Origin of the sequence: Streptomyces fuscichromogenes, assembly GCF_014645815.1 — a bacterium.
Lineage (GTDB): Bacteria > Actinomycetota > Actinomycetes > Streptomycetales > Streptomycetaceae > Streptomyces > Streptomyces fuscichromogenes.
The window spans coordinates 1-57671 of the sequence record NZ_BMML01000037.1 but is presented as its reverse complement, the minus strand read 5'-3'; the positions used below and the strand labels follow the sequence as shown (position 1 = coordinate 57671).

Genomic DNA, 57671 nt, shown 5'->3' with positions numbered 1-57671 from the left:
GGATCGTCGCCCAGCGGGCCGACCGCACGCATCCACACGGCGCTGCGCGGCTCGGCGCCCGCTATGTCCTCGGCGTTCCAGCGCAGCCGGTCGACGTAGCGGATGTCGAAGGGCTGGCGGCGCGCCATCCGCTCCAACTGCTCGGGCAGCTCGCCCAGATGCTTGCGGATCTCCTCGGCGAGCGTCGGCAGCGACTCCGGATGCGGCACCTCACGGGCCGGCGGCAGCTGGTGCTCGAAGGCTCCCACCTCAGGTTTGTGGAAGGAGGCGGTCAGATTGAAGATCGTGCGGCCCTGCTGCACGGCGGTGACCCGGCGCGTCGTGAACGACCGGCCGTCCCGGACCCGTTCGACCTGGTACACGATCGGCACGCCCGGCCGGCCCGGGCGCAGGAAGTACGCGTGCAGCGAGTGCACCGGCCGGTCGCCCTCCGTGGTGCGGCTGGCGGCGACCAGCGCCTGGCCGGCCACCTGGCCGCCGAAGACCCGCTGGAGGGACTCCTGGGGGCTGCGGCCACGGAAGATGTTGACCTCGATCTGCTCCAGGTCGAGCAGATCGACCAGTCTCTCGGCCGGGTTGGTCATGGGTCGGGTTCTCCTGTGCTGGGGGCTGTGCTCGAAGCTGTTCCGGGACCTGTGCTCAGAGCTGGCCGACGTCGGTGACGCGGACGACCGCACGGCCCTCGGCGTCGGAGGCCGTCAGGTCGATCTCCGCGCTGATGCCCCAGTCGTGGTCGTCGTTGGGGTCGTCGAAGATCTGGCGGACCCGCCACAGCGCGTTCTGCGGCTCCTCCTGGATCACGAGCAGCTTGGGACCGCGGGCGTCGGGGCCCGTGCCCAGGTCCTCGTACTCGTCCCAGTACCTGTCCATCGCCTCGCCCCAGGCCTCGGCGTCCCAGCCGGAGTCCGCGTCCAGCTCACCGAGCTCGTCCACCCGGTCGAGGGCCGCGAGCTCCACGCGCCGGAACATCGCGTTGCGCACCAGGACCCGGAAGGCACGCGCGTTGGCGGTGACCGGCTTGACCTCGTCGGCCTTCTCCTGGGCCTCCTCGGCTGTCATCTCCTCCGGGTTGGCGAGCTGCTCCCACTCGTCCAGCAGGCTGGAGTCGACCTGCCGGACCGTCTCGCCCAGCCACTCGATCAGGTCCTGGAGGTCCTCGGACTTCAGGTCGTCCGGGATGTTGTGGTCGAGGGCCTTGTACGCGCTCGCGAGGTAGCGCAGCACGATCCCCTCGGTGCGGGCCAGCTCGTAGAGCGACACCAACTCCGTGAAGGTCAGCGTCCGTTCGTACATGTCCCGGATGACCGACTTCGGCGACAGCGGGTGGTCGCCGACCCAGGGGTGGCTCTTGCGGTAGGTGTTGTAGGCGTGGAAGAGCAGCTCCTCCAGGGGCTTCGGGTAGGTGACGTCCTGGAGGCGCTCCATCCGCTCCTCGTACTCGACGCCGTCCGCCTTCATCGCGGCCACGGCCTCGCCCTTGGCCTTGTTCATCTGGGCAGCCAGGATCTGGCGAGGGTCGTCCAGGGTGGACTCCACGACGGACACCATGTCGAGGGCGTACGAAGGCGATTCGGGGTCGAGGAGTTCGAACGCGGCGAGCGCGAACGTGGACAGCGGCTGGTTGAGCGCGAAGTCCTGCTGGAGGTCGACGGTGAGCCGGACGATACGGCCGGTGGCGTCGGGCTCGTCGAGCTTCTCGACGATGCCGCCGTCGAGCAGCGAGCGGTAGATCGCGATCGCCCGGCGGATGTGCCGCAGCTGCTGCCTGCGCGGCTCGTGATTGTCCTCCAGCAGGTGGCGCATCGCCTCGAAGGCGTTGCCCGGGCGGGCGATCACCGACAGCAGCATCGTGTGCGTGACCCGGAACCGCGAGGTCAGCGGCTCCGGCTCGGAGTCGATCAGCTTCTCGAAGGTGTTCTCCGTCCAGCCGACGAAGCCCTCCGGCGCCTTCTTGCGCACCACCTTGCGCCGCTTCTTCGGGTCGTCGCCCGCCTTCGCGAGGGCCTTCTCGTTCTCGATGACGTGCTCGGGCGCCTGAGCTACCACCAGTCCCGCGATGTCGAAGCCGGCCCGGCCCGCGCGGCCGGCGATCTGGTGGAACTCACGGGCCCGCAGGGTGCGCACGCGGTTGCCGTCGTACTTGGTGAGGGCGGTGAACAGCACCGTGCGGATGGGCACGTTGACGCCCACGCCCAGGGTGTCGGTGCCGCAGATGACCTTCAGCAGACCGGCCTGCGCGAGCTTCTCCACCAGGCGCCGGTACTTGGGAAGCATGCCGGCGTGGTGCACGCCGATGCCGTGCCGGACGTAACGGGAGAGGTTCTGGCCGAACTTGGTGGTGAAGCGGAAGTTGCCGATCAGCTCGGCGATCTGCTCCTTCTCCTCCTTCGAGGACATGTTGATGCTCATCAGCGCCTGCGCCCGCTCCACCGCCTGCGCCTGCGTGAAGTGCACGATGTAGACCGGCGCCTGCCTGCTCTCCAGGAGCTCGGTGAGCGTCTCGGTCATCGGGGTGAGCCGGTACTCGTAGGAGAGCGGCACCGGGCGGGTCGCCGAGCGGACCACCGCGGTGGGGCGGCCGGTGCGGCGGGTGAGGTCCTTCTCGAAGAAGGAGACGTCGCCGAGGGTCGCGGACATCAGGATGAACTGCGCCTGCGGCAGTTCGAGGAGCGGGATCTGCCAGGCCCAGCCGCGGTCGCCCTCGGCGTAGAAGTGGAACTCGTCCATGACGACCTGGCCGACGTCCGCCTGCTTCCCGTCGCGCAGGGCGATGGAGGCGAGCACCTCGGCGGTGCAGCAGATGACGGGCGCGTCGGAGTTCACGGAGGCGTCGCCGGTGAGCATGCCGACGTTCTCGGTGCCGAAGATCTTGCACAGCTCGAAGAACTTCTCCGACACCAGCGCCTTGATCGGAGCGGTGTAGAAGGTGACCTCGTCCCGGGCCAGCGCGGCGAAGTGCGCACCCGCGGCGATCATGCTCTTGCCGGAGCCGGTCGGCGTCGACACGATCACGTTCGCCCCGGAGACCGCCTCGATCAGCGCCTCCTCCTGGTGGGGGTAGAGCGTGAGACCGCGCTCCTGCGCCCAGGCCTCGAAGGCCTCGTACAGGGCGTCGGGGTCGGGGGTCGGCGGCAGCTGATCGATGAGGGTCACGCACCCATCTTGCCTGGCCCACCCGCCCAGGGGGGAATCGGCTTCGAGTACGAAGATCATGGCCGCTACGCTGTGTCGCCGACGGAGCGTCATCGCACCCGGTCAACTGGACAGCGGTACACGAGGAATGGGGCGGGCAACGGCCATGATGGGACCAGCACACTCACTGTCGGGGGCTGCCGCCTGGCTCGGCGTAGGAGCCGCGGCGGCGGCGACCGGGCATACGATGCCCTGGCCGGTGCTGCTGGTCGGAGCGCTGATCTGCGCCGGCGCCGCGCTCGCCCCGGACCTCGACCACAAGGCGGCGACCATCTCGCGAGCCTTCGGACCGCTGTCGCGCTGGGTCTGCGAGATCGTGGACAAGCTCTCCTACGCCGTCTACAAGGCGACCCGGATGGCGGGCGACCCGCGCCGCAACGGCGGCCACCGGACGCTGACGCACACCTGGGTGTGGGCGGCGCTGATCGGCGGGGGCTGCTCGGCCGCGGCGATCCTCGGCGGCCGCTGGGCGGTGCTGGCGATCCTCTTCGCGCACATGGTGCTGGCGATCGAGGGCCTGCTGTGGCGGGCGGCGCGCGGCTCCAGCAGCGACATCCTGGTGTGGCTGCTGGCGGCCACCAGCGCGTGGATCCTGGCCGGCGTCCTGGACAAGCCGGGCAACGGATCGGACTGGCTGTTCACCCAGCCCGGCCAGGAGTACCTGTGGCTGGGGCTGCCGGTGGTCCTGGGGGCGCTGGTGCACGACATCGGGGACGCGCTGACCGTCTCCGGCTGCCCGGTCCTGTGGCCCATCCCGATCGGCCGCAGGCGCTGGTACCCGATCGGCCCGCCGAAGGCGATGCGCTTCCGGGCCGGCAGCTGGGTCGAGCTCAAGGTGCTCATGCCGGTGTTCATGGTGCTCGGCGGCATAGGCTGCGCGGCCGCTCTGAACGTGATCTGACCCGGCGGTCAGCCGGCCTCCGAGGGCCGGCCCGCCTCCGAGCCGCTCCCGTAGCGGCGCTCGAAGGCGGCGACCCGGCCCTCGGAGTCCACCGTGCGGGCCTTCCCGGTGTAGAAGGGGTGGCTCTCGGACGAGATCTCCACGTCGACCACCGGGTAGGTCCGGCCGTCGTCCCACTCGATGGTCTGGTCGCTGGTCGCGGTGGACCGGGTCAGGAAGGCGTAGCCTGCGGCGCGGTCGCGGAAGACCACGGCATGGTAGTCGGGGTGCTTGTCCTGCTGCATGGCGGCTCCTGGAAGGACGGGGCGGGCGGGCAGGGGCGGGCGGGCTCAGTCGTAGGCGGTGTCCTCGTCGACGATGTGCATCGCGGCCTCCTCGGCGGAGGCCCCGGCGCCGTCGATGCCGACGTCGGTCGCCACCAGGCCGTTCTCGTCGTCCTCGTGAGCCCCCTCGTTCGGGGCCACGAGCCGGCCGGAGCGCAGGTCGCCGACCTCGTTGTCGAGGGGTTCGCCGTCGCTGCCCTGGCAGTCGCCGATGCCGTCGCCGTCGGGGGCGGCCAGATCGGGCAGTTCCTCGGCGAGCCGCTGGTCCAGGGTCTCGCCCCGGTGCCGCTCCGCCGCCGTCACCCCGGTGTGCTCCACCGCCCACGGCCGTTCGGGCGGGGACCAGCCACGGTCCAGGGGCTCGCTGACCCCGTCGGACTCCAGCGTGTCCTCCACGTCGAGCAGCCCCGTGTCCTCACGGATCTCGGATCCGTCGGGCTGGTAGACGTCGTCCCCCCATCCGTCGGCGGTGGTCACGGCTACCTCCAGGGGGTGAGGACGCGGTCCGCGGGGCGGGCCGCCGGCACGCTCGACACCGGTGCGCGACGGGAACCGACGGTTCCCGCCCGGCCCCCGAACCGGTGCCGCTCTCCAGCCTTCCACCCCAGCTCGCACCCGCGCAACGGCACGGGGCGCGACCTGCGGTGCACCCCTCGCGCCCGCACCCCGTGCCTCGGCCTGTCACCCGTGCCAGGACCGCCACAGCGCCGCGTAGGCGCCGTCGGCCGCCACCAGCGCGTCGTGGCTGCCGAGCTCGCTGATCCGGCCGTTCTCGACCACGGCGATGACGTCCGCGTCATGGGCGGTGTGCAGCCGGTGGGCGATGGCGACCACCGTGCGGCCGTCCAGGACCCGGGCCAGGGACCGCTCCAGATGCCGGGCGGCGCGCGGGTCCAGGAGCGAGGTCGCCTCGTCCAGGACCAGCGTGTGCGGGTCGGCCAGCACCAGCCGGGCCAGCGCGATCTGCTGCGCCTGCGCCGGGGTCAGGGCGAGCCCCCCGGAGCCGACCTCGGTGTCCAGACCCTCCTCCAGGGCCCGGGCCCAGCCGTCCGCGTCGACCGCGCCGAGGGCCGCCCAGAGCTCGGCGTCCGCCGCGTCGGTCCGGGCGAGCAGCAGGTTGTCGCGCAGGGAGCCCACGAAGACGTGGTGCTCCTGGTTGACGAGGGCGACATGGGAACGGACCCGCTCGGCGGTCATCCGGGACAGCTCGGCGCCGCCCAGGGTGATCCGGCCGTCCCGGGGTGCGTAGATCCCGGCGAGCAGCCGGCCGAGGGTGGACTTGCCCGCGCCCGAGGGGCCGACCAGGGCCAGCCGGGTGCCGGGCGCGACCTCCAGCGAGACCTCGCGCAGCACGTCGACGCCCTGGAGGTAGCCGAAGCGGACCTCGTCCGCGTGCACCTCACGCCCGGCGGGGGCCAGCGCGGCGTCCCCGGCGTCCGGTTCGATGTCCCGGACGCCGACGAGCCGGGCCAGCGACACCTGGGCGACCTGGACCTCGTCGTACCAGCGCAGGATCAGGTTCACCGGGTCGACGAGCATCTGGGCGATGAGCGCGCCCGTCGTCAGCTGGCCGACGTCGATCCAGCCCTTCAGGACGAAGGTGCCGCCGATCATCAGCACCGAGCCGAGGATCGTCACGTGGGTGGCGTTGATCGCCGGGAACAGCACCGACCGCAGCCACAGGGTGTAGCGCTCCCATGCGGTCCACTCCTTGACCCGGCGGTCGGACAGGGCGATGCGGCGCTCGCCGAGCCGGTGTGCCTCGATGGTGTGGCCGGCGTCCACGGACTCCGCGAGGGCGGCGGCCACGGACGCGTATCCGGCGGCCTCGGAGCGGTAGCCGGCGGGCGCCCGCCGGAAGTACCAGCGGCAGGCGACCACCAGGACCGGGAGGGCGAGCAGCACGCTGGCGGCCAGCGGCGGAGCGGTGACGGTGAGCCCGCCGATCAGCAGCACGACCCACACCACGCCGATCGACAGCTGCGGCACGGCCTCCCGCATGGCGTTGGCGAGCCGGTCGATGTCCGTGGTGATCCGGGACAGCAGGTCGCCCGTGCCCGCCCGTTCCAGGACGCCCGGTGGCAGCCCGACCGACCGGACGAGGAAGTCCTCGCGCAGATCGGCCAGCATCCGCTCACCGAGCACGGCTCCCCGCAGCCGCACCTCGCGCACGAAGACGGACTGGACGGCGAGCGCGACCACGAACAGGCCGATGGTCAGGCCCAGATGGAGTTCGCGGGCGCCGTCCGAGACCCGCTCGACGAGCCCGCCGAGCAGGTACGGGCCGGCCATGGAGGCGATCACGGCCACCGTGTTGACGGCGATGAGGACGCAGAAGGCCCGGCGGTGCCGCTGGAACAGTTCGGCCACATAGGCACGCACGGTGGCGGTGGCACCGACGGGCAGGGTGGTGGCCGTCGTCGGGGCCGCCGGGTCGTACGCCGGTGGCGCGACGCCGATCATGCGCTCTCCTCGATCTCTTCCAGCGCCCTGCTGCGCAGGGCGACTTCGTCTTCTTCCAGGGCCTTGCTGCGCAGCGCGGCTTCGTCTTCTTCCAGCGCCTTGCTGTGCAGTGCGGCTTCGTCCTCTTCGAGCGCGGCCTCGTCGTCCGTCTCGCGGGTCACGACCGACCGGTACCGCCGTTCGCTGCGCACCAGTTCGCGGTGTGCGCCGACGGCCACGACCTCGCCCTCGTGGACGAGGACCACCCGGTCGGCCAGGTCGAGCAGCAGCGGCGAGGAGGTGAAGACCACGGTCGTACGGCCGGACCGCACCGCGCGGAGCCCCTCCGCGATCCGGGCCTCGGTGTGCGAGTCGACGGCGGAGGTGGGTTCGTCCAGGACCAGTACCCCGGGGTCGGTGATCAGCGACCGGGCCAGCGCGAGGCGTTGGCGCTGCCCGCCGGACAGGGACCGGCCCCGCTCGGTGATCCGGGCGTCCAGCGGGTCGGTGACGTCCAGCGAGCCCTGGACCAGGGCCGCCAGGACGTCCCCGCACTGGGCGGCGGCCAGCGCGTCCTCGGCCCGCACGGCCCCGGAGGACGGCACGTCGAGCAGCTCCCGGAGCGAACCGGACAGCAGCACCGGGTCCTTGTCCTGGACGAGCACCGCGGTGCGGGCGGCCTCCAGGGGCAGCTCGTCGAGCGGCACACCGCCGAGCAGTACGGAGGTGCCGGCCTCGGCGGGATGGCCGCCCAGCCGTTCGGCCAGGAGTCCGGCCGCGTCGGGGTCGCCGCAGACCACGGCGGTCAGCCGGCCCGCGGGAGCGAGCAGACCGGTGGCCGGGTCGTACAGGTCGCCGTCCGGCACGGTGTCCGCCAGGGAGCCACCGGTGTCCGTGGCCCGCTCCAGGGAGAGCACCCGCGCGGCCCGTTTCGCCGACGGGCGCGAGAAGGAGTAGGCCATGGCGATCTCGGTGAAGTGCTGCAACGGATAGTTGAGGATCATGACCGCGCTGTAGACGGTGACCAGTTCGCCGACGGTGACGCGGCCCTGCCGGGCCAGCTGGACCCCGTGCCAGACGACCGCGATCAGCAGCAGTCCGGGCAGCAGCACCTGGATCGCGGAGATCAGCGACCACATCCGGGCGCTGCGCACGGCGGCGTGCCGTACCTCCTGGGAGGCGCGGCGGTAGCGGTCGAGGAAGAGGTCCTCACCGCCGATGCCGCGCAGCACGCGCAGTCCCGCGACGGTGTCCGAGGCCAGCTCCGTGGCCCGGCCGGCCTTGGCGCGCTGGAGGTCGGCGCGCCGGGTGGCCCGGGGCAGCAGCGGCAGCACGGACAGCGCGACCAGCGGCAGACCGGCGGCGACGACCCAGCCCAGGGCCGGCTGGTAGACGACCAGGGCGACGCCGACCACGCCGACCGTCAGCGCGGCGGCGGTGAAGCGGGAGACGGCCTCCACGAACCAGCCGATCTTCTCGACGTCGCCGGTGGAGACGGCCACCACCTCACCGGCCGCCACCCGCCGGGTCAGCGCGGAGCCCAGCCGGGTGGCCTTGCGGGCGAGCAGTTGCTGGACCCGGGCGGCCGCGGTGATCCAGTTGGTGACGGCGGCCCGGTGCAGGAAGGTGTCGCCGACGGCGACCGCGGTGCCGCACAGCACCAGCAGACCGCCCGCCAGCGCCAGCCGGTCGCCGGAGCGGTCGACGACGGCCTGCACGGCGAGACCCACACAGAACGGGAGCGCCGAGACGGCCACGAAGTGCAGCAGTCCCCAGGCCAGTGCCTTGAGCTGACCGCCCAGCTGATTCCGCCCGAGCCACCACAGGAACCGGGGGCCGGAACGCGCGTCCGGCACGCCCGGATCGGAGTACGGAAGATCTTGAATCTGCATGACGTCCCAGCGGTTCGGGTCGGGAGAGGCGGCGACGAGCCGTGAAAGGTTCGCGTCGGAGCGTCATCGAAATCAAACGGTTTTTCCTGGCGGGCCGCGAAATCCGCCCTCTTCCGGCCAGCACCGGTCACCCAACACGCACTGAATGGGCTGAGATCTCATAATTTGCCAGGTATGTGATGTCAGGATGGCCGCGTGCAGATCAAGAGCGTCCGGCGGGCGACCGCCACGGCGGCGGTCCTCGGAGCCGTCCTGGTGACCCTGAGCGCCTGCGAGGCGGCACCGAGCGGTGGCGCGAAGAACGGCCTGCCGGGGCCGCACACCAGAGCCCCGAAGGCCGCACGGGCTCCCGGAGCGGGCCCGGCCGAGCTGCCGGACCGGACCGTGCCCGCCGGGGAACCGGGCCGGGTGCCCGGCGTCGGCGAGCGCTGGCAGGCGCAGATCCCCGACCACTCCGGCCAGGTCGTCGCCGTGTACGGCGAGGACAAGGACTCGGCCGACTCCACGGTGGTGCTCTACACCCGGCAGGACGGCGAGTGGCGGCCGGTGGCCAGCTGGCCCGCGCACAACGGGCGGGCGGGCTGGACCACCGACCACTACGCGGGTGACGGGCGCAGCCCGGTCGGCGTGTTCACCGTCACCGACGCCGGCGGGGTGCTGCCCGACCCGGGCACCCGGCTCTCCTACGAGCAGGGCCGGGACCTCTACACACCCCCGCACTACTGGAGCCCGGCGTACCGGCACGACTTCGACTACGTCATCGCCATCGACTACAACCGCCTGCGGGGCACGCCCCCGCACGACACCACCCACCCCTGGGGCGACGGCAGGGGCGGCGGCATCTGGCTGCACCTCGACCACGGCAGCGGCACCTCGGCGTGCGTCGGCCTCTCCAGGGAGGCCATGGAGTACCTGCTGCGCACGCTCGACCCGGCCCGCGATCCCGTCGTGGTGATGGGGGACAGGCCGAGCCTGCTGTCCTAGCGAGGCCCCGGGCCCCGGCCTCCCGCGAAGTCACCGTCCGGCCGGACCCGCCGTGGTGGCTCGGGCTTCCACCAGGTCCACGTCGTCCGCCCGGACGTAGGCGAGCCGGTGGCCGAACTGGATCTCGTAGTACCGCTCGTGGCCCAGCACCACGGGCTGAGGTGTGGCGGAGAAGGTGGACCGGTCGACGTAGGAGCCGCCGACGCCGGACTGCGTCACGTACCGCTGGCCGGCCCGCAGGCTGTACGGCAGCGGTGACTCGTCCTCCTCCTCCACGCCCTCCGGGTAGGCCTCCGCCTCCGGAAGGGCCCGACCGAACACCGGGATCTCGTCGAGACCCGCCTTCGGCGTCACCATGCGGCCGCTCGCGCCGACGGCCGTCGGGTGCGCCGCGGGGTTCTTGAACCACGCCTTGTTGCCCTGGAACCAGATCGCCGTCCACTCGCCGCTGCGGTCGGCCACCGCGAAGGTCTGGCCGGTGGAGACCCGCGAACCCAGGTCGCTGACGTCCTCGGTGGACTCGTCGCCGTCCGGCCGGCGGCCCGGGTCCTGGATCAGCGGGGCGCTCTCGTCCGGCCGGGTGTACAGCCGGACCGCGCTGGAGCCGTGCGGCTTGCACGGTACGCCGGCGCCGTCGCACCCCGTGTACCGCGGCCTGTGGGTGGCGTAGTCCGGCAGCATCATCACCATCGGGCTGTCCGGTCCGGCCGTGGCCTTCAACGGCGCGCCGAGCAGGTCGAAGTAGTGCCGCCAGTCCCAGTACGGCCCCGGGTCCTCGTGCATCTCGGGGATGCTGTCACCGGTCGGGGACGGCACGTTGTCATGGCCGAAGATGTGCTGCCGGTCCATCGGGACGCCGTACTTCTTGGCCAGGTAGCGCACCAGCCGGGCCGAGGACCGGTACATCTGCTCCGTGTACCAGCTCCCGGGGTGGGCGAGGAAGCCCTCGTGCTCGATGCCGATCGAGCGGGCGTTCACGAACTTGCTGCCGGAGTGCCAGGCCTCGTCCTTCGTCCTGACGTGCTGGGTGACGTGGCCGTCGCTGGAGCGGATCGAGTAGTGCCAGGACGCCTCGGTCGGATCCTGCACGGTCTTGAACATGTTGGGCAGCGTCGACTCGGTGTCGTGGATGACGATGTAGTCGATCCGCTGGTCCCGGGGCCGGTCGGCGAGGTCGTGGTTGCCGTAGTCGCCGTCGTCGTCGATCTCCACGTACGGCGCGGCGAGCCAGTCGCAGGCCAGTTCGGGCGGGCACTCGACGTTCTTCGGTCGTTTGGGGGCCTGCGGGCCGGGGTGTGACCTGACACCGGGGCTGGCCGGGAGGGTGACCTCCTGCCCCTCCGCGGTGGTCCGGTGCGCGCCGCGCCGGATCAGGGTGAAGACGTCGTCGGCGTACGTCGCCGCCGACGTGACGTCACGGGTACCGGGGAAACGTTCCACCGCCTGCCACCAGGCCTCCGGGTCGGCGCTGAGCGGCTTGCCGAGCTGTCGTTGGGTGGCGGCCAGCAGCGCCGCGCCGCCGCGTACGTTGGCCACGGGGTCCGTCCGCAGCTGTCCGGCGGGGACCTGGATCAGCCGCGCGGCGTGGTCCAGGTCCGCCGGCTGCACGGTGTGACCGCCCGTGGCGAACGCTGTTCCCGCCAGCGGGTCGGCCCGGCCGCCCGCCGGTTCCGGCGGGCCGGGTGCCGGTGCCGGGGCGTGGGCGCGGTCGGTGTCCACCAGGTGCATCGGCCCGTAGCCCCCCGCGACGCTCGGGGTGCCCGGATGGGTGTCCCAGCGAGACTGCATGTAGGACACACTCATAAGCACGCTGCGGGGCACGTGGAACTCGCGCGCGGCGTCCGTGAAGGCGTTCTGAAGGCGCTGGCCCTCCGCCTCGTCGGCGCCGGACGCCGGCAGGATCAGCAGCGGTGGCAGCAGCGCGGCCGTCGCGATCAGGCAGGCCGTCAGGCGGCAGGTCCGGAGGGCGCCGGGCACACGTGGAGCGACATTTCTTCTCATATCAGAGGGTCTCCAACCGCTTGCTGAGGGTCACCGAGCGCGCTCGGCGCAAACAGGGCAAGGGGGTTGCCCTTCACATCACCCCTCGTACGTTTCCGTGCCCTGCGCGGCACGGCGCGCCGAGCGTCGACCGGGTGGCCCAGCGCCACGGCAGAGGCCACCCGGTCGGCGGGCAACGGCCGGGCATCCGGCGGCGGCCGCGCACCGGACGGACTCAGTCCTCGACCGGGTCCACCTGCCAGTCCGGATGCCCCGGCATCGGCGGCGTGTCGGGCCCGTACAGCCACGGCCTCAGAAAGGGCGTCAGATCCTCGCCCGCGACCTCGGAGGCGAGTGCGACGAAGTCCCGGGTACCGGCCGCGCGCCCCCGGTACCGGGTCACCCAGGCGCGCTCGATCCGGTTGAACGTGTCGTCACCGACCTTCTCCCGCAGGGCATACAGCACCAGCGCCGAGCCGTCGTAGCGCATCACCTTGAACAGCGTCGGTTCCGTGGGCTCGGCCGGGGCTCCGTCGTCGTGGCGCCACTGGTCGTGCTGCTCGTAGGCCGCCCGCATGGCGTCCTCCATGCTCACGCCGCCGTGCTCGGCGGAGTACAGCCGTTCGTAGAAACGGGCATGACCCTCGCTCAGCCACAGGTCGGACCAGCGCCTGATGGCGACGCTGTCACCCGTCCAATGGTGGGTCAGTTCATGGACGAGGTTTCGTTCGGCGTCGACCCGGTCGCCCAGCAGGTCGTCCTTCGGTACGACGGACAGCGACTGAGTCTCCAGCGCCACCGGCAGGTCGGTGTCGCCGACGAGTACGCCGTAGCGGCGGAACGGGTACGGGCCGAGCCGCTCCTCCAGCCAGGCCAGGTGCCGCGGGGTGAGCGAGCGGTCGGCCTCGGTGTCGTTGACCAGGCCGTCGGGAACCACGTCGCGCACGGGCAGGCCGTGCGGTCCCGCGCTCTCGGCGAACGTGAACTTCCCGATCGCCATCTGGATCAGCTGGGCCGCGATGGGTTCCTCGGAGTCGTACGTCCACCGGACCCGTCCGCCGGGTCGCCGGACGCGGTCGACGAGCCGGCCGTTGGCCACCGCGCTCAGCCCCGGCGGGGTCGTGATGCGGAAGGTGACGGGGGCGCGGAGGCTCGGGTGGTCGTTCACCGGGAAGACCATCTTGGCGCCGTCGGGCTGAGCGCAGACCAGCGTGCCGTCGGGGGTGGGCACCCAGCCGTACTCCCGGATCGCGTCACCGCGCTGCCGTCGCTGGGTGGGGTCGGCGGTGTAGGTGACGCGGACGGTGAACGTGCCGCCGCGCGGGATCGGCCGTGCGGGCGTGACGACGAGCTCGTCGCCCTCGCGTACGGCGGCGGCCGGCGCGCCGTCGACGGTGACCCGGTGCAGTGCGTTGCCCGCGAAGTCCAGGTCGAAGCGGGACAGGGCCTGGGTGGCGGTGGCGCTGATGGTGGTACCGGCCGGGAAGGGGGTCCCGGGGGCCCGCCAGTCGAGGTCGAGCGTGTAACGGCGGACCGTGTAGCCGCCGTTGCCGTCCAGCGGCATCAGCGGGTCGCCGATGCCGGGCGCGCCGGGGGACGGGACGGCTCCGGACGCGGCGGCCGAGGCGCCGGGGGCCGCGGAGCCGTGGCCCCGGTGCGGGACGTCGGCGGAACAGCCGGTGCCGGTGAGCGCGACGGCTCCCGTGAGCGCGAGGGCGGCGCGCAGGGCCTGACGAGCGGTCATGATCTCCATGGCTGCACTGTGACAGCGTGATCCGCTCATAGCACCATATGTGCCATCAGATGCCTTCGGCATGCGGTCGGCCGGTCCGGTCATTGCGGTCGGAGGCCGACTCCCCGTAGAACACCGGCCATGAGAAGACGGATCGTCATGTCCATGCTCGCCGGAGCGACCCTCCTGGCGAGCGCGCTCCTCGGTACGGGTGCCCCCGCCGCCCGTGCCGCCGACGTCCCGGCCGAGTTCGGCACCGACTGGCACGACCCGGTGACCGCCGCCCCGCCGGTGTCCGTGCCCAAGGGTGCCAAGTCCTGCCGGGTCACCCTGGCGGAGGCCCGGTTCCGCGACTTCACGCCGTACCGGGGAACGTACACGCCCCCGCAGGGCTGCGGCGACCGCTGGAGCAAGGTCGTCCTGCGGCTGGACGGCAAGGTGAAGGGCCGTCAGTACGACCGACTGGGCTACCTGCACGTCGGCGGCGTCGAGGTGCTGCGCACCTCCACCCCCGAGCCCTCGCCGGACGGCATCGAGTGGCACGTGGAGAAGGACGTCACCCGCTACAGCGACACCTTCCGCGGCACACAGGACGTCGAGATGCTCATCGGCAACGTTGTCGACGACACCTACACGGGTGTCATCGACGTCAAGGCCATGCTCACCTTCTACGCGGGACGCCCCGAGGCCTCGGTCCCCGACAAGGTGCTCACCCTGGCCGACGGCACCACCCTCACCACCCCGCGCAACAGCGAACGCGTCGTCGCCGAGGTGTACGCCACCGGATCGGGCGGCGGCTGCGAGGAGTTCTGGTACCTGACGGTGGCCGACCCGGCGTCGTACTCCTGCAAGGCGGACAACGGGCCCTACCGGGAGGTGCAGATCAAGGTCGACGGCCAACTGGCCGGGATCGCCGCGCCGTTCCCGAACGTGTGGACCGGCGGCTGGTCCAACCCGTTCCTCTGGTACGTCGTTCCGGCCCCGCGCGCCTTCGACGTCAAGCCGATCGAGTACGACCTGACGCCGTTCGCCGGACTCCTCGACGACGGCCGCCCGCACAGCGTCGAGGTCTCGGTCGTCGGAGTGCCCGCGGGGCAGTCCGGCTGGAGCGCCCCCGTGAACATCCTGGTGTGGCAGGACGCCCACCGGGACCGGGTGACCGGGAAGGTGACCGAGGTCAAGGCCTCCGAACCGGCCAACTCCTCGGTGTACACGCCCGGTTCCGGCGAGTACCGGGTCGACACCGACGCCGGGCACCGGCTCACCGTCTCCGGATACGTCGACACCTCGCACGGCCGGGTGACCACCACCGTCGACCGCACGCTGGCCAACACCTCCGTGCACCGCTGGAACGACGGCGAGACGACGGACGCGCTCGACGCCACCTGGACGGACGACCAGACCGTCACGGTGCGGGCGGGCGGTGTGCCCCGACGGACGCACACGCTGCGGACGTACACGATGAACGGCGCCGTCACCGTCGGCACCGACGACCGGCTGCGCACCGAACTCACCCTCGGCGACCGGGCGGCCGTCACCCGGCCCCGCGGCGGCTGGTCGCGGCTCGACGACACCTATCGCGGTGACGCGACCTACACCCTCGGCGTGCCGCGCGACCAGCGGCACGCGGTCGGCACGTCGAGCGAGCGCTACCGGCTGTACGGCCCCGACGGCTGCTACGACCGCTCGCTGGCCACGGAACAAGGGGTGCTGACGGTGGATCACCGGCGCTGCTGACGCCGGTCGTGTGCGACGCGTCACTCGGCCGGTGATTTACACGGTTGTGACACGGCGGTCTCGAACGGGATCAAGAAGGCCTCCAGAGTGGTCGACGCGGAAGCCGCTTTCCGCATCGCAGAAGTCCCGCTCGGCTGCTGCGAGTCGATCCCCCCACCAGGAGTGTCCGTGCCGCATTCCGTACCGTCCCTGCCACGACGCGTCGCACGCGTACTGTGTACCTCTCTCTTCGCGCAGGTCGCCTGTGCGCTCGTGCTCGGAATCGTCGTCGGGAAGCTGTGGCCCGGCTTCGCGACGGACCTTCAGCCGCTCGGCGACGGTTTCACCCGGCTCATCAAGACGATCATCTCCCCGCTCGTCTTCTGCGTGGTCGTCGTCGGCATCGCCAAGGCCGGTGACCTCAAGGCCTTCGGCCGGATCGGGCTCAAGGCCCTGATCTGGTTCGAGGTGGCGAGCACGCTCGCGCTGGTCATCGGACTCGTCGCCGCCAATGTCGTCCAGCCCGGCTCCGGGATGCACGTGGAACCGGCCACGCTGAGCGCCAAGGCGGTCGACGCGAAGACGGGCGGCGGCTCGCTGCCCTCGACGACCGAGTTCGTCCTCAACGCGCTGCCCACCAGTTTCATCGGCGCCTTCGCCGAGAACTCCCTGCTCCAAGTGCTGGTCCTGGCCTGTCTGGTGGGCGCGGCGCTGCTCCACCTCGGCCACACCAGGGTGCCGCAGGTGCTCCCCGCCGTCGAGCAGGCCCAGGAGATCATCTTCGCGATCGTCGGCTTCGTGATGCGGCTCGCCCCGGTCGCCGTCTTCGGCGCGATGGCCGTCCTGATCGGCCAGTACGGGCTCGGCGTCATCGAGACCTACGCCAAGCTGATCGTCCTGTGCTACGCGGCCGCCGCGCTCTTCGTCGCCCTGCTGGCGGTCGCCCTCAGGGCGGTCACCGGGCTCAGCCTCTGGAAGCTCGTCCGCCACATCCGCGAGGAGTTGCTGCTCGCGCTGGGCACCGCCTCCACCGAGTCCGTGCTGCCGCGCGTGATGCAGAAGCTGCGCACGGCAGGGGCACGTGACGACGCCGTCGGCCTGGTGCTGCCCACCGGATACTCCTTCAACCTCGACGGCGCCTCGCTGTACCTCTCCATCGGCACCCTGTTCATCGCGCAGGCCGTCGGCGTCGATCTGAGCCTCGGTCAGCAGATCACCGTCGTCCTGGTGCTGATGCTCACCAGCAAGGGCATGGCCGGCATCCCCGGTTCGGCCTTCCTCGCCCTGTCCGCGACCGCCTCCTCGCTCGGCGCGATACCGGCCGGTGCCGTCGCCCTGCTGCTGGGCGTCGACCGGATCATGGACTCGATGCGCGTCGTCACCAACCTGCTCGGCAACTGCGTCGCCGTCTTCGCGGTCGCCCGCTGGGAGGGCGCGCTGGACGTCGAGCGGACGAAGGCGGTGCTGGGCGGCTCGGTCGAGGCGGCGCCGAAGGAAGCGGCGGGGGAGGCGGCGCCGGGGGAGGCCGCCGAGGCACCGGTCAAGGAGCCGGTGCCCGAGAGCTGACCGCAGGACGAGGGCGAAGCGGCTCCCCCGCGGCCGGGGGAGCCGCTTCGGCGCGCCTCAGCAGTGCTTCGCCGGCACCGGCCCGTCGACCAGCGTGTCCAGCAGCCCGCCCAGCAGCTCCCGCTGCTCCTCCGAGAGCGGGGCCAGGATCTCCGCGGCCGCGGACCGCCGTGCCGCCCGTAGCTCACCCAGGGTCTCGCGCCCCTCGTCCGTGACCTCGATCCGGGTCACTCGGCGGTTGGCCGGATCCGGCACCCGGCACACCTTGCCGCTCGCCTCCAGGCCGTCGACCAGCGTCGTCACCGCGCGCGGCACCACCTCAAGGCGTGCGGCGAGGTCGGCCATGCGCGGAGGGGTGTCGTAGTGCGCGAGGGTGCGCAGCAGCCGAGACTGGGCGGGGGTGATGCCCAGATCGCGCGCTTCCAAATGGCGTTTCTGGATACGCCACACCCGGCGCGTGAGGCGCAGCAGCTGCTCGGCGAGCGGGCCGTCGGGGTCGGGGGAACTCATACGGGAACAATATCAGGACTATGTTCATTGTGAGTATAGGTAACAGTGAGCTATCCTCCGTGAGTCCGTACACACCACACCCATCCGCAGGAGCCATGCCCCGAGACGAGATCAACTGGACCCCTGACGGCACCTCGGCCGGACAACCCCGCCAGGTGCGCCGCATCCTCAAGCTCTTCCGCCCCTACCGCGGCCGGCTCGCGGTCGTCGGCCTGCTGGTCGGCGCCGCCTCGCTGGTCTCGGTCGCCACCCCGTTCCTGCTCAAGGCGACCCTCGACACCGCTATCCCGCAGGGCCGCACCGGACTGCTCAGCCTGCTCGCGCTGGGCATGATCCTCAGTGCCGTCCTCACCAGCGTCTTCGGCGTCCTCCAGACGCTGATATCCACCACCGTCGGCCAGCGCGTCATGCACGACCTGCGCACCGCCGTCTACGGCCGGCTGCAGCGCATGTCGCTCGCCTTCTTCACCCGCACCCGCACCGGCGAGGTGCAGTCCCGCATCGCCAACGACATCGGCGGCATGCAGGCCACCGTCACCTCGACGGCCACCTCCCTGGTCTCCAACCTGACCAGCGTGGTCGCCACGATCGTCGCGATGATCGCCCTCGACTACCGGCTCACCGTCGTCTCGCTGGTCCTGCTCCCGGTCTTCGTGTGGATCAGCCGCCGGGTCGGCAACGAGCGCAAGAAGATCACCACCCAGCGTCAGAAGCAGATGGCCGCGATGGCCGCGACGGTCACCGAGTCGCTCTCCGTCAGCGGCATCCTGCTCGGCCGCACCATGGGCCGCGCCGACTCGCTGACCGCCTCCTTCGCCGACGAGTCCGAGCAGCTGGTCGACCTGGAAGTGCGCTCCAACATGGCCGGCCGCTGGCGGATGGCCGTGATCACGATCGTGATGGCCGCGATGCCCGCCGTCATCTACTGGACCGCGGGCATGGCGCTCCAGATGGGCGGCCCGCAGATCTCGCTCGGCACCATCGTCGCCTTCGTCTCCCTCCAGCAGGGCCTGTTCCGGCCCGCCGTGAGCCTGCTGGCGACCGGCGTCCAGATCCAGACCTCCCTCGCGCTCTTCCAGCGCATCTTCGAGTACCTCGACCTGCCCATCGACATCACGGAGCGGGACGAGCCGGTCCACCTCGACCACGTGAAGGGCGAGGTGCGCTTCGAGAAGGTCGAGTTCCGTTACGACGACAAGGGCGGGCCCGTCCTCGACGGCATCGACATCACCGTCCCTGCGGGCGGCAGCCTGGCCGTCGTGGGCCCGACCGGCGCCGGCAAGTCCACGCTCGGCTACCTGGTTCCCCGGCTCTACGACGTCACCGGCGGGCGGGTCACCCTGGACGGCGTCGACGTCCGTGACCTCGACTTCGACACCCTCGCCCGCGCGGTCGGGGTCGTCTCCCAGGAGACGTACCTCTTCCACGCCACGGTCGCCGACAACCTGCGCTTCGCCAAGCCGGACGCCACCGACGAGGAACTGCACGCGGCCGCCCGCGCGGCCCAGATACACGACCACATCGCCGCCCTGCCCGACGGCTACGACACCGTCGTCGGCGAACGCGGTCACCGCTTCTCCGGCGGTGAGAAGCAGCGGCTGGCCATCGCGCGCACCATCCTGCGCGACCCGCCGGTCCTCATCCTCGACGAGGCGACCAGCGCGCTGGACACCCGCACCGAACAGGCGGTCCAGGACGCGATCGACGCCCTGTCCGCCAACCGGACGACCGTCACCATCGCCCACCGGCTGTCCACGATCGAGGGCGCCGACCAGATCGTCGTCCTCGACTCCGGACAGGTGGCCGAACGCGGCACACACCAGGAACTGCTGCGGCTCGACGGCCGGTACGCCGCACTGGTACGCCGGGACGCCCGCCTGGACCCGGCAGCGGATCCCCAGTGGGAGACGCCCCCGCGCCCGGTGCGGAGACGAGGCGACCGCAACCGCAGGCACATGACACCGCCGACCAACTGAGCCCGGCAGCGAGGCCGACGGCTCCCTCCGAACGACCGGGACCGCCTCACCGTCCCCGCCCCGACCTGCCGGCCACCCCCGGCCGACCACCCCGGCCGTTCGGCTCGGTCGTCGGGCTCGGATGTCGGGCTCGGATGTCGGGCACGGCCGTCGGGCACGGCCATTCACGTCGGTCGGTCCTCCGAAGTCGGGGAATCGTAGTCGACAAGCTGAAGATATGTCGGGTTTATGGAGTTATGCGGGCTAACGTGCCCGCATGCAGATGAACACTCCGTCGCGGAACCCGAGTCGAGGTGCCCCGATCCGGCTGACCCCTCGGGGCAGGCTCGTTCGCGGTGTGGCCGGTACCGTCGTGGCCGGCGCCGCCGTGGCGGTGCCACTGTTGTCGCTGGTCGGCGGCACGGCGAGGCCCGCCACCCTGGTCATCCCGGAGGGCTGGCGCGCGTCCCAGATCTACGACGCCGTCGACAAGGCCCTCGCCCTCCCCGCCGGCAGCACCAAGGGTTCCGTCGGCACCGCGGGCCTGAAACTCCCCAGTGACGCCGGGGGCAACCCGGAGGGCTATCTCTTCCCGGCCACCTATCCCCTGGAGAAGAACGCGACCCCGCAGTCGGTGCTGCGGTTCATGGTCGACACCGCCAACCAGCGATTCGGCGGAGCCCCGGTCGCGGCCGGCGCCCAGCGCGACACGATGAACCCCTACCAGGCGGTGACCATCGCCAGCATCGTCCAGGCCGAAGCCGTCGGCAAGGCCGACATGGGAAAGGTGGCACGGGTCGTCTTCAACCGGCTCCAGCACGGCATGGCGCTCCAGATGGACTCCACCCTCAACTACGCCCTCAACCGCAGCACCCTCAACACCACCCTGAACGACACCCGCATCGAGAACCCGTACAACTCCTACCAGCGCATGGGGCTGCCGCCCACGCCGATCGACAACCCGGGCGTGGACGCGATGCGTGCCGCGCTGAACCCGACACCGGGCAACTGGCTGTACTTCGTCACGGTCAAGCCGGGGGACACGCGGTTCACCGCCGACTACGCCGAACACCAGCGCAACGTGGCCGACTTCAACGCCGCACAGAGCAGCAGGGCGCAGAGCTCGCCGCGGGTCTCGCCGCCGCCGCGCTGAGCCGCCGCCGCGCTGAGCCGCCGGCGCGTCACGCGGCGACCGGGTCCCCGGCCAGCAGCCGCCTGATGTCCCGTACGGCCTCGCGCCCCGCGCGGTTGGCGCCGACGGTGCTGGCGGACGGACCGTATCCGACGAGGTGGACGCGCGGGTCGGCGACCGCGCGGGTCCCCTCGACCCTGATCCCGCCGCCCGGCTCGCGCAGCCGCAGCGGCGCCAGATGATCGAGGGCGGCGCGGAAACCGGTGGCCCAGAGGATGACATCGGCGTCGACGTGCCGGCCGTCGTTCCAGTCCACGCCGTCGGGGGTGATCCGGTCGAACATCGGCTGCCGGTCCAGGACCCCGTCCTTCAGGCCCTGCCGGATCGCGTCGTTGAGCGGCAGCCCGGTGACCGAGACCACGCTCCGCGGCGGCAGTCCCTGCCGTACCCGCTCCTCCACCAGAGCGACCGCGGCCCGGCCCGCACCCTCGTCGAAGGGCCCCTCGCGGAAGACCGGCGGCCGCCGGGTGACCCAGGTGGTGGCGGCCGCGTACGGGGCGAGCTCCAGCAGATGCTGGGTGCCGGACGCCCCGCCGCCGACGACCACGACCCGCCTGCCGGCGAACTCCTCGGGACCGGCGTACTGCGCGGTGTGCAACTGCCGCCCGCGGAAGGTCTCCTGGCCCGGGTAGCGCGGCCGGAACGGCCGGTTCCAGGTGCCGGTGGCGTTGATCAGCGCCCGCGCCGCCCAGTCACCCCGGTCGGTCTCCACCAGCAGCCGCCCGCCGTCGCCCGCGCGCACCGCGCGGACGTCGACGGGCCGCCGTACCCGAAGGCCGAAGGCGTGCTCGTAGTCCGCGAAGTACTCGCCGATGACCTCGGCGGACGGCCGTGCCGGGTCGGCCCCGGTCAGCTCCATGCCCGGGAGCGCGTGCATGCCGTGCACCTTGCCGTACGTCAGGGACGGCCACCGGAACTGCCAGGCGCCGCCCGGGGCGGGGGAGCGGTCGAGCACCACGAAGTCGCGGTCCGGCTCGAAGCCGGTGCGCCGCAGGTGATAGGCGCTGGACAGCCCCGCCTGACCAGCTCCGATGACGACTGCCTCGACCTCACGCGCGTTGTTCACGCTTCTACCAACAGCGGGGACGGTCATGGATCTTCCCGGTCCGGCCTGGCCACTCGCCCGCCCGCCGGGCGCATGGGCCAGGATGGGGGCATGTCGGATGCCTTCACCACACGAGAGCTCGATGTCACCACCGGTAGCCGGGAGCGGGTCGTCGATCTGACCGGCGACTGCGAGGCCTTCCTCCGCGAGGCCGCGGCCGGCCGCGACGGCCTGCTCAACCTCTTCACCCCGCATGCGACGGCCGGCATCGCGGTCATCGAGACCGGCGCCGGCAGCGACGACGATCTGCTGGCCGCGCTGCACACCCTGCTGCCCGCCGACGACCGCTGGCAGCACCGGCACGGCAGCCCCGGGCACGGCCGTGACCACGTCCTCCCGGCGATCGTGCCCCCGCACGCCACCCTTCCGGTGATCAACGGCCGCCTGGCGCTGGGTACCTGGCAGTCGGTGTGCCTGGTCGATACGAACAGGGACAATCCGCAGCGAAAGGTGCGCGTCACATTTCTTGCGGGCTCCTGACCCCGGCGTCGAATTCGGCACAGGCCCTCTCAGCTATACCGGGAATCGGCCGCGCGACGCCAGTCGCGTGGTGTACAGCCGTGTTCAACTGAATCGACGCGGCAGTTGAACGCACCACCGGTCCGGAGCCGGCCGGGCCGCGCACTTGTAGATCGGAAGACGCCGCGGCCGTACTCTGACGGAAACCCCACTGCGCACAGCTGTTCCGCTGCCGCGAGTGGCGACCGGAGCACGCACCTGCCGAACGGATTGCCGCGCGGTGCACGTAGACGGCATGGTCGAGTGCCGTCAGGAGAATCGGGCTTTCCTTCCATTTGGCTGCCACCGAATGAAAGCGGCCGGCCCGGGATCCGGTCCGCCACCGAGGAAGAAAGGGGGAGATGCGTGCAGCACGAGTGGAGCGTCAAACGAATCATCCGCAGTAAGCAGCGCATGTGGGGGTGGACATTCCGGTGACCATCGACATGCGGCCAGAGGTATTGCCGAAACCGGTCCGAGCGGGGTCCGCCGGGACTCTCCGGGCGAGAATCGTCGGCGTGGGAACGGCGGTTCCGCCGCTCTCCTACTCGCAGCAGGAGGTGCTGGACCTCTTCGGCATCACCGACCCCAAGGCACGGGGAGTGTTCCTCAACAGCTCGATCGAGCGGCGGCATCTGGTGCTGCCCCCCACAGGTGCCGACGGCCGCCCCGTCGGCGAACCACAGGGAGACCTGCTCGACAAGCACAGGACCCACGCCGTCGCATCGGGCATCCGCGCACTGGAGGGCTGCCTGAAGCGGGCCGGCGCGAGCCTGTCCGACCTCAAGCACCTGTGCTGCGTCACCTCGACGGGATTCCTCACCCCGGGCCTCAGCGCACTGATCATCCGCGAGCTGGGCATCGACCGGCACTGCAGCCGGTCCGACATCGTCGGGATGGGCTGCAACGCCGGGCTGAACGCCCTGAACCTGGTATCCGGCTGGTCCGTGGCCAACCCCGGTGACCTGGCCGTCGTGCTGTGCTCCGAAGCCTGCTCGGCCGCCTACGCCATGGACACCACGATGCGGACCGCCGTGGTGAACAGCCTGTTCGGCGACGGAGCCGCGGCCGTCGCGCTGGTCGCCGACGACAACGCCCCGGGCACGGGACCGGAGGCCCCGGACGGACCGGGCAGCCCCTGCGGCGTCGGCCCCCGCATCCTGCGGTTCGCCAGCTGCATCATCCCCGAGGCCGTGGACGCCATGCGCTACGACTGGGACCGGGACCTCAACAGGTTCAGCTTCTACCTAGATCCGCAGATCCCCTACGTCGTCGGCGCACACGCCGAGACCGTCGTCGACCGGCTGCTGGCCGGCACCGGTCTGCTCCGCGGCGACATCGGCCACTGGCTGGTGCACTCGGGCGGCAAGAAGGTCATCGACGCCGTCGTCGTCAACCTCGGCCTGAGCCGCCACGATGTACGGCACACCACCGGCGTCCTGCGCGACTACGGGAACGTCTCCAGCGGATCGTTCCTGTTCTCCTACGAACGCCTGCTGAACGAGCAGGTCACCACCCAGGGCGACTACGGGGTGCTGATGACCATGGGACCCGGTTCCACGCTGGAGACGGCGCTGGTCCAATGGTGAGCGCCATGCGGTTCGGCCTGGAGATCGACGGGTCCCGGCAGCTGACACCCTCCCTGGTCCACGCGGTCGAAGCGGCCTGCGCCGAGGCCGAACGCGAGGGATTCCTCGCCGTGTCGGTCACCGCCGTACCGGACGACACGCACGCCTACGCCGACGTCGCCCTGGTCAGCAAGTGGGAACGGGCGCTGCGACGGCTCGAACGGCTGCCCGCGACCACCGTGTCGGTCGCCTCCGGCGCCGTCGGCGGCATCGCGCTCGACACGCTCCTCGCCACGGACTACCGCATCGCGACCCCCGACACCCGGCTGGAGCTCGCACCGAGCGGCGGCGCCGCCTGGCCCGGCATGGCGCTGTACCGGCTCGTCCAGCAGGCCGGCCTCGCACCGATCCGGCGGACGGTCCTGCTCGGGCACCCGCTGACCGCGACGAAGGCGACGGAGCTGGGACTCGTGGACGAGATCACCGGCGCGCCGGCCGCGGCACTGGCCGCCGCGGCGGCCGCGGCCGGGCTTCGCTCCGGCCGTGAACTGGCGATCAGACGACAGCTCATGCGCGACGCCGCGACCGTCAGTTTCGAGGAGGCGCTCGGCGCCCACCTGGCCGCATGCGACCGGATGCTCCGCCAGGCCGCCTCGGGAGCGGGCCGGTGACGACGGAGACCTCCGAGGCACCGGCGACGGACCTCAGCCGCGACCTGGCCCGGCTCACCGACGCGCGCTCCACGACCGCGGACCGGGTCAGGAGGCTGCGGGTCACGGTCATGGACCGGCACGCCGACGAGATCTACGACCGGCTCACCGACGGCCGGTCGGCACGCCCGAGGATCGCGGAACTGGTGACCGCGGCGGCCGACGCCTTCCCGGCGCTGGTGCCGCCGCCGGGCCCCGCCGAGCCACCGGCCGACCGGGCCGCCCGCGAGATCGACCAGGGCATCTTCCTGCGCGGCGTGCTGCGTTCGCCGGTCGCCGGCCGGCATCTGCTGACGTCGATGCTCCAGCCCACCGAACGCGCGCTGCGGCTGCTCCCGGAGTTCCGCGGCACCGGGGTCCTGCAGACCGAGTCGGTCCGGCTGGAGCGCCGCGCCGGCGTGGCACACCTGACCATGTGCCGGGACGACTGCCTGAACGCCGAGGACAACCGCCAGGTCGACGACATGGAGACGGCCGTCGACCTGGCCCTGCTCGATCCCGACGTGCAGGTCGGCGTGGTGCGCGGCGGGACGATGACCCACCCCCGCTACCGGGGCCGGCGTGTCTTCAGCGCGGGCATCAACCTCAAGGCGCTGCACGCCGGGCGGATCTCGCTCGTCGACTTCCTCCTGCGGCGTGAACTCGGGTACATCAGCAAGCTCGTCAGAGGGGTGCTCGTCGAACGGGAGGACTCCTGGCGGTCGGCGACGGTCGAGAAGCCGTGGGTCGCCGCCGTCGACACGTTCGCCATCGGCGGCGGCTGTCAGCTGCTGCTGGTCTTCGACCATGTGATCGCCGGTGCGGACGCCTACGTCAGCCTGCCCGCCGCCCAGGAGGGGATCATCCCGGGGGTGTCCAACCTGCGGCTCGGCCGGGTCGCAGGAGCGCGCCTGGCCCGCCAGGTCGTCCTTGGCGGACGGCGGATCCGGGCGACGGAACCGGACGCGCGCCTGCTGATCGACGAGGTCGTGGAGCCCGACGCGGTCGACGCGGCCGTCGAGCGGGCCGCCGACGCGCTGCGCGCCCCGGCGGTGGTGCCGAACCGCAGCATGCTGAACCTGGCGGAGGAACCGCTGGATGTGTTCCGCGCCTACGTGGCCGAGTTCGCGCTGCAACAGGCCGTACGGCTGCACGCGGCGGACGTGGGCGACAAGGCCGCCCGGTTCAGCGCGGCAGTGCCCGCGACCCCTCCGTGAGCCGCCCGCGAACAGGGCCGACCGGGCAGCCGAGCCATCAACCCACAACGCGCGACACACTGGAGGTGTGCGGTGAGGAGCCGTCAGCCCGACCCGGCAGCAACCGACGCAGGACACGGCCCGCACGATCCCGTCATCGCCGTCGCCCGCCGGCGGCTCGACGAGCTGAGCACGGTACGGTCCCCGGTCGACGGCTTCCGGACCGCGGTCAAGGACCTGGTGGTCGTCGCGTCCCCGTTCAGGGGCGGGACGACGCTGCTGACCGAACTCCTGCGGGGCGCCCCGGACCTGCTCCACTTCCAGGCCGAGATGCAGCCCGTCCTGCGGATAGCGGGATGGACGTACCCGGACAACGGGGCGGACTCCGAGCGGATCGCCGGACTCACCGGTGACGTCCCGTTCCTCGAACGGGAGCTGGGCAGCGACGTCGGCAACCCGGTGGGCGACTGGGACGACATCGACTGGTCGCGCTACGCCCAGGACGTCCTCTGGCGCTGGATCGTGCAGTGGCCCGCGCTGCCGCTGACCCTGGCGGAGGTCGAGGACATGCTGGCCAAGGCCCTCGGCGACCAGGAGGCCGACGGACCCGGCCGGGGCGGCGATCCGGCGCGGTCGGTCGGCCTGGCGCTGCTGAAGATGCTGGCGGCCCGCTACCAGGAGGTGAATCCCCACTACGCCGACGTCTCGGCGGCCGAGATCGCCGGTATCCTCCCGGACCTGCCGCGGCCGTACGGCCCGCACGGCGACACCGTCATCGAGTTCGCCCCCCTCGCCGTCCCGAAGCCCTGGCGGCGGGCGAGTCCGCAGGACGTGGCGAGCAGGACGGTCGTCACCAAGACACCGGTCAACGTCTACAAGATGGACGCCCTGCGCGCGTTCTTCCCCGAGGCCCGCATCCGGGTCATCCATCTCACCCGCAACCCGGGCGCCGCGATCAGCAGTTACCGCGAGGCGTGGCTGTCGCCCTGGTTCTTCAACGCGCGGGTGAACACACCGCTGGACATCGCCGGATACACCGAGCCGGACCGCCCGTGGAGCCGTGACTGGTGGAAGCTCGACTTCCCGCCGCGATGGCAGGACCTCACCCGGGCCACGCTGGAGGAGGTCTCCGCCGCGCAGTGGTGTGCCTCGCACACGGCGATCTTCGAGTTCCTCGCCCGGAACAAGGACATCGACGTCCTGCGGCTCACCTACGAGGACCTGATCGGCACCGAGTCGGAGCGGACCCGGGCGATCGACGACCTGGCGGACTGGCTCGGCACGGACCGCTCGCACTTCCTGGGGCCGGCGGTCCGGGGCCTGACCCCCATGAACGCGATCACCCTGCCCAGGCGCGCGAAGTGGTACCGCAACCACGAGGTGCTGCGGCCCGTGCTGAACAGCGAGGCCGTGCTGTCGCTGGCCGCCGAGATGGGCTACCCGCCGGACATGACGACCTGGCCGTGACCCCCGCTCACCGGCGGTGGAGCCATTCCAGGAGGTCGGGGGGCGCCAGCGTGGCCGCGCGCGCCCGGTACCTCGCCAGTTCACCGTCGGTCAGCAGGACCGCGCCGGATCCGGACCCGCCCCGCCGGAAGAACGCCGTGTTGTTCCTGGCCGGGCCCAGGGGCTGCAGCCGGTTCGCGGCGGCACGCATCCGCTCGAACGACGCGGCCGCCACCAGGTCCGCCCAGCCGGTGCCCCCGGTGGTCATGCCGAGGTGCTGTCCCAGGCGGGTCATCTCCCCGGACAGGTCGGCCGAGAGGTCCTCGTAGTGGAAGAGGAGGACCCCTTCGGCACGACGGGACCAGGCGTCCGACCAGTGCCACATCATGCCCGGCAGCGAGGACGGCTGCCCCTCGCGCGCTGAGTCGTCCTCGATCCACCGGGCCAGCCACTTCCGCGCCGCCGCCTGGTCCTGCCCGGGACGCGGCCCCCCGGGCCCCGTGACCCCGCGGGGCGCGTCGACGTTGTTGAGGCTCTGGTGGTACAGCGAGATCGCGGTGTCCAGCGGGTTCCTGGCGACGACGATCCAGGTGACCTCCGGTGCCCCCGGCGCCATGGCGATGTCGCTCAGCGGCGTATGCGTCTTGATCACCCGCCGGTGCGACTGACCGGCGAGCGCGGCGAACACCTCCTCGCGGGAACACGCCATGTCGTCCAGCCAGGGCGACAGTCGAGGCATCGAGGCCGGGAGGTCCGCGGTCCGCAGGATCAGCAGCGCGCACATCATCTGCATCCAGGTGGTGCCGCTCTTGGCGGGGGTGCTGACGACTATGTCGCCCGCCCTGAAGGGGAAGTCACGCCACCTCCTGGTGCGCAGGAAGTCCCACAGCGAGAGGGCGACGGCGCGGCCGCGATCGGTCAGCTCGATCCGCACCCGGCGGCGGTCGGCCGGGTCGACCCGCAGGTCCAGGTACCCGTGCCGGACCAGACCGTCCACGATCTCGCCGGCCTGCTGGTCGGTGATCCCCAGCACGTGCTTGAGACCGCCGGTCGCGCCGCCCCGGAACGCCATGGCTCCCAGGACGAACGGACCGTGCGGAGGCAGGCCGTCGAAGGCCGCTGCCGAGAGGTGGGTGTCGAGGTCTGGCTGAAGATCGCTCGCTTCCCGGAGCAGGGAGCGGAGCTGCTCATCGCTGATGGCTACAGGAAACACAGCCGCAGGTTATTGACCCGGCGCATTGTCCGTCAATGTCGATACGCCGACGGGACCCCGCCGATATCAACGGCCGGAAAATCCACGCTGTTTCGCGTCACGATCTTCGTTCCCCTGCACCGGGACCGTGAGGTAGCGTGCCACACATCGCCGCATCGAGTAATCACTTCACGCGGATGCGATTCTGATACCGGGGGAATCCCATGGATATTGGTGCGATCGATCATCTCGAGTGCTATGTGGCCGACGCGGAGAGCTCGGCCGATTTCTTCCGCGAAGCGTTCGGCTTCCGAATATACGGTCGCGGCGGCCCGGAGACCGGACTGCCCGGGTGCCGCTCGGTGCTGCTGCGCCAGGGCGGGATCAGCCTCCTCGTGACCTCCGCGCTCGGCGCGGACCATCCGGTCGCCGACTACGTCCGGCGGCACGGTGACGGCGTCGCCGTCATCGCCGTCGTGTCCGACGACGCCCACGCCGCGTTCACCGAGGCCGTGGCACGCGGCGCCGCCGCCGTGGAACCCCCGGTCCGGCTCGGGGACGAGGGAACACGGGTCACGTTCGCCTCGGTGACCGGGTTCGGCGACGTCGCCCAGCGCTTCGTCGAACGCGACGCGGCCGACGGCCCGTTCGCCCCCGGCCGCATCGTCGACGAGACCCCGCGGGACACGGCACCGGGGCTGCTGACAGACATCGACCACATCGCCGTCTGCGTTCCCGCCGGCGAACTCGACCGCACGGTGGACCACTATCGGTCGGTATTCGACTTCACGCAGATATTCGACGAGAGAATCATCGTCGGCGACCAGGCAATGGATTCCAAAGTCGTCCAGAGCGAGTCCGGCGGCCTGACCCTCACGATCCTCGAACCGGACATCACGAAGAAGCCCGGTCAGATCGACGAGTTCGTCCGGCTGCACGACGGCGCCGGCGTACAGCACGTGGCGTTCCGCACCGAGGACATTTCAGCCGCCGTGCGGGAATTCTCGGAACGCGGAGTCCGCTTCCTGTCGACTCCGTCCGGCTACTACGACGTGCTGACCGAGCGGCTCGGCGCCCTCGCGGTACCGGTCGACGAACTGCGCGAGCTGAACATCCTCGCCGACCGCGACCACTGGGGGCTGATGCTCCAGATCTTCACCGCCTCGCGACACCCCCGGCAGACCCTCTTCTACGAGCTCATCGACCGACGGGGCGGACGCACCTTCGGCAGCAACAACATCAAGGCCCTCTACGAGGCGGTCGACCGGCAGCACGCGGCCGGTCGCGAGCCGAGGTACTGAGCGCGGAGCACGCCCGGCCGTGGCCGGGTCCCGGACCGTCCCGCGGCGCCACCGAGCGGAGGATCAGCATGCAGCAGGCGCAGACAGAAGAGACCGACGTCGTCGTGGTGGGAGGCGGCCCGGCCGGCTCCACCCTCGCCGCCCTCGTCGCCCTGCGGGGACACCGGGTGGTGCTCCTGGAGAAGGAGACCTTCCCGCGCTACCAGATCGGCGAGTCCCTGCTGCCGGCCACGGTGCACGGAGTCTGCCGTCTCACCGGCGTCGCCGACGAACTGGCGGCCGCGGGCTTCACCAGGAAGCGCGGCGGGACCTTCCGCTGGGGAACGAACCCGGACCCCTGGACCTTCTCCTTCTCGGTGTCACCGAGGATGGCCGGACCGTCGTCCTACGCCTACCAGGTGGAGCGTTCGAAGTTCGACAAGATCCTGCTGGACCACGCCCGGCGCCTCGGCGTCGACGTCCGGGAGGGCACGGCGGTGGGCCGGGTACTGGACGACGGAGCCCGGGTCAGGGGAGTCGGCTGCACGGACGCGGACGGCACCCGGCGCGAGTTCCTCAGCCGGTACGTGGTCGACGCGTCCGGCAACAGGAGCCAGATCCACGACAGCGCCGGCGGCGACCGGAAGTACTCGGACTTCTTCCGGAACCTCGCCCTCTTCGGCTACTTCACCGGCGGCAAGCGGCTGCCGGAGCCCGACTCCGGGAACATCCTGTCGGCCGCGTTCGGCAGCGGCTGGTTCTGGTACATACCGCTGAGCCCCGAACTGACCAGTGTCGGGGCGGTGGTACGACGTGACATGGCACAGAAGGTCCAGGGAGACCCCGAGAAGGCCCTGCTCGCGCTGATCGACGAATGCCCCCTGATCAAGGAGTACCTGGCGGACGCCCAGCGCGTCACCACCGGCCAGTACGGGCAGTTGAGGGTCCGCAAGGACTACTCCTACCAGGCGACCGCCTACTGGCGGCCCGGCATGGCCCTCATCGGGGACGCCGCGTGCTTCGTGGACCCCGTGTTCTCGTCCGGGGTCCATCTCGCCACCTACAGCGCCCTGCTGGCCGCACGCTCCATCAACAGCGTCCTCGCCGGCACGGTCGACGAGGAGACCGCCTTCAGGGAGTTCGAAGCCCGATACCGCCGGGAGTACAGCGTCTTCTACGAGTTCCTCGTCTCCTTCTACGACATGAACGCCACCGAGGGGTCGTACTTCTGGCAGGCGAAGAAGGTCACCGGCAGTGCCGCGGCCGAGTTCGAGTCGTTCATCGAGCTCGTCGGCGGAGTCGCCTCCGGGGAGAGCGTCCTCACCAGCCGGCGGACCGCCGTGGCGGATCTCCGGTCGAGGTCCGCGGAGTTCTCGGCGGCGGTGGACCAGGTCGCCGCGGGCGGCGACGCCACCATGGTGCCGCTCTTCCGCTCCGAGGTGGTGCGCAACGCGATGCGCGAGGGCGGCCAGGTCCAGAGCCGGGCGATGCTGGGGGAGGACTCCGAGGAGGAGACCCCGCTGTTCCCCGGCGGACTGGTCAGCTCCCCGGACGGGCTGCTCTGGCAGACCCCCGGGGGCGCGGGGACCCGGCAGCGCTAACCCGCCCGCCGGTCACTGCTCCGCCGTCGCCGTCTTCTGCGGGGCGAACTGCGTACGGTAGACCTCCGCGTACAGCCCCTTGGCCGCGAGCAGTTCCTCATGCGTCCCCCGCTCGGCGATCCGGCCCTCGTCGATGACCAGGATCTGGCTGGCCTCGCGGACCGTGGCGAGCCGGTGCGCGATCACGAGCGACGTCCTGCCCTCCAGCGCGGTCGTCAGAGCCCGCTGCACCGCCGCCTCGGACTCCGAGTCCAGATGCGCGGTCGCCTCGTCCAGCACCACCACCGACGGGGACTTCAGCAGCAGCCGTGCCATGGTGATCCGCTGCTTCTCCCCGCCCGAGAGCCGGTAGCCGCGGTCACCCACGACGGTGTCGAGCCCCTCGGGCAGCGCGCAGACCACGTCCCAGACCTGCGCGGCACGACACGCCTCGACGATCTCCCGCTCGGTCGCGCCGGGCCGGGCGTAGGCCAGGTTGGCCCTGATCGTGTCATGGAACAGATGGGCCTCCTGGCTGACCACACCGATCGTCTCCCGCAGCGACTCCAGGGTCACGTCCCGGATGTCGTGGCCGCCGATGCGGACGGTCCCCGAGTCCGGGTCGTACAGCCTGGGCACCAGCCGGGTCACCGTCGTCTTGCCCGACCCGGAACGGCCGACCAGCGCCGTCAGCCGGCCGGCCGGAGCGCGGAAACTCACCCCGTCCAGGACCTTGGTGCGGTCCGTGCGTTCGGGGACCACCGCCGCGACCGACTCCAGGGACGCCAGGGACACCTCGCCCGCGGCCGGATAGCAGAACGACACCCCGTCGAACTCGATCTCCGGCGCGCCGGTGTCCCCTGCGGACCTGACCGGGCGGGCGCCGGGACGCTGCGTGATGAGCGGTTCCAGGTCCAGCACCTCGAAGACCCGGTCGAAGCTCACCAGCGCCGTCAACACGTCCACCTGCATGTTCGACAGCTGGTTGATCGGGCCGAACAGCCGGGACAGCAGCGTGACCAGCGCGACGAGGGTGCCCAGCTGGAACCTCCCGTCGATGACGAGACTGCCCCCGAGCCCGTACATGAGCGCCGTGATCAGCGACGTCAGCAGGCCCATGAGAAGGAAGAAGGAGCGTCCGTACACCGCGTTGACCGTGGCGATGTCACGGACCCGGCCGGCCCGCCTCTCGAAGAGCCCGGACTCGTCGTCCGGCCGCCCGTACAGCTTCACGAGCAGCGCACCGGCGACGTTGAACCGCTCGTTCATCAGGGAGGCGATGTCGGCGTCCAGCTGCATCTGCTCGCGGGCCAGCCGCTGCAGCCGCTTCCCGATCATCCTGCCCGGCAGCAGGAACAGCGGAACCACCACCAGCGCGGCCACCGTCATCTGCCAGGACAGGTAGAACATCGCGGCGAACACCAGAACCAGCGTGAGAATCGTGGACACCGCCTGCGACAGCAGAGACGTCACCGCGAACTGCGCGCCGACGACGTCCGTGTTGAGTCTGCTGACGAGGGACCCGGTCTGCGCCCGGGTGAAGAACGCCAGCGGCTGGCGCTGCACATGCCGGAACACCTGGGTGCGCAGGTCGTAGATGAGGTCCTGGCTGATCCGGGCCGAGCACCGGATCTGGACGTAGAGGACCAGCGCGTCGAGCAGCGCCAGCGCGGCGATCGTCAGCGACAGCGCGACGACGACCGAGAGCCGGCGCGGCACGACACCGTCGTCGATGATCGACCTGAGGATCAGCGGGTTCGTGACTGTGATGACCGCGTCGGACGCCGTCACCAGCATCAGCAGCCCCAGCCGCCACCGATAGGGCTTCGCGTAAGGGATGATCCGTCTGAGCGTGCCGGGCCTGACCTGCTGGCGGGTGACCGAGTCACCGAGGCGCAGCCGAGCCGGCCCCGTGCCTCCAGCCATGGGGGCGCGGACCTCCTTCGTCATCATGTCCCGCGTCCCGCGAAAGCTCGGCCGCAGGCGGACCGGAGGGCGAAATACAGCCGCCCCGTCGTCGGCGATCTGCCTGCCGAGTATCTCCGTTGCGGGTTCGGCTGACAACACGCGCCCGGCCGCCGCCGATTGCGCGGGCGTGGTCACTGGTGAGCCCCGGAGACGCACTGTTAGCATCCCGGAAGCAGCGCACCCCGGAATTGCCGTTCAACCGCCGCAAGGCCGCAGTTGAACGGATTCCGGCAGGCGAGCAGCGGTGTCGGCACGGTGTGCGCGGCCACCGCCACCTGGTGCAGGAGCATGACGTTGACCACTGAGAACCTCCCCGGGACCGTACTCCACAGGGCCGATCTGCACGGCAGTGTCTCGGATCCCACGCTGGACACGATGAATTTCCTCAACGAGATCACCCTGCGCTATCCGCAGGCCATCTCATTTGCTCCGGGCCGCCCGTACGACGGATTCTTCGACACCGGTCAGATATTCCAGCACATTCAGCGTTACCTGGATCATCTCGCGGACACCGGGAATTCCCCGGAGCAGATCCGCGACGCGATGTTCCAGTACGGCCCGACCGCCGGGCGGATCCGTGAACTCATCGCCGAGTCGCTGCGGCGGGACGAATGCATCGACATCGCCCCGGAAGCCGTCGTGGTGACCGTGGGCTGTCAGGAGGCGATGCTCCTGGCCGTCCGGGCGCTCATCGCCGACCGCGACGACGTACTCCTGGTGGCCAGCCCCTGCTACGTCGGGATCACCGGCGTCGCCCGCCTGCTCGACGTCGAACTGGTCCCGGTCGAAGAACAGGAGGACGGCTTCCGCTGCACCGATCTGGAGCAGGTGATCCGGACCCAGTGCGCACGGGGCCGCCGGCCGCGCGCCTTCTACGTGGTGCCCGACCACTCCAATCCGTCCGGCACCACGATGCCGCTGCACACCCGCCACGAACTGCTGGACCTGGCCGACCGGTACGACATCCTCGTGCTGGAGGACAGCCCCTACCGGCTGGTGAGCCGCGGACCGCGGCTGCCGACGCTGAAGGCCCTCGACCGCAGCCGCCGCGTGGTGCACCTGGGCTCCTTCTCGAAGTCGCTGTTCCCCGGCGCCCGTCTCGGCTTCGCCGTCGCGGACCAGCCGGTGACGGACGCCACGGGGCGGACCGGACTGCTGGCGGACGAACTGGCCAAGATCAAGAGCATGGTGACGGTCAACACCTCGCCGCTGAGCCAGGCGGCCGTGGCCGGCATGCTGCTCGCCGGCGGCGGACAGGCCGCCGTGCTCAACGACCGGACGTCGGCCTTCTACCAGGAGGCCATGCAGTCCACCCTCCGCCACCTCGAACGGCGCTTCCCGCCCGACGTCCGCGAAGCCCTGGGCGTGCGGTGGAACGCCCCGAGCGGCGGCTTCTTCCTGACCGTGCGGGTCCCGTTCCGCGCGGACAACGAGGCGCTCGCCCGGTCCGCGCAGGAGTTCGGCGTCATCTGGACACCGATGTCCTACTTCTATCCCGAGGGCGGCGGCGACTTCAGCCTCCGGCTGTCGACGAGCTACCTGACCCCGACCGACATCAGCGACGGCATCCAGCGGCTGGGCGACTACATCGAGCACGAGATCCGGCGCTGACGGACCCCGCCGGCGGACCGGGCGGGCCCGCGCTACGCCTGCCCGGCACGCAGCTGCTCGAACCGCTCCTCCCAGGCCTCCTGGTTCTGCCGGGCACCCTTGATGAAGGGGGACTGGGAGATCGTCCAGATGACGAGCCTGTTGAGGAAGTTGAAGGGGAAGCGAACCGGCCGGACCACGTCCAGGAAGAGCACGACCCGGTCCTCCTCGGTCTCGTTCCACGCCGAGTGCGGGTAGGTGTCGTCGAAGAACATCCCCCCGCCCTCCCGCCAGTGCCGCGTCTCACCGCCGACCTCGATGCCGCAGGAATCGGCGGGCTCGGGAATCTTCAGCGCGAGGTGGTACCGCAGGACGCCGTTGTAGGGGCCGCGATGCTCCGGCAGCCGCTTCCCCGGGCCGAACACCGAGAAGAAGGCGGTGGTCAGACCCGGTATACCGGCGAGTGCCTCGGCGGTCTTCGGACACCTTCGCAGATTGTCCGCGGACGTGAAGCCGTACCCGTGGAAGATGAACGTCTTCCACTGGTCGTCCTGGGACAGCGCCCGCTGCACCGTGGAGATGTCCTGGAAGTTCGGCAGGTCGTCCCGGTAGGACAACACCGTGTCCAGTTCCGCCCGTATCTCCGGCCAGCGCGCCTCGATATCGCGGGCCCACGGGAACTTCTCGCCGGTGATGAAGGGGGTCGTGGGCACGAGAGAGTGCTGACGGTTCTTCCTCTCCGCCCAGTGGACGACTTTTCTGACGTACCTACGGATCATCCGCCCTCTCCTCCACCGGAATTTCCACGCCAATGTCGGGGATTCCTCACCGGTAACGCACACACTCCCGAGACACCTTAGGGACTCGGGACACCGAAGTCAGTTCCCGGGATCCGGAGACGGCACACTGCGACCTCTCGGCAACGGCCGTGCGTCCGCGTACAGTTGCGATCTCAGCCGCGCGACTGATAGGGGGAGCCTCCCCGTTCAACCGATTCCCTGCCGCAGTTGAACACCGTCGCGACGGATGATCAGCGACACCGTATTGCGCCGGCCTGGAGGGCGAGACAGTATTCGTCGGGGCGCATGGTCCTGCTGACAGATCCCTCGACGGTGCACACCGGGAACCGAGGGCCGGCGAATCGAATGCTCACCCAGGGGGAGGAAGACCGGCTCGTGGTCCACGTCATGGCGACCCGTCACAACGACAATTGCTGCCGGCCGGACCGGACGGCCGAGTTCACGACAGGACGCGTCGGAAACGGCGGCACATCAGATCACGGGCAGCGGAAATGGCGCTGAGCGGTGAACCCGTACGCCGGCTGCTGCCCCACGGCATCCGGCTCGCCTACGAGCGGCACGGATCGGGTGAGCCGGTTCTCTTCGTCATGGGCACGGGCGCCGCCGGGCGGGTGTGGACCGTCCACCAGACCCCCGCCGTCGTGAGCGCGGGCTACCAGGCCATCACCTTCGACAACCGCGGAATACCGCCGTCCGACCGCCCGCCGGGCCGGTACTCACTCGCCGACATGGTCCGCGACACCAGAGGCCTGATCGAGGGGCTGGCGCTCGCACCCTGCCGTGTCGTCGGGGTCTCCCTCGGCGCCCTCATCGCACAGGAACTCCTGATCCAAGCGCCGCACCTGGTGCGCTGCGCCGTACTGATGTCGACCAAGGCGCGCTCCGACGCGGCCCGCAGCGCGCACGAGGCCGCCCATCGCGCGCTCGCGGAATCCGGTGTCCAGCTCCCGCCGGAGTACGCCGCGGCCATGTCGGTCTTCCAGATGCTCTCCCCCGCGACCCTCGACGACGAGAACGCGGTCTCGCTCTGGCTGGACGTCTTCCAACTCCCTGACAGCAGCGGGGGCGTGGCCTCCGGACAGACCTGGGCCGGGCTGGCCGGCGCCGACCGGCGCCCGGCACTGCGGAACGTCACGGTCCCCTGCCGGGTCATCGCGTTCTCCGACGACCTCGTCACGCCACCTCTGCTGGGCGCCGAAGTCGCCGAGGCGATTCCGGACTGCGACTTCGTCGAGATAGCGTCCTGCGGCCACCTCGGTTACCTCGAACGCCCCGAAGAAGTCAACGCGGCCATCATCGAGTTCCTGCACAAGAACGACGACTGACCCGGCGAAAGCCCCAAGCGACCGCCCGTACCGCCAGTTATCGGAAAGGAAACGGAAATGACGAACCCGTTCGAGGACCCCGACGCCGACTATCTCGTGCTCGTCAACGACGAGGGCCAGCATTCCCTGTGGCCCACTTTCGTCGACGTACCGGCGGGATGGCAGGTCGTCTTCGGGGAGAAGAGCCGCCAGGAATGCCTTGACTACATCGAGGCGAACTGGCGCGACCTGCGGCCCAAGAGCCTGATCGAAGCCATGGAGAAGAGCCAGTCCTGACACGCTGAGGAGCCCGGGTATGTTCCATGCTTCGATTGACGGCCGGGAGCTGACGGCGGCACAAAGCGCCATCTGGAACGCACAGCAACTCGGGCCGACCGACGCGATCTACAACATCGGTGAGTACCTGGATATCCAAGGAGATCTGAACACGGATCTCTTCGTGGCCGCGCTTCGCCGGATGCTGGGCGAAGCCGACGCGTTCCAGGCCTGTTTCCGGGGCGCCGGAACCGAGGTCCGGCAGTACTCCGTGCCCGCACACCTGCTGCCGGTGCACGTACTGGACTTCAGCTCGGCCGACAGCCCGACGGCAGCCGCCCTCACCTGGATGCGGACGGACATCAGCCGGCCGTTCGATCTCGCGCGCGGGCCGCTTGTCACCAACGCGGTCATCCGGACGGCAGAGCGACGGCACTTCTGGTACCAGAGCTCCCATCACCTCGTGGCCGACGGGTTCGCCGGCTCCGTCCTGGTCGCCAGGCTGGCGGAGATCTATGCCGCGCTGCTGGCCGGAGAGGACCCGTCGGCAGGAGCACCGCAGTCGTCCGCCCTGCTGCTGCAAGCCGACCTCGCCTACCGGCGGTCGGCGGAGTTCCACCAGGACCGCGAATTCTGGCGCCAGGCGCTTGCGGAACACCCCGGTACGGTGACGGTGAGCGGCTCTCCCGTCCGCCGGGCACGGTTCCTTCCGCACCGGCACCTGGTACAGATCGACGGCGACCGGGCAGCGCAGATCCGATCGGCCGCCCGAGGACTCAGAACCAGCGTGGCCGGTCTCGCCATCGCGGCGGGGGCCACCCTTCTGCACCGCCGCACCGGGGCCGACGACATCACCCTCGGCATCCCCGTGCTGGGACGCACGGGCAAGGGAACACGCGCGATCTCGGGCATGACCAGCAACGTCGTCCCCTTGCGCGCACGCTTCGACCCCCACGCCACCCTGGCGGACCTGGCACGCACCACGTCCCGGAACATCCGCACCGCCCTCGGCCACCAGCGCTACCCGCAGGCGGACCTGCTCAGAGACCTCAACCGGGTCGGATCGGGACCCCTCTTCGGCACCACGATCAACGTCATGTCCTTCGACTACGCGGTGCGGTTCGGGGACTGCACGGCGACGGCCCACAACCTTTCGAACGGGCCCGTCGACGACGTCGACATCTCCCTCTACGACCGAGGAGCCGGTGCGGGGCTCCAGATCGCCGTGGACGTGAACCCGGAGACCTACGGCACCGACGACGCCGCGGACCTGGCGTACCGCTTCCGGAGAGTCCTGGCCTGGATGTCCCGAGCCGCTCCGGGCGAACGAGCCGGGCGTGCGCACCTGCTGTCGGACGCGGAGCGGCGGCAGGTGGTGACGGACTGGAACGACACGGGTGCGGTGGTCGCGGACGCGTCGTGGCCGGTGCTGTTCGCGGAGCGGGTGGCAGCGGCGCCGGGTGCGGTGGCGGTGGCGTGCGCTGACGAGGAGGTGACGTTCGCGGAGCTGGACGAGCGTGCGTCGCGTGCGGCGCGGGTGCTGGCCTCCCGTGGGGTCGGGCCCGAGTCGGTGGTCGCGGTGATGCTGGGCCGGTCCGTCGACCTCGTGGTGGCACTGCTGGCGGTGTGGAAGGCGGGGGCCGCGTATCTGCCGGTGGACCCCTCCTACCCGGCCGAGCGGATCGCGTTCATGCTGGCGGACGCCGGACCGGTGTGTGTGGTGACGGACTCCGCCCTGGCGCCGGCACTGCCGCGGGAGCCGGGTGTGCCGGTGGTGTGCGTGGACGATCCCGCCGTGGCCGCGAAGCCGACGGCCGGGGACACCTGGGCCGCACCGGGGCCGGTGTGGCCTGACACGGCCGCGTATGTGATGTACACGTCGGGGTCGACGGGGCGACCGAAGGGCGTGGTGGTCACCCAGCGGGACCTCGTCGAGTTGGCGTCCGACCGGTGCTGGGACGAGTCGGCCCGGGTCCTGGGGTACGCGCCGTACGCGTTCGACGCCTCGGTGCTGGAGCTGTGGGTGACGCTGGCGCGTGGCGGGACAGTGGTCCTGGCTCCGTCGGCCGAGCTGGACGGCGAGACGATCAGATCGCTGGTCGCCGCACGAGGGCTGACCCATGTGTTCGTGACCGCCGGACTGCTACGGGTGCTGGCCGAGGAGGACCCGGCGTGTTTCGCCGGTCTGCGTGAGGTGCTGACCGGCGGTGACGTGGTGCCGGCGGCCGCCGTGACGGCGGTCCTGGAGGCGTGCCCGGGTGTGGTGGTGCGGAACCTGTACGGGCCCACGGAGATCACCCTGTCCGCCACGCAGTACGCGGCCGCGGAGGCCGGCGCGGTGCCGGAGGTGCTGCCGATCGGCCGGCCGATGGACAACACCCGTGTGTACCTCCTCGACGGGTGCCTGCACCCGGTCCCGCCCGGGGTGGCCGGGGAACTCTACGTGGCCGGGGCAGGTCTGGCCCGCGGCTACCACGGTCGTACGGCGCTGACGGCGGAACGCTTCGTGGCATGCCCGTTCGGTGACCCGGGCGAGCGGATGTACCGGACCGGGGACCTGGCCCGCTGGACGGCGGACGGCGAGCTGCTCTTCATGGGACGCGCCGACGACCAGGTGAAGCTCCGCGGGTTCCGGGTCGAGCCGGCCGAGGTCGAGGCGGTTCTGGCCGCCCATCCGCGCGTCGCCCAGTCCGTGGTGACGGTCCGCGAGGACACCCACGGGGACAGACGACTCGTCGCCTACGTCGTCCCCGACGACACCGGCCGCGCTGCCCGGCCGGACCAGGACCTCTCCGCTGACCCGCACGCTGACCCGCACGCGGACCTGTACGCGGACCTGGGTGCCCACGCTGCCGGGCGACTGCCCGCCTACATGGTCCCCGCCGTGTTCGTGTCCCTGCCCGCTCTCCCGCTGACCGCCAACGGCAAACTCGACCGGGCCGCCCTGCCCGAGCCGGCAACCGCCGGGACGAGCGGCGGGCGTGAGCCCGCCTCCCGCGAGGAGCGCCTGCTGTGTGAGGCCTTCGCCGACGTACTGGGCCTGGAACGGGTCGCGCCGGACGACGACTTCTTCGGGCTGGGCGGACACTCGCTGCTGGCCACTCGTCTGGTGTCCCGGGTCCGGGTCCGGCTCGGTGTCGAGGTCAGCGTCCGAACGCTCTTCGAGACACCGACCCCGGCCGCCCTGGCGGCGCGGATCACGAGTGCGGGTCCGGCCCGGGCGGCCCTGACCCGACGCGAGCGGCCCGAGCGGATGCCGCTGTCGTTCGCGCAGCGCCGGTTGTGGTTCCTGGCGCAGCTGGAGGGCCCGAGCCCGACGTACAACCTGCCGGGAGCGCTGCGTCTGACCGGGCCGGTAGACGTCGAGGCGCTCAGCGAGGCGCTGTCGGATGTCGTGGCGCGCCACGAGGCGCTGCGCACGGTGTTCCCCACCACGGACGGTGAACCGTTCCAGCATGTGCTGGCGCCCGACGAAGCGGGGGAGATCCTGCGGGTCACCCGGGCCACCGAGGAACAGGTGGCGGACCTGGTGGCGGCCGAGGCAGGGCATGCCTTCGACCTTTCCGCACAGGTGCCGATACGGGCCCTGCTGATCGAGACCGGCCCGGACGCCCGGGTACTGGTTCTGGTGATCCACCATGTCGCGGGGGACGGCTGGTCGATGGGCCCGCTGGGCCGTGATCTGTCCGTCGCTTATGCGGCGCGCCGGGAAGGACGTGCGCCGGGGTGGGAACCACTGCCGGTGCAGTACGCGGACTACACGTCGTGGCAGCGCGAGCTGCTGGGCGCGGAGGCCGACCCCGGAAGCCTGCTCGCACGCCAAGTCGATTACTGGCGTGAGGAGTTGGCGGGGTCCGCCGCGGAACTCGCGCTGCCCGCGGACCGGGTACGGCCGGCCGTAGCCTCGCATCGGGGTCACACGGTGCCGCTGGACGTCCCGGAGCACGTGTATGCCCGGCTGGCGGCGTTGGCACGCGAGCAGGGTGCGACGGTCTTCATGGTGGTCCAGGCGGCGCTGGCGGTGCTCCTGTCGCGGTTGGGCGCGGGCGAGGACATCCCGATCGGCACCGCGGTGGCGGGACGGACCGATCAGGCCCTGGACGACCTGGTCGGGTTCTTCGTCAACACGTTGGTCCTGCGGACGGATCTGACCGGTGACCCCTCTTTCACCGACGTTCTCGGGCGGGTGCGGGAGGCCGGCCTGACGGCCCTGGACCACCAGGACGTGCCGTTCGAGCGGCTGGTGGAACTGCTGGCACCGGACCGCTCGCTCTCCCGGCACCCCCTCTTCCAGGTCATGCTCACCGGTCAGGACGTGCACGAGGCGGCCCTGGAGCTCCCGGGTCTCCAGGTGACGTGGCTGCCGGTGGGACCGCTGCCGTCCAGGTTCGACCTGGACGTCGCGGTGGGCGAGGTGACCGGCGCCGACGGTTGGACAGTGGGGCTGCGGGGCTCGGTGACGGGTTCGGCGGACCTCTTCGACCAGGGGACCGTCACGTCGATCAGCGAACGGCTGATACGAGTCCTTGAGGCGGTGGCCGCCGATCCGCAGGTGCGGATGAGCCGGGTCGAGGTGTTGTCGGACGGTGAGCGGCGGCGGGTGGTGGAGGGGTGGAATGAGACGGGTGTGGTGGTGCCGGGGTTGACGTTGTCGGAGTTGTTCGGGTTGCAGGTGGTGCGGTCTCCGGGTGCGGTGGCGGTGGTGTGTGGGGATGAGCGGGTGACGTTCGGGGAGTTGGATGAGCGGGCGTCGCGGTTGGCGGGGTTGTTGGTGGGGTGTGGGGTGGGTGCGGAGTGTGTGGTGGCGGTGGTGTTGGAGCGGTCGGTTGATCTGGTGGTGGCGTTGTTGGGGGTGTTGAAGGCGGGTGCTGCGTTTTTGCCGGTGGATCCGTCGTATCCGGTGGAGCGGGTGGGGTTCATGTTGGGGGATGCGGGGCCGGTGTGTGTGGTGACGGCTTCTGGTGTGGTGGGGGTGTTGCCGGGGGATCTTGGTGTGCCGGTGGTGTGTGTGGATGAGGTGGGGGTGGCTGGTGAGGTGGTGCCGGTGGTGGGGCGGGGGTGGTCTGGTGGGGCGGCGTATGTGATGTATACGTCGGGGTCGACGGGGGTGCCGAAGGGTGTGGTGGTGTCGCATGCGGGGATTGTGAATCGGTTGTTGTGGATGCAGGACCGGTTCGGGCTGGGCGCGGATGATGTGGTGTTGCAGAAGACGTCGGTGAGTTTCGATGTGTCGGTGTGGGAGTTGTTCTGGCCGTTGGTGTCGGGTGCGCGGTTGGTGTTGGCGCGGCCGGGTGGTCAGGGTGATCCGGTGTATCTGTCGGAGGTGATCCGCTCGGAGGGGGTGACGACGGTTCATTTTGTGCCGTCGATGTTGGATGCGTTTGTGGAGGGGGGTGATCCGGGGGCGTGGGGTTCGTTGCGGCGGGTGGTGTGTTCGGGTGAGGCGTTGTCGGTGGTGTCTGCGGAGCGGTTTGTGGGGGTGTGTGGTGCGGAGTTGCACAACTTGTATGGGCCGACGGAGGCGTCGGTGGATTCGACGGCGTGGGTGTTCGGGGGTGGGGTGTCGGGTGGTGGTGTGCCGATTGGTGTGCCGATCTGGAATACGCGGGTGTTCGTGTTGGACGGGTGGTTGCGGCCGGTGGTGCCGGGTGTGGTGGGGGAGTTGTTCATTGCGGGGGTGGGGCTGGCGCGTGGCTATCACGGTCGTATGGGGTTGACGGCGGAGCGGTTTGTGGCGTGTCCGTTCGGGATGGTGGGTGAGCGGATGTATCGGACGGGGGATCTGGTGCGGTGGACGGTTGATGGTGAGTTGGTGTTCGTGGGGCGTGTGGATGATCAGGTGAAGGTGCGGGGGTTCCGGGTGGAGCCGGGTGAGGTCGAGGTTGTTCTGACCGCGCATTGGGGGGTGGCCAAGGCGGTGGTCGTCGCGCGTGAGGATGTGCCCGGCGATGTGCGGCTGGTCGCGTATGTCGTTCCCGCCGACGGCGGTGTTGCGGGCGAGGAGGTGCGGGCGTTCGCTGCTGGGCGGTTGCCGGAGTACATGGTGCCGTCGGCGGTGGTGGTGTTGGACGCGATGCCGTTGTCGGTGAACGGCAAGGTGGACCGGGCTGCGTTGCCGGCGCCGGAGTACGGCTCGGCCGGGGGCGGTCGGGGTCCAGCCACGGTGGCTGAGGAGATCGTGTGCCGGGTGTTTGCCGAGGTGTTGGGTGTGGAGCGGGTGGGGGTGGAGGACAACTTCTTCGAGTTGGGCGGGCATTCGCTGTTGGCGGTGTCGCTGACGTCGAGGTTGCGTGAGCTGGGGCTGGGTGTGTCGGTGCGGGCGCTGTTCGAGGCGCCCACTCCGGCGGCGCTGGCGCTGGCCGGCGACGGCGGTGGTGGTGTGGTGGAGGTGCCGCCGAACGGTATTCCGGCCGGTGCGGAGGTGATCACCCCGGAGATGCTGCCGTTGGTGGATCTGTCGCCCGCGCAGGTGGAGTTGGTGTGCGAGGCGGTGGAGGGCGGGGCCGCGAACGTGGCGGACGTGTATCCGCTGGCCCCGCTCCAGGAGGGCATCTTCTTCCACCACCTGATGGCCAGGTCCGCCGAGACGGATGCGTACCTGATGTCGATGGTGCTGGGCTTCGACAGCCGTACGCGTCTGAGCGGGTTCCTGAAGGCGTTGCAGCAGGTCGTGGATCGGCATGACATCTACCGGACCGGCGTGGTGTGGGAGGGGTTGCCGGAGCCGGTGCAGGTGGTGTGGCGCCGAGCGGCCGTACCGGTCACCGAAGTGGACCTTTCCGGAACCGGGGACGCGGCGCTTGAGCTGCTGGCAGCGGCCGGCTCGTGGATGGACGTACGTCGGGCGCCGTTGCTGCGCGTGCATACGGCGGTGGAACCGGGCAGCGGCCGGTGGCTGGCGTTGGTACAGGTGCACCACCTGCTCCAGGACCACACAGGGCTGGAGGTGATGTTGGGTGAGATCGCCGCGCTCATGGCGGGACGTGGCGTTGACCTGCCGGAGCCGCTGCCGTTCCGCGATTTCGTGGCTCAGGCACGGCTGGGTGTGTCCGGCGCCGGGCATGAGGAGTACTTCGCGGGTCTGCTGCGTGGTGTGACCGAGCCGACGTTGCCCTTCGGCCTCGCCGATGCCCATGGCGACGGAACCGGGGTGCGGTCGGAGCGGCTGCGGATGGCCGACGGCCTCGCCGAGCGGGTGCGCGAGCAGGCCCGTCGGCTGGGGGTGAGCCCGGCGACGCTGTTCCACGTGGCCTGGGCCCGGGTGCTGGCGACCCTGTCGGGCCGCACGGACGTGGTGTTCGGGACGGTGCTGCTGGGCCGGATGAGCGCCGGATCGGGTGCCTTGCGCATCCCGGGTCCGTTCATCAACACGTTGCCGGTGCGGTTGGACGTCGCCGGTGTGGACGTGATCGGTGCGGTACGGGCCGTACAGACGCAGTTGACGGGTCTGCTGGTGCACGAGCACGCCCCGCTGGCGGTCGCTCAGCGGGGGAGCGGCGTGCCCGCCTCCGCGCCGCTGTTCAGCTCGCTGTTCAACTACCGGCACGGCAGCCCGTCCGCGAGCAGCGGAGGTCAGGAAGCAGGCCCCGAGGGCGTCGAGTTGGTGTTCGCGCAGGAGCGGACCAACTACCCGCTGGCAGTCGCGGTGGACGACCTGGGGACCGGGTTCGCGCTGGCTGTCGACGCGGTCACTCCGGCGGATCCCGGGCTGGTGTGCGGCCTGTTGCACACGGCGACGGAGGAGGTCGTGGAGGCGGTGGGCGCCGCTTCGGCCACTGCGCTGGACGGTCTTGACGTGTTGCCCGAGCCCGTCCGTGCCCAGGTGCTGGATGCCTGGAATGACACGGGCGCGGCGGTGCCGGACCTGACGTTGCCGGAGTTGTTCGAGGCCCAGGTGGCGCGGACCCCGGACGCGGTGGCGGTGGTGTGCGGGGACGAGGACCTGACCTACGCGGAGCTGGACGACCGAGTGGCCCGGCTGGCGCGGGTGTTGACCGATCGCGGGGTGGCGCCCGAATCGGTGGTGGCGGTGGCACTGGAGCGGTCGGTGGACGTGGTGGTGGTGCTGCTGGCGGTGTGGAGGGCGGGGGGTGCCTATGTGTTCGTCGACCCGTCGTATCCGGCGGAGCGCGTCGCGTTGATGCTGGCGGACGCCGAGCCGGTGTGCGTGGTCACCAGCGGCAGCCCGGACGGCGGGTTGCCTGCGGGTGGTGCGCTGCCGGTGGTGGCACTGGACGACCCGACGGTCGTCGCGGAACTGGCGAGGGAGTCCGAGGAGTGGAGCCGGCCCGTGCCCGGGGGCTCACGGGCGGCCTACGTGATGTACACGTCAGGGTCGACGGGGGCGCCGAAGGGCGTGGTGGTGTCCCAGGGCGCGCTGGTGAACCTGGTGGTGGGGCTGAGCCCGGTGCTGGGGGCCGGTCTGGGGGTCGGCGCACTTCAGTTCGCGTCGTTCGGCTTCGACGGTTCCGTGCTGGACGTGGCGGTGGTGCTGGCGTCGGGCGGACGGTTGGTGGTGGCCACGGCCGATGAACGGGCGGACGCCGGGCTGCTGGCCGAGCTGATCGTCCGGACGGGCGTGGAGGTGGCCAGCGTCGTTCCGTCGCTGCTGGCCGTGGTGGACCCGGCGGCGGTACCGGGCCTGTCGCGGGTCCTGGTGGGCGGGGAACTGCTGACCGGTGAACTGGCGCGAGCGTGGGCCGACGGCCGGGTGCTGGTGAACACGTACGGGCCGACCGAGGCGACGGTCATGGTCACCACCGGCGCGGTGGATCCTGCCACCACTGCCGCGCCGCCGGTGGGCAGCCCAGTGGCGAACACCCGTATGTATGTGCTGGACGAGCGGCTGCGGCCGGTGCCGCCGGGGGTGGCCGGGGAACTGTACGTGGCCGGAGCTCAGTTGGCCCGTGGCTATCACCGTCGTCCGGGGTTGACGGCGGAGCGCTTTGTGGCGTGTCCGTTCGGGGCGGCGGGCGAGCGGATGTACCGCACGGGGGATCTGGTGCGCTGGACGGCCGACGGGGAGTTGGCGTTCGCCGGCCGGGTGGACGACCAGGTGAAGGTCCGTGGCTTCCGGATCGAGCCTGGTGAGGTCGAGGCCGTCCTGAGCACGCATCCCGGCGTTGCGCAGGCGCTGGTGACCACCCGAGAGGACACCCCGAACGACAAACGTCTGGTGGCCTATGTCGTTCCCGACGGTGATGGTCACCTGGACGGCGAACTCTCCCGTGAGCTGCGGACGTTCGCAGCCGATCGGCTGCCCGGGTACTTGGTGCCGTCGGCGGTGGTGGTGCTGGAGGGGGTGCCGCTGACGGTGAACGGGAAGGTGGACCGGGCTGCGTTGCCGGTGCCGGAGTATGCGGCCTCCGGGGGTGGTCGGGGTCCTGTGACGGTGGCTGAGGAGATCGTGTGTCGGGTGTTTGCCGAGGTGTTGGGTGTGGAGCGGGTGGGGGTGGAGGACAACTTCTTCGAGTTGGGCGGGCATTCGCTGTTGGCGGTGTCGTTGGCGTCGCGGTTGCGTGAGCGTGGGTTCGGGGTGTCGGTGCGGGCGTTGTTCGAGTCGCCGACTCCGGAGCGGTTGGCGGCTGTTGGTGATGGTGGTGGTGTGGTGGAGGTGCCGCCGAACGGGATTCCGGCCGGTGCGGAGGTGATCAGGCCGGAGATGTTGCCGTTGGTGGATCTGTCTCCTGCGCAGATCGACCTGGTGTGTGCGGCGGTGGAGGGTGGGGCGGCGAACGTGGCGGACGTGTATCCGCTGGCCCCGCTCCAGGAGGGCATCTTCTTCCACCACCTGCTCACCGGTTCAGGGGACGTGGATCCGTATCTGCTCTCTCTCACCGTGGGCTTCGACGACCGTGAGCGGCTGGACGGGTTCCTGTCTGCCTTGCAGCAGGTCGTGGATCGGCATGACATCTACCGCACCGGCGTGGTGTGGGAAGGCCTGGCCGAGCCGGTGCAGGTGGTCTGGCGCCGGGCGGTGGTTCCGGTGACCGAGGTGACGCTGTCCCAGGACGGGGACCCGGCGGTCGAGTTGCCGGCGACGGCCGGGCGGTGGATGGATGTGCGCCGGGCACCGCTGGTTCGGGTACATGTCGCGGCGGAGCCCGGCAGCGAGCGGTGGCTTGCTCTGCTGCAGGTTCACCACCTGCTCCGGGACCACACCGGATCGGACGTGGTGCTGGGCGAGGTCGAGGCATTCCTGGCGGGGAGTGGGGACGAGCTGGCGGCGCCGTTGCCGTTCCGGGACTTCGTGGCGCAGGCGAGGCTGGGTGTCTCGCGGCAGGAGCACGAGGAGTACTTCGCCGCTCTGCTGGGTGATGTCACGGAGCCGACGCTGCCGTTCGGTCTGGCCGATGCCCGCGGTGACGGCACCGGTGTGCGGCGCGTCCGCCAGCCGGTCGACGACACTCTGGCGCAGCGGGTGCGGGAGCAGGCCCGTCAGCTCGGGGTGAGCCCGGCGACCCTGTTCCACGTGGCCTGGGCACAGGTGCTGGCGAATCTGTCCGGCCGCACGGACGTGGTCTTCGGGACGGTCCTGCTCGGTCGGATGAGCGCCGGGGTCGGTGCGGATCGGACCCCTGGCCCCTTCATGAACACCTTGCCGGTACGCATGGATGTCGCCGACGTGGACGCGCTCGGCGCGGTGCGGGCGATGCAGGCCCAGCTGGCCGGCCTCCTGGTGCACGAGCACGCCCCGTTGGCCCTCGCGCAGAACGCGAGTGGTGTCCCCGCCTCCGCCCCGCTGTTCACCTCGCTGTTCAACTACCGCCATGTCAACCACGAGCACACGGCCGGAGCACCACAGCCCGGTGAAGCGGCCGGCATGAGGGTGCTGTCCGCCGAGGACCGTACGAACTATCCGCTGGCGGTCTCGGTCGATGATTCCGTGACCGGGTTCGCGTTGACGGCCGGTGTGGTGGCTCCCGGGGACCCGGAGCTGGTGTGCGGACTGGTGCGGACGGCGGTCGAGGGACTGCTCGTGGCGTTGGAGGAGACACCACGGGTGCCGTTGTGTGCGGTCGAGGTGCTGGCGCCCGGCGGACGCGAGCAGTTGCTGACGGAGTGGAACGACACCGCACAGGCGATGCCGGTAGTGACGGTGACCGAGTTGTTCGAGCGGCAGGCGGCGCGTACGCCGGACGCGGTGGCGGTGATCTGCGGGGACGAGGAGATCGGCTACGCCCGGCTGGAGGAGCGTGCCGCGCGGTTGGCCGGGGTGCTGGCGAGCTGGGGTGTGGGTGCGGAGTCGGTGGTGGCGGTGGCGATGGACCGCTCGGTCGACATGGTCGTGGCGTTGCTGGCCGTGCTGAAGGCCGGTGGCGCCTATCTGCCCGTCGACCTCGCGTATCCGGCGCAGCGGGTCGCGTTCATGCTGGACGACGCCCGGCCGGTGTGCGTGATCTCCGACAGCGTCCTTCCGGACGTGCTGGCGGAGGTGCTCTCGGGCGGGCTCGGCATGCCGGTGCTCACGGTCGACGGGCACAGCGTCACCGGCGCGCCCCTTCCGGCCGGTGCCGGCGTCGCTCCCGGTGGCGGCGCTGGTGTGGTGGACGACGGGCGGCGTCTGCTGCTGCCCTCGCACCCGATGTACGTGATGTACACCTCGGGTTCCACCGGGGTGCCGAAGGGTGTGGTGGTCACCCACGAGGCAGTGGTCAACCATCTGCTCGCCCGTGTCGCGGAGTTCGGCTGGGAGGCGTCGGACCGGTTCATGCTCACCGCGCCGATGGGCTTCGACCCCTCGGTGTGGCAGATGTTCTGTCCTCTGGTGGTCGGCGGGAGTTTCGTGATCGCGCCGGCCGGCAGCACGGCCGATCCGGGATACCTGGTCGCGCTGGCACGGCGGCACGGTGTGACGGTGCTGCACCTGATCGCCTCGGCGCTGGCCGGGGTGCTGGAGGAGCCGGCGGCGACCGGACTGTCCGGCCTGCGGCAACTCGCCAGCGGCGGCGAGGGAGTGCCCGGCGCGCTCCGGGACCGTGCCGTCGCCCTGTTCCCGCAGGCCGACCTGGTCCAGGGGTACGGACCGGCGGAGACCTGTATCGCGGTGACGTGGTACCGCTGCACCGGGGACGAGGACACGGTGCCGCCGATCGGCGGCCCGATCCCCAACTCCCGTCTCTACGTCCTCGACGACTTCCTGCGGCCCGTGCCGCCGGGTGTGGCCGGTGAGCTGTACATCGCGGGCCTCCCGCTCGCCCGCGGTTATGTCGGACGCACGGGGCTGACGGCGGAGCGGTTCGTGGCATGCCCGTTCGGTGGGCCGGGTGAGCGCATGTACCGCACCGGTGACCTGGTGCGGTGGCGCGCCGACGGGGTGCTGGTGTTCATGGGCCGGGCGGACGAGCAGGTGAAGATCCGCGGGTTCCGGATCGAGCCCGGTGAGATCGAGGCCACCCTGACCACCCATCCCGGCGTGGCCCAGGCCGCTGTCATCGCCCGCGAGGACACCCCCGGGAACAAACGCCTGGTCGCCTACGTGGTGCCGGACGCCACGAGAGCGGACAGCGCGGTGCCGGACGGCGAGGCGCCGGACAGTACGGCGGCGGACAGTACGGCGGCCGAGACCGCGGCGCCGGACGGCGAGGCGCCGAACAGCAAGGCGACGGAGAACCTGGCGCTCGAACTGCGGACGCTGACGGCCCGGCGGCTGCCGGAGTACATGGTGCCGTCGGCGGTGGTGGTACTGGACGAGTTGCCGTTGTCGGTGAACGGGAAGGTCGACCGGTCCGCCCTGCCGGCGCCGGACCATGCCCCGGGCGACACCGGCCGGCGCCCCGCGTCGGTCGCCGAAGAGCTCATGTGCGCCGTGTTCGCCGAGGTGCTGGACCTGGAACGGGTCGGGGTCGAGCAGAGCTTCTTCGAACTGGGCGGTCATTCGCTGCTGGCGATGCGGCTGTTGTCGCGGGTGCGGTCGCTCTTCGGGGTCGAGCTGGGCGTGCGGGTGCTGTTCGAGGCATCCACTCCGGCCGGTCTGGCGGCGCGGATCACAGGTGCGGGTCCGGCGCGGGCGGCGCTCGTGCCCTGGGAGAGGCGCGAGCGGCCCGAGCGGATGCCGTTGTCCTTCGCCCAGCGACGGCTGTGGTTCCTGGCCCAGCTGGAGGGGCCCAGCCCGACCTACAACATGCCGGCGACCCTGCGGTTGTCCGGGCCGGTCGACCCCTCCGCGCTCAGGTCGGCGCTGAGGGACGTGCTGGCCCGGCACGAGGTGCTGCGCACGGTGTTCCCCGCGCATGAAGGCGAGCCGTACCAGCGGGTGCTGGACATGGCGGAGGTCGGAGAGGTGCTGCAGGTCGCCCAAGCCACCGGTGCAGAGCGGGTCGCGGAACTGGTGGCTGCCGAGAGCGGTCATGGGTTCGACCTGTCGGAGGAGATTCCGGTACGGGTGCTGCTGATCGAGACCGGCCCGGACGCGCATGTGCTGGTGGTGGTGTTCCACCACATCGCGGGAGACGGCTGGTCCATGGGTCCGCTCGCCCGTGACATCTCCCGCGCGTACGCGGCCCGGCACGCGGGCCGGCAGCCGGCGTGGGAGCCGCTGCCGGTGCAGTACACCGACTACACGCTCTGGCAGCGTCGGCTGCTCGGCGAGGAGGACGGTCCGGACAGCCTGCCGGCGGCCCAGGTCGACTACTGGCGGCAGACGCTGGCCGGGGCCCCGCAGGAGCTGACACTCCCGACGGACCGGCTCAGGCCGGCCGAAGCCTCGTACCGAGGTCACACGGTACGACTGGACATCCCGGCACACATACATGCCGAGCTCGCCGCGCTCGCCCGCGAACAGGGTGTCACCTTGTTCATGGTGGTCCAGGCGGCGCTGGCAGTGCTGCTGTCCCGGCTGGGCGCGGGCGAGGACATCCCGATCGGCACCGTGGTGGCCGGCCGTACCGACCAGGCTCTGGACGAACTCGTCGGTTTCTTCGTCAACACGTTGGTGCTGCGCACCGAGCTGCACGGCGACCCCACCTTCGCCGAGACCCTGGGCCGGGTGCGCGAACGCGACCTGGCGGCGTTCGAGAACCAGGAGGTGCCGTTCGAGCGGCTGGTGGAACTCATCGCACCGTCGCGCTCCATGGCACGCCACCCGCTGTTCCAGGTCATGCTCACCCTCCAGAACAACGACCCCGCGATCCTGGATCTGCCCGGCGTGCGAGCGGAAGCGCACCCCGGCGTGCCCTTGCCCGCCAAGTTCGACCTCGACGTCACGCTGGCCGAGGTCCTCCAGGCCGGCCGGCCGGCGGGGCTGCGGGGCTCGGTCACCGGAGCGGCGGACCTGTTCGACGCGGACACGGTCACGGCGATCGCCGACCGGCTGGCCCGTGTGCTGGTGGCGGTGGCCGTGGACCCGGATGTTCGGCTCCACGAGGTGGACGTGCTGTCGGAGGACGAGCGCGGCCGACTGCTCACGCGGCCGAGGCCGCAGCCGCAGGGAGATGTGCCGGTCGCGTCGGATGCGACCCTGCCGATGCGGTTCGAGGAGCAGGCGGCCCGTACGCCGGACGCGGTGGCCCTGGTGAGCGGCGAGCAGAGCCTGACGTACGAGGAGTTGAACGGTCGGGCGAACCGGCTGGCACGGGTCCTGGTACAGCGCGGGGTCGGGCCGGAGTCGGTGGTGGCGGTGCTGATGGACCGCTCCGCCGACCTGGTGGTGGCCCTGCTGGCCGTGCTCAAGGCCGGCGGCGCCTATGTGCCCGTCGACCCGGCCTACCCCCAGGACCGGATCGCGTTCGTCCTGACGGACGCGAAGCCGGTATGCGTGCTGACGACCAGCGCGTTCGCGACCGCCCTGCCCGTGGAACCCGCCGTCCCGGCACTGGTGCTCGACGGCCCGCAGGAGGCGTCGGAACTCGCGGCGGAATCGACCGCGGAGCCGCGCGGGAACGGCCGGCCGCAGGCGGCGACGGGCGCCCATCCGGCGTATGTCATCTATACGTCCGGGTCCACGGGGGCGCCGAAGGGCGTGCTGGTGACCCATCACAACGCCCTGACGTTGTTCGGCGCACTGCGTGACCGGTTCGGCTTCGGCCCCGGTGACACCTGGTCGTGGTTCCACTCCTTCGCGTTCGACTTCTCGGTGTGGGAGATGTGGGGAGCGTTGCTGCACGGAGGCCGGCTCGTGGTCGTTCCCCACCATGTGTCGCGGTCTCCGGACGCGTTCCTGCGGCTGCTGGCCGAGGAACGCGTGACGGTCCTGAGCCAGACTCCGTCGGCCTTCTACGAGTTGATCCGGGCGGCGGGCACCGGCCCACTGGCCGGGGCGGAGTCCGCTCTGCGGTGGGTCGTCTTCGGCGGCGAGGCCCTCGACGCGGAGCGGCTGGGGGAGTGGTGGGCACACCAGCGGGCCGACGGGCCGGTTCTGGTGAACATGTACGGAATCACCGAGACGACGGTCCATGTCACGTTCGAAGAGGTGAAACCGCCCACGGGCGGGGGACTGCCGCGCGGAAGCCTCGTCGGCCGGGCGCTCCCGAGCCTGCGCGTGCACGTCCTGGACCGGTTCCTGCGACCGGTGCCGTCCGGCGTCACGGGCGAGATGTACGTGGCGGGCGGCCAGTTGGCGCGGGGGTACGCGGGGCGTACGGGGCTGACGGCGGAGCGGTTCGTGGCGTGCCCGTTCGGCGGGCCGGGGGACCGGATGTATCGCACCGGCGATCTGGGCCGGTGGACGGCTGAGGGGCGACTCCTCTACATGGGACGGGCCGATGACCAAGTGAAGATCAGGGGCTTCCGGATCGAACCGGGCGAGGTAGAGGCTGCCCTGGCGGCACATCCGCAGGTTGCGCAGGCCGTGGTCGTCGTCCGTGAGGATGCCGTCGACGACAGGCGGCTGGTCGCCTATGTCGTGCCCGAGGACGGAACGTCCGCCGGTACGATCCGGGACCTGCCGGCCGTGTTGCGCGGGTATGCGGCCGGTCGGCTGCCGGAGTACATGGTGCCGTCCGCGGTGGTGCCGCTGCCGGACGGGCTGCCGCTGACGGTGAACGGGAAGGTGGACCGGTCCGCCCTGCCCGCGCCGGAGTACGCGACGGGCGCCGACGGCCGCTCGGCGGCGTCGGCACCGGCCACGGCGCTGGAAGAGATCATGTGCGGTGTGTTCGCGGAGGTCCTCGGCGTCGACCGGGTCGGTGCCGACGACGCGTTCTTCGAGCGGGGCGGTCATTCGCTGCTGGCGATGCGCCTGTTGTCGCGGGTGCGGTCGGTCTTCGGGGTCGAGCTGGGTGTGCGGGTGCTGTTCGAGGCGGGTACTCCGGCCGGCCTGGCGGCGCGGATCGCGCGTGCGGGCGCGGATCCCGCTCGCACGGATCTGGTGCGGCGGGACCGGCCGGAAAGGGTGCCGTTGTCGTTCGCGCAGCGCCGGTTGTGGTTCCTGGCGCAGCTGGAAGGGCCGAGCCCCACGTACAACATGCCGGTGGTGCTCCGGCTGAGAGGACGGGTCGACGCCGCCGCCCTCGGAATGGCGCTCATCGACCTCGTCACCCGCCACGAGGTGCTGCGCACGGTGTTCCCGGTCAGCGACGGGGAGCCCTGCCAGCGGGTCCTGGAGCCGGACCGGGCCGGACAGGTGCTGCGGATCGCCGAGGCCGCCACCGAAGCACAGGCCGTCGCTCTGGTGGCCACCGAACTCCGGCACGGCTTCGACCTCTCCGCCGAGATCCCGCTGCGGGCGCTGCTGATCGAGACCGGCCCGGACACGGGCCTGCTGACCGTGGTGATCCACCACATCGCCGGCGACGGCTGGTCGACGGACCTGCTCGCCGAGGACCTGTCCACGGCGTACGCGGCGCGCCGCGCGGGCCGTGCGCCCGACTGGGAGCCACTGCCGGTGCAGTACGCCGACTACACCCTGTGGCAACGTGAACTGCTCGGCGCCGAGGACACCCCCGGAACACTCCAGGCCGCCCAGATCGACTACTGGCGGCAGGCACTGGCCGGCGTCCCGCAGGAACTGGCCCTGCCCAGGGACCGGCCACGCCCCGCCGTACCGTCGCACCGGGGACACCCGGTCACGTTCGACATCCCCCGTGCCGTCCACGAGCAACTGACCGCGCTGGCGCGCGATCACGGCGTCACCTCGTTCATGGTGGTACAGGCCGCTCTCGCGGTGCTGCTGTCCCGGCTGGGCGCGGGCGAGGACATCCCCGTCGGCACCGCCGTGGCCGGGCGCACCGACCAGGCACTGGACCGGCTGGTCGGGTTCTTCGTCAACACACTCGTCCTGCGCACCGACCTCACCGGCAATCCGGCCTTCACCGACCTGCTGACGCGCGTGCGCGAACACAGCCTGGCGGCCCTCGACCACCAGGACGTGCCGTTCGAGCGGCTGGTCGAAGTGCTCGCCCCGACCAGGATGCGGGCCCGTCACCCGCTCTTCCAGGTCATGCTCGCCGTGGAGAAGGAACCCCCGGCGACGCCCGAAGTACCCGGCATCCAGATGGAGGCCCTGCCGCCCGAGACGAAGCCGGCCAGGTTCGACCTCAGCGTCACCGTGACCGAGACGTTCGAGGACGACCGTCCCGCCGGCATGAGAGGTTCACTGACGGTCGCCGCGGACATGTTCGACCCGGCGACCGCGGACACGATCGCTCGGCGGTTCGTCCGGGTGCTGACCGGCGTGGCCGCGAAACCGCAGGCACGGGTCCGCCAGATCGACATCCTCACCGACGCCGAACGCCATCAGGTCCTCGGCGGGTGGCACACCGTCGAGGCCCCCACGACCCTGCCCGCCCTGTTCGCACAGCAGGCGGCGCGCACACCGGGCGCGGTGGCAGTGGTGTGCCGGGAGCAGAGCGTCACCTACGCGGAACTGAACGCGCGGGCGAACCGGCTGGCACGAGTCCTCGTACGACACGGGGTGGGCCCCGAGACGGCGGTGGCGGTGGCGATGGACCGCTCCGTCGACCTCGTGGTGGCCGTACTGGCGGTCTGGAAGGCCGGCGGAGCACTCCTGCCGGTGGATCCCGGCTGGCCCGCGGCCCGGATGACCGTGGTCCTCGACGACTGCGGGGCGCGCATCGCCGTGGCGGACCCGGCGGCGGCCGACGGCACGTTCGGACAGGCGGCGACCGCCGCCGGGACAGAGGTGATCCCGCCGGAGGCCGGCGACGGCGAGGACGCGACGGATCCGCCCGCCGGCCCGTCGGCCGACGTGACGGCGTACGTGATGTACACGTCGGGTTCCACCGGCACCCCCAAGGGCGTGGTGGTCTCCCAGCGTGACCTGGTCGAGCTGGTGTCCGACCGGTGCTGGGGGAAGCCGGACCGGGTGCTGTGGCACGCCCCGTACGCCTTCGACGCCTCGGTGTACGAGCTGTGGGTGGCACTGGCCGGTGGCGGCACCGTGGTCGTGGCCCCGGCGGGCGACGTGGACGACCGCGCCCTGCGGTCCCTGACGGCGGAACACCGACTCAGCCATGTGCACGTGACGGCCGGACTGATGCGAGTCCTGGCCGAGGAGGACCCGGGGTGCTTCACCGGGCTGCGGGAGGTGCTCACCGGCGGCGACGTGGTGCCGGCCGCGGCCGTGGCAGCCGTACTCGCGGCCTGCCCCGGCGTGGTGGTACGGCACCTGTACGGGCCCACCGAGACCACACTGTGCGCCACCCAGCACCTGGTCGCGGATGCCGGGGCCGTACCGGACATCCTGCCGATCGGTCGGCCGATGGACGACACCCGGATCTACCTCCTCGACGACGGCCTCTCCCCTGTGCCGCCCGGCGTGCCGGGAGAGGTGTACGTGGCCGGGGCCGGACTGGCCCGCGGCTACCACGGCCGGCCGGCCATGACGGCCGAGCGCTTCGCGGCGTGCCCCTTCGGGGCGCCGGGCGAGCGGATGTACCGGACCGGGGACCTGGCCCGCTGGACCCACGACGGCCAACTGGTCTTCGCCGGGCGCGCGGACGACCAGGTCAAGGTTCGCGGCTTCCGGATCGAACCCGGCGAGGTCGAGTCCGCCCTGGCGGCACATCCCAGGGTCGCCCAGGCAGTGGTCATCGCCCGCGAGGACACCCCCGGGGACAAACGCCTCATCGCATACGTCGTCCCCGACGGCGAGCACGGCGAGCACGGCGCAGGTGGCGCGGATGGCGAGCGGGGCGCCGGTGGCGGGAACGGTGAGCTGGCGGGTGAACTGCGTGCCTTCGCGGGCGAACGGCTGCCGGACCACATGGTTCCCGCCGCCGTGGTCGAACTGACCGAACTGCCACTGACCGTCAACGGGAAGGTGGACCGCGCGGCCCTGCCCGCCCCCGAATACCGGACGGCCGTCGAGGCTCGCGAGCCCGCCACGGAGCAGGAACGCATCCTGTGCGAGATCTTCGCCGACGTCCTGGGCCTGGAACACGTCGGTCCTGACGACGACTTCTTCGACCTTGGCGGACACTCCCTGCTGGTCACGCGGCTCGTGAACCGGATCAGGTCGATTCTGGGCGTCGAAGCGGGCATCTGGCTGCTGTTCGAGGTCCCCACCCCCGCCAGACTGGCGGCCCGGATCGCGGACGCCGCTCCTGCTCGGCTGGGCCTGGCGCGGCGGGATCGGCCGGAGCGGGTGCCGTTGTCGTTCGCGCAGCGCCGGCTTTGGTTCCTGACACAGCTGGAGGGACCGAGCCCCACCTACAACATGCCGGTGGTGCTGCGCCTGAACGGTCCGCTGGACACCGACGCCCTGCGAGCGGCCCTCAAGGACGTGGTCGCCCGGCACGAGGTGCTGCGCACGGTGTTCCCCACAACGGATGAAGAGCCGTGCCAGCAGGTCATAGCGCCCGACGCAATAGGTGAGGTGCTTCGGACCACCCATGCGGAGGAGGCACAGGCAGCGGGACTCGTCGCGGCCGAGGTCCGGTACACCTTCGACCTGGCGGCAGAGATCCCCCTTCGCGGACTCCTGATCGAAACGGCCGCGGACTCCCACCTACTGCTGGTGGTGATCCATCACATAGCGGGCGACGGCTGGTCGATGGGCCCGCTCGCACGCGACCTGTCCCGCGCGTACGAGGCCCGGTGCAAGGGCGGCCGGCCCGATTGGGAACCCCTGGCGGTGCAGTACGCGGATTACACCCTGTGGCAGCGGGAGTTGCTGGGCGGTGAGGAGGATCCGGGGAGCGTTCTGGCCGGTCAGGTGGCGTACTGGCGTGAGGTGCTGGCGGGGGTGCCGCAGGAGCTGGTGCTGCCGGTGGATCGGCCCCGTCCGGTGGTGGCGTCGCACCGTGGGCATGTGGTGGCGCTCGACATTCCTGCTGAGGTGCATACGGGGTTGACGGCGTTGGCGCGTGAGCAGGGTGTCACGTTGTTCATGGTGGTTCAGGCGGCGTTGGCGGTGCTGTTGTCGCGGTTGGGGGCGGGGGAGGACGTTCCGGTCGGTACGGCGGTGGCTGGTCGTTCGGATCAGGCGTTGGACGACCTGGTCGGGTTCTTCGTGAACACCCTTGTGCTGCGTACGGACTTGACGGGTGATCCGACGTTCGCGGACCTGTTGGGGCGGGTGCGGGAGACGAGCCTGGCGGCCCTGGACCACCAGGACGTGCCGTTCGAGCGCCTGGTCGAGATCCTGACCCCGGACCGCTCCTTGGCGCAGCACCCCCTCTTCCAGGTGATGCTCACCCTCCAGAACGCCGGTCTGGCGACGCTCGATGTGCCGGGTCTGAACGTGGAACAGATGCAGAGCGGTCTGGCGGCGGCGAAGTTCGATCTCGAGGTGTCGTTGAGTGAGGTCACTGATGGTGTGGGTCAGGCGGTGGGGTTGCGGGGGTCGGTGATTGGGTCGGCTGATCTGTTCGATGTGGGTTCGGTCGAGGGGTTT

30 protein-coding genes (1 of these 30 running past the window's edge) are annotated in these 57671 nt (G+C 71.0%); 17 read left to right on the top strand and 13 right to left on the bottom strand.

All coding sequences use genetic code 11. The features are described 5' to 3' along the window. Nucleotides 1-584: the 5' portion of an acyl-CoA thioesterase gene (locus IEZ11_RS45410; protein WP_189268940.1), read on the bottom strand. Its footprint begins 283 nt before the window's first position; the window shows 584 of its 867 coding nt (coding positions 1-584); it begins with the start codon at nucleotides 582-584; the stop codon falls past the left edge of the window. Between the two features lie 55 nt (nucleotides 585-639). After that, entirely contained in the window at nucleotides 640-3153 is a 2514-nt protein-coding gene (locus tag IEZ11_RS45405) for a DEAD/DEAH box helicase (RefSeq protein WP_189268939.1), read from the bottom strand. Nucleotides 3154-3298: 145 nt separating this feature from the next. On the opposite strand from IEZ11_RS45405, the gene IEZ11_RS45400 reads away from it, so the two are divergent. Beyond that, entirely contained in the window at nucleotides 3299-4093 is a 795-nt protein-coding gene (locus tag IEZ11_RS45400; protein ID WP_189268938.1) for a metal-dependent hydrolase, read from the top strand. Between the two features lie 8 nt (nucleotides 4094-4101). Here the strand turns inward: IEZ11_RS45400 and IEZ11_RS45395 are convergent, their stop codons facing one another. From IEZ11_RS45395 to IEZ11_RS45380, 4 genes are all read right to left on the bottom strand, one after another. Further along, nucleotides 4102-4377, bottom strand: coding sequence for a type B 50S ribosomal protein L31 (locus tag IEZ11_RS45395; RefSeq protein WP_189268937.1), 276 nt, complete (start codon nucleotides 4375-4377; stop codon nucleotides 4102-4104). A 45-nt stretch (nucleotides 4378-4422) separates the two neighbouring features. Then, a complete protein-coding gene (locus IEZ11_RS45390) occupies nucleotides 4423-4893 on the bottom strand; it encodes a DUF5709 domain-containing protein (RefSeq protein WP_189268936.1) in 471 nt (156 codons plus the stop codon). A 204-nt stretch (nucleotides 4894-5097) separates the two neighbouring features. Beyond that, on the bottom strand, nucleotides 5098-6879 hold the full coding sequence (locus tag IEZ11_RS45385) for an ABC transporter ATP-binding protein (protein WP_189268935.1): 1782 nt from the start codon (nucleotides 6877-6879) through the stop codon (nucleotides 5098-5100). Further along, the gene (locus tag IEZ11_RS45380; RefSeq protein ID WP_189268934.1) at nucleotides 6876-8750 is read right to left on the bottom strand and encodes an ABC transporter ATP-binding protein; all 1875 of its coding nucleotides are present in this window, start codon (nucleotides 8748-8750) and stop codon (nucleotides 6876-6878) included. Before IEZ11_RS45380 ends, IEZ11_RS45385 begins: the two co-directional genes overlap by 4 nt. Before the next feature lie 195 nt (nucleotides 8751-8945). On the opposite strand from IEZ11_RS45380, the gene IEZ11_RS45375 reads away from it, so the two are divergent. After that, nucleotides 8946-9734, top strand: a complete 789-nt coding sequence (locus IEZ11_RS45375) for a L,D-transpeptidase family protein (protein WP_189268933.1) — start codon at nucleotides 8946-8948, stop codon at nucleotides 9732-9734. Between the two features lie 30 nt (nucleotides 9735-9764). On the opposite strand, the gene IEZ11_RS45370 is transcribed toward IEZ11_RS45375, so the two are convergent. Further along, complete coding sequence (locus IEZ11_RS45370; protein WP_189268932.1) at nucleotides 9765-11735, bottom strand: N-acetylmuramoyl-L-alanine amidase; 1971 nt, start codon at nucleotides 11733-11735, stop codon at nucleotides 9765-9767. A 214-nt stretch (nucleotides 11736-11949) separates the two neighbouring features. Beyond that, on the bottom strand, nucleotides 11950-13467 hold the full coding sequence (locus IEZ11_RS45365; protein WP_229713759.1) for a M1 family metallopeptidase: 1518 nt from the start codon (nucleotides 13465-13467) through the stop codon (nucleotides 11950-11952). Between the two features lie 120 nt (nucleotides 13468-13587). Here IEZ11_RS45365 and IEZ11_RS45360 point away from each other — a divergent pair, with 120 nt between their 5' ends. Then, the gene (locus IEZ11_RS45360) at nucleotides 13588-15183 is read left to right on the top strand and encodes a peptide-N4-asparagine amidase (protein ID WP_229713758.1); all 1596 of its coding nucleotides are present in this window, start codon (nucleotides 13588-13590) and stop codon (nucleotides 15181-15183) included. A gap of 168 nt (nucleotides 15184-15351) precedes the next feature. After that, complete coding sequence (locus IEZ11_RS45355) at nucleotides 15352-16728, top strand: cation:dicarboxylate symporter family transporter (protein ID WP_189268931.1); 1377 nt, start codon at nucleotides 15352-15354, stop codon at nucleotides 16726-16728. Nucleotides 16729-16785: 57 nt separating this feature from the next. Here IEZ11_RS45355 and IEZ11_RS45350 read toward each other — a convergent pair whose 3' ends face one another. Then, on the bottom strand, nucleotides 16786-17238 hold the full coding sequence (locus IEZ11_RS45350) for a MarR family winged helix-turn-helix transcriptional regulator (protein WP_189268930.1): 453 nt from the start codon (nucleotides 17236-17238) through the stop codon (nucleotides 16786-16788). Nucleotides 17239-17333: 95 nt separating this feature from the next. On the opposite strand from IEZ11_RS45350, the gene IEZ11_RS45345 reads away from it, so the two are divergent. Together IEZ11_RS45345 and mltG are read left to right on the top strand one after the other, a co-directional pair. Continuing rightward, entirely contained in the window at nucleotides 17334-19214 is a 1881-nt protein-coding gene (locus IEZ11_RS45345; protein ID WP_229713757.1) for an ABC transporter ATP-binding protein, read from the top strand. A gap of 256 nt (nucleotides 19215-19470) precedes the next feature. Beyond that, nucleotides 19471-20346, top strand: a complete 876-nt coding sequence (gene mltG, locus IEZ11_RS45340) for an endolytic transglycosylase MltG (RefSeq protein WP_189268929.1) — start codon at nucleotides 19471-19473, stop codon at nucleotides 20344-20346. Nucleotides 20347-20374: 28 nt separating this feature from the next. Here the strand turns inward: mltG and IEZ11_RS45335 are convergent, their stop codons facing one another. Next, nucleotides 20375-21451: an NAD(P)-binding domain-containing protein gene (locus tag IEZ11_RS45335; RefSeq protein ID WP_189268966.1), complete on the bottom strand. Its 1077-nt coding sequence runs from the start codon at nucleotides 21449-21451 to the stop codon at nucleotides 20375-20377. Nucleotides 21452-21541: 90 nt separating this feature from the next. On the opposite strand from IEZ11_RS45335, the gene IEZ11_RS45330 reads away from it, so the two are divergent. The 5 genes from IEZ11_RS45330 (at nucleotide 21542) to IEZ11_RS45310 (ending at nucleotide 26908) form a co-directional block, all read left to right on the top strand. Then, complete coding sequence (locus IEZ11_RS45330; RefSeq protein WP_189268928.1) at nucleotides 21542-21970, top strand: secondary thiamine-phosphate synthase enzyme YjbQ; 429 nt, start codon at nucleotides 21542-21544, stop codon at nucleotides 21968-21970. A 464-nt stretch (nucleotides 21971-22434) separates the two neighbouring features. Next, nucleotides 22435-23577: a 3,5-dihydroxyphenylacetyl-CoA synthase DpgA gene (dpgA, locus tag IEZ11_RS45325; RefSeq protein WP_189268965.1), complete on the top strand. Its 1143-nt coding sequence runs from the start codon at nucleotides 22435-22437 to the stop codon at nucleotides 23575-23577. Between the two features lie 5 nt (nucleotides 23578-23582). Then, entirely contained in the window at nucleotides 23583-24227 is a 645-nt protein-coding gene (gene dpgB / locus IEZ11_RS45320) for an enoyl-CoA-hydratase DpgB (RefSeq protein WP_229713756.1), read from the top strand. Continuing rightward, on the top strand, nucleotides 24224-25462 hold the full coding sequence (dpgC, locus tag IEZ11_RS45315) for a (3,5-dihydroxyphenyl)acetyl-CoA 1,2-dioxygenase DpgC (RefSeq protein ID WP_308426595.1): 1239 nt from the start codon (nucleotides 24224-24226) through the stop codon (nucleotides 25460-25462). The genes dpgB and dpgC overlap by 4 nt, the downstream gene beginning before the upstream one ends. A 72-nt stretch (nucleotides 25463-25534) precedes the next feature. Beyond that, nucleotides 25535-26908 carry a sulfotransferase gene (locus IEZ11_RS45310; protein ID WP_189268925.1) on the top strand — a complete coding sequence of 458 codons (1374 nt, stop codon included), beginning with the start codon at nucleotides 25535-25537 and terminating at the stop codon, nucleotides 26906-26908. A 7-nt stretch (nucleotides 26909-26915) separates the two neighbouring features. On the opposite strand, the gene IEZ11_RS45305 is transcribed toward IEZ11_RS45310, so the two are convergent. Then, entirely contained in the window at nucleotides 26916-28100 is a 1185-nt protein-coding gene (locus IEZ11_RS45305) for a sulfotransferase domain-containing protein (RefSeq protein ID WP_189268924.1), read from the bottom strand. Between the two features lie 203 nt (nucleotides 28101-28303). On the opposite strand from IEZ11_RS45305, the gene hppD reads away from it, so the two are divergent. Both hppD and IEZ11_RS45295 read left to right on the top strand, forming a co-directional pair. Then, a complete protein-coding gene (gene hppD / locus IEZ11_RS45300; RefSeq protein WP_189268923.1) occupies nucleotides 28304-29380 on the top strand; it encodes a 4-hydroxyphenylpyruvate dioxygenase in 1077 nt (358 codons plus the stop codon). A 68-nt stretch (nucleotides 29381-29448) separates the two neighbouring features. Beyond that, the gene (locus tag IEZ11_RS45295; RefSeq protein ID WP_189268922.1) at nucleotides 29449-30960 is read left to right on the top strand and encodes a tryptophan 7-halogenase; all 1512 of its coding nucleotides are present in this window, start codon (nucleotides 29449-29451) and stop codon (nucleotides 30958-30960) included. A gap of 12 nt (nucleotides 30961-30972) precedes the next feature. Here the strand turns inward: IEZ11_RS45295 and IEZ11_RS45290 are convergent, their stop codons facing one another. Then, nucleotides 30973-32865 (bottom strand): ABC transporter ATP-binding protein, encoded by a 1893-nt coding sequence (locus IEZ11_RS45290; protein ID WP_189268921.1) that lies wholly within the window; start codon nucleotides 32863-32865, stop codon nucleotides 30973-30975. A gap of 330 nt (nucleotides 32866-33195) precedes the next feature. Between IEZ11_RS45290 and IEZ11_RS45285 the strand changes: the two genes are divergently transcribed. Beyond that, nucleotides 33196-34518, top strand: coding sequence for an aminotransferase-like domain-containing protein (locus IEZ11_RS45285; RefSeq protein WP_229713755.1), 1323 nt, complete (start codon nucleotides 33196-33198; stop codon nucleotides 34516-34518). Nucleotides 34519-34550: 32 nt separating this feature from the next. On the opposite strand, the gene IEZ11_RS45280 is transcribed toward IEZ11_RS45285, so the two are convergent. Then, nucleotides 34551-35210, bottom strand: coding sequence for an aspartyl/asparaginyl beta-hydroxylase domain-containing protein (locus IEZ11_RS45280; protein ID WP_229713754.1), 660 nt, complete (start codon nucleotides 35208-35210; stop codon nucleotides 34551-34553). A 578-nt stretch (nucleotides 35211-35788) separates the two neighbouring features. On the opposite strand from IEZ11_RS45280, the gene IEZ11_RS45275 reads away from it, so the two are divergent. From IEZ11_RS45275 to IEZ11_RS45265, 3 genes are all read left to right on the top strand, one after another. Continuing rightward, on the top strand, nucleotides 35789-36622 hold the full coding sequence (locus IEZ11_RS45275; protein ID WP_189268919.1) for an alpha/beta fold hydrolase: 834 nt from the start codon (nucleotides 35789-35791) through the stop codon (nucleotides 36620-36622). Nucleotides 36623-36679: 57 nt separating this feature from the next. Then, nucleotides 36680-36898, top strand: a complete 219-nt coding sequence (locus tag IEZ11_RS45270; protein WP_189268918.1) for an MbtH family protein — start codon at nucleotides 36680-36682, stop codon at nucleotides 36896-36898. A 19-nt stretch (nucleotides 36899-36917) separates the two neighbouring features. Beyond that, on the top strand, nucleotides 36918-57671 hold a 20754-nt coding region (locus tag IEZ11_RS45265; protein ID WP_189268917.1), incomplete at its 3' end, for a non-ribosomal peptide synthase/polyketide synthase.

What these genes read in the sequence shown, in the direction of transcription:
- IEZ11_RS45400 (WP_189268938.1), top strand. Translation starts at nt 3,299, where the DNA reads ATGATGGGACCAGCACACTCACTGTCGGGGGCTGCCGCCTGGCTCGGC.
- IEZ11_RS45395 (WP_189268937.1), bottom strand. Translation starts at nt 4,377, where the DNA reads ATGCAGCAGGACAAGCACCCCGACTACCATGCCGTGGTCTTCCGCGAC.
- IEZ11_RS45385 (WP_189268935.1), bottom strand. Translation starts at nt 6,879, where the DNA reads ATGATCGGCGTCGCGCCACCGGCGTACGACCCGGCGGCCCCGACGACG.
- IEZ11_RS45380 (WP_189268934.1), bottom strand. Translation starts at nt 8,750, where the DNA reads ATGCAGATTCAAGATCTTCCGTACTCCGATCCGGGCGTGCCGGACGCG.
- IEZ11_RS45370 (WP_189268932.1), bottom strand. Translation starts at nt 11,735, where the DNA reads ATGAGAAGAAATGTCGCTCCACGTGTGCCCGGCGCCCTCCGGACCTGC.
- IEZ11_RS45365 (WP_229713759.1), bottom strand. Translation starts at nt 13,467, where the DNA reads ATGGAGATCATGACCGCTCGTCAGGCCCTGCGCGCCGCCCTCGCGCTC.
- IEZ11_RS45360 (WP_229713758.1), top strand. Translation starts at nt 13,588, where the DNA reads ATGAGAAGACGGATCGTCATGTCCATGCTCGCCGGAGCGACCCTCCTG.
- IEZ11_RS45350 (WP_189268930.1), bottom strand. Translation starts at nt 17,238, where the DNA reads ATGAGTTCCCCCGACCCCGACGGCCCGCTCGCCGAGCAGCTGCTGCGC.
- IEZ11_RS45345 (WP_229713757.1), top strand. Translation starts at nt 17,334, where the DNA reads ATGCCCCGAGACGAGATCAACTGGACCCCTGACGGCACCTCGGCCGGA.
- mltG (WP_189268929.1), top strand. Translation starts at nt 19,471, where the DNA reads ATGCAGATGAACACTCCGTCGCGGAACCCGAGTCGAGGTGCCCCGATC.
- IEZ11_RS45330 (WP_189268928.1), top strand. Translation starts at nt 21,542, where the DNA reads ATGTCGGATGCCTTCACCACACGAGAGCTCGATGTCACCACCGGTAGC.
- dpgA (WP_189268965.1), top strand. Translation starts at nt 22,435, where the DNA reads ATGCGGCCAGAGGTATTGCCGAAACCGGTCCGAGCGGGGTCCGCCGGG.
- dpgB (WP_229713756.1), top strand. Translation starts at nt 23,583, where the DNA reads ATGCGGTTCGGCCTGGAGATCGACGGGTCCCGGCAGCTGACACCCTCC.
- hppD (WP_189268923.1), top strand. Translation starts at nt 28,304, where the DNA reads ATGGATATTGGTGCGATCGATCATCTCGAGTGCTATGTGGCCGACGCG.
- IEZ11_RS45295 (WP_189268922.1), top strand. Translation starts at nt 29,449, where the DNA reads ATGCAGCAGGCGCAGACAGAAGAGACCGACGTCGTCGTGGTGGGAGGC.
- IEZ11_RS45290 (WP_189268921.1), bottom strand. Translation starts at nt 32,865, where the DNA reads ATGGCTGGAGGCACGGGGCCGGCTCGGCTGCGCCTCGGTGACTCGGTC.
- IEZ11_RS45285 (WP_229713755.1), top strand. Translation starts at nt 33,196, where the DNA reads ATGACGTTGACCACTGAGAACCTCCCCGGGACCGTACTCCACAGGGCC.
- IEZ11_RS45275 (WP_189268919.1), top strand. Translation starts at nt 35,789, where the DNA reads ATGGCGCTGAGCGGTGAACCCGTACGCCGGCTGCTGCCCCACGGCATC.
- IEZ11_RS45270 (WP_189268918.1), top strand. Translation starts at nt 36,680, where the DNA reads ATGACGAACCCGTTCGAGGACCCCGACGCCGACTATCTCGTGCTCGTC.